Raw genomic sequence first — 57,671 nt, 5'->3', positions numbered from 1 at the left:
TGGAAATGAATTATTCGCTATACTATTGCAGGTTTGCTGTTAAAGATAACAAAATTGTAATAAAATTTGACTCAAACGTTATTGATTGCTCACCTAATAAATTCTATTATGGTCTGCGTGAACTTGCTGTAAGGGCTGATAGACAGGATGATACTCTAATATCCGAATTTAAAACACTCAGGGAAGTAGAATCTAAATCATTCCCCTTCTCTAATAAGCAGCTTGATACGATGAAGAAATACTATAGAAAATGGATTAATGATGGTCTTGAAAAAGTATCGGGATTGAATAAAGAACAATTTTCAGGAGGCATTTCTTACATTTACCTGAATATTCTTTATAGGATTGATTACCTTCTGACACCTCAGGGTATATTACTAAATGATATTCAAAGAATGTCTTGGACTTATTTCAACGATAAGGAGTCACCATTGTTACAGAAACTGGATTCACTCGGCGAAGACCTAAGAAAGATTAAAGATTATGATGACCAAAAACTCGAAAGAAATTTCTACATTGTGATTTCTACTTTTGGAACAACTCCGCCCGCAGGAAAACAATCCGTTGATGATTCTATAAATAACAATATTCAGAATATTAAATGGTACATCGACAACAATAATCCGGATATTGCTCTCAATATTCTTGAATATATTGCCGGCTATTGCCTTTTCTCATACGGGCTTTATAAGTCTTTGTATAAAATTTTAGGTTTAATTATTGAAATAATTAATCATGATTATGTCTCTGATATCGGAATAGACAATAATCTGGTTTTAAACGGTGTAGTTAATAAAGATTATGTTGTTAATAAATTAACTGAGTATATCAAACTCGATAAAGATGAGTATCCCGAACTTAAAATGGATTTTGATAAAATAATGTTTGACTCAATACTGAATTTCACCAAAACTACTCTTGAGGAAATTAGTAAATTAAATTACAAAAACTAAGATGCACACACAGGAAATTATTGAAAATTATAAATCTGTTATAGTACAAATTGCTACTTCCTTCGGTACCGGTACAGGATTTTATGTTAAAAATTTTAATTTAATCGTTACTAACGACCACGTCGTTAAAGAAAGCTCTGAAGCAGTAATTAGCGGTACAAAGATTCCGAAAGTTTCTATGCCCGTTCTGTTTTATGATCAGAAATTTGACCTTGCTTTTATTCGGGTCCCCGATGGACTGGACCTGCCCGACAGAAGAATAAGCAGCACCCCTGTTCACGACGGCGATAGAGTCATTGCTATCGGACATCCTTATGGTCTTAAGTATTCCGCTACAGAAGGAATAGTCTCAAAAGCTAAACGTATTCAAAATGGTTTAAACTATATTCAGATAGATGCGGCTATTAATCCCGGTAACAGCGGAGGACCTCTCGTTAATACAAATGGCGAAATAATTGGGGTTAACACTTTTATAATTGCAGGTGGAGATAATCTCGGCTTTGCCCTTCCTTCTGAGTACCTTCTCAATTCTTTGAATGAATATCAACCCTTTCACGGACAGTATGCAGTTAAATGTAAATCTTGCGAGAATATAATAACGTCCGATAGAATCGAAAATGATTACTGTCCGGAATGCGGAGCTAAGATTATTGTACCTCAACTGAAGAAAGAATCAGAATATAAACCCGCAGGTGCGTCTCAAACTGTGGAAACTATTCTCGAAGCTCTCGGTAAGGATGTAAAGCTCTCTCGGCGCGGAAAGGATCGCTGGGAAGTTGAAGAAGGCTCAGCTAAAATAATTATCTCTTATTCTCCGGTGGGATTCATTATCGGTGATGCTTTTATATGCAGGCTGCCTAAGAAAAATATTTCGTCTATTTATGAATTCCTCCTTAAAGAAAATTATGACCTCGAAAATGTTTTCTTCGGTGTCAACAATCAGGATATAGTTCTGACGATGATGATATACGACCACTATCTTACTTTTGAATCCGGTCTTGAAAGTTTTAAGTCTTTACTCAAAAAAGCTGACTATTACGATAATTATCTTGTCGAAAACTACGGAGCTTTACCGAGAATTGATGATGAAGAAATTGATTAATAAATAAATTTTATATAAATATTATATTGTTTAAATTATTGTTTTTGTAAACAAATTTAATTATGAATAAATTAGCATTCGTATTTCCGGGACAGGGTTCTCAATCTGTCGGTATGGGAAAAGATCTGTATGAAAATTCTGTTTTGGCAAAAGACCTGTATAAAATTGCCGATGATATTATGGGTTTGTCTTTGAGTACTTTTTCTTTTGAAGGTCCTCAGGAAGAACTTAAGCAAACAAACATTACTCAACCTGCACTCTTCGTTCATTCCTACATATTAACTAAACTTATTGAAGATAAGGTTAAAGCTGACTGTACGGCTGGACATTCACTCGGCGAATACACGGCTAATGCTTATGCCGGTTCGGTAGATTTTCAAAGCGGACTGAAGCTTGTGAAAACCCGCGGACATCTGATGAAAAATTCGGGAGAAATTCAACCCGGCACAATGGCGGCTTTGATAGGTTTAAATGAATCTCAGGTTCTTGAAATTTGTGAAAAAGCAAAAGTTTCTGGTATAGTTCAGGCTGCTAACTTTAACTGCCCCGGTCAGATTGTTGTTTCTGGAGATGTATCCGCCGTCGATAAAGCTGTTGAAATAGCTAAAGGTGAACCCTATAAATGCAGGCTCGCAAAAAAACTCGAGGTTAGTGGTGCTTTTCATTCTGAACTAATGAAAACATCCGATAATGAACTCAGAATTGCACTTCAGAATACTGATTTTAAAAATGCATCGATTCCGGTTTATACAAATACAGACGCCGCACCTGTTTCTGATAAAGATAAAATTCGTGATGCTCTGTCAAGACAGCTCGTTTCTCCCGTTAAATGGGAAAGTCTGATTAGGAACATGATAAAAGATGACGTAACGAGGTTTTATGAAGTCGGAGCAGGTAAAGTTTTAACTGGTCTTATTAAGAAAATTGACCCAAACGCTGTCGTGTACAATATTTCAACCTTTGAAGATATTAAAAATATTTAAAACATAGAATGAAAGAATATCCTATTGAATACAATGGAATACAGATAGATCCTGTTATTTTTACTCAGGGATTTGTTCCCGGATGTAATGTTAAACACTGCCACGGTCAGTGCTGCGACTGGGGTGTTCTTATGGATAAACCGTTCAAAGATATTATAATGAAGTTTGAGAATGAAATTAAAGCTGTCATGGATGAAAACCAGCCTGATAACTCTTCCGATTGGTTCGAAACAGAACCCGAGGAGGATTCTGACTTCCCTTCCGGATGGGCAATTGGGACAGAGGTTTATAATACTCCTCAAGGTAATACACAGTGTGTTTTCAAGGACAAAAGAGGCTTTTGTTCTATTCAGGTAGCTGCTAACAACAACCACATGCACAAATGGGCTATTAAACCTAAATACTGCATTATGTATCCGCTTACGATTATTGATAATGTTCTTACTTATGATGATGAACATTCAACTAAACTCGATTACTGCGGCATACATAAAAAGGAAAATTTTTCACAGACTGTCTTCGAAGCTATGACTGAAGAAATTACTTTTATTCTCGGTGCTGATGGATATGCTTATCTTAATGATTATTTTCAAAAACACTATAAACATAAGAAGAAATTTTATTAATTAATAATATAATAAATGGGCGCATTAAACGGTAAAGTAGCTGTAGTAACTGGTGGCGGCAGAGGTATTGGCCGCGCAATAGTATCTGATTTCCTATTCGAAGGAGCAATTGTTATTGCATACGATAAAGTGTTTCCTGAAGATTTCGATGCTTATGCTGCTGAAAAAGCTGCAAAAGGTATGAAAGTTTCTAAGATGACTGTTGATGTTACTGATACGGAAGGTGTTCAGAAGGTTATTTCTGAAACTCATAAAGAATTCGGAAGTATCGATATTCTAGTAAATAATGCTGGTATCACTAGAGATAAGCTTCTTCTTAGAATGACTGAAGAAGATTGGGACCTTGTTCTGAAAGTCAACTTAAAAGGTGCTTTCAACACCACAAAAGCCGTTGCTGGTATTATGGCAAAACAACGGGCAGGTAAAATTATTAATATCAGCTCTGTCGTTGGTGTTATGGGTAATGCCGGGCAGGCAAACTATTCTGCCTCAAAAGCTGGAATGATTGGACTTACTAAATCAACTGCTAAAGAACTCGGTAGCAGAAACGTTACAGTAAATGCTGTCGCTCCCGGATTTGTAGAAACTGAAATGACTCATCAGCTTTCGGATGAACAGAAGGTTGCATACTTATCCGTGATTCCGCTGAAACGTTCCACTAATCCCGATGAAGTCGCTGGTGTTGTGACATTCCTCGCATCACCTAAAGCGGATTATATAACGGGACAGGTGATTATGGTTGATGGTGGAATGATTATGTAATTGTTCTGCATTGTAACTGAAAATTTAACTTATGAATAATACTAAAGTAGTGTGGGTTACCGGTGCATCTACCGGTATAGGTAAAGAAATTGCTATGCAGTTTTCTAAGGCTGGTTACATTGTGGTTGTTACAGCAAGAAGAAAATCAAGGCTCGTCAGTATTGTTAAAGAAATTAAGTTTGCAGGACGGGAAGCAATGGCATTCGTCTGTAATGTCGCTTCTGAACGGTCTGTTAATTCTACCGCTAAAAGAATAATCGAAAATTTCGGAAGGATTGACTGTCTCGTGAATAACGCAGGTGTAACTGCTTTTAAGAGTTTTCTCGATACTAAAGTTTTCGATTATGATTATATTATGAATATTAATCTGCGGGGCTCGTTTCTTACTATGAAATCTGTAATGAAACCTATGATTAAGAATAAAAGAGGTCATATCATAAATATTAATTCTGTTTCCGCTAATACTGTGTATTTCGACAGCTCAGTTTATTCCGCCTCTAAAGCAGGATTGCTTGCTCTTTCAAACTGTGTAAGAAAAGAAGTCAGAAAATTTAACATTAAAGTTACTAACATATTCCCGGGTGCAACAGAAACAGCTATGTGGGATGCAAAAACACGCCAGAAAAACAGGAATAGAATGATGTCCCCCGAAGATATTGCAAAAATTACTCTTCAAACATTCGAGCAGCCTAAAAAAGTTCTAATAGAAGATATAGTTATTAGACCATTGAAGGGAGACTTATAGTGTTTGAAATAACTCTTTGGCACTGGGCTGCCTTCGTTGCCTTCCTTATCTTGATGCTTGCTCTCGATCTCGGAATATTCAATAAAAAACAACACGTAATTTCGGTTAAAGAAGCACTGATTACAAGCGCCATCTGGATCGCTCTTTCCCTCGCATTCAATGCAGTCGTATTCTATCTCTGGAACCATCAGAAGGGTCTCGAATTTCTTACGGGTTATTTGCTTGAAAAATCATTAAGCGTCGATAATATTTTTGTCTTCATACTCCTTTTTAATTATTTCGACGTTCCCAAAAAATACCAGCATAAAGTTCTTTTCTGGGGAATCTTCGGGGCGCTCATTATGAGAGCAATTCTGATCTTCATCGGAACTGCCCTTATCGCTAAGTTCAGCTGGATAATTATTGTCTTTGGATTGTTCTTAATCGTCGCTGGTCTCAAAATGGCATTCCAGAAGGAAGAAAAGATACACCCTGAAAAAAATCCTGTAGTGAAGTATGTCAAAAAGTTTGTACCCGTTACTCCGGAATACCATAGAGATAAATTCTTCATAAAGAAGGGCGGATTGTTTGCTACTCCCCTGTTCATCGTTCTGATAGTCGTTGAAACTACTGATTTAATTTTTGCCTTCGATTCTATTCCGGCTATTCTTGCAATCACACATGACCCGTTTATTGTCTTTACTTCAAACGCATTTGCTATTCTCGGACTTCGTGCTTTGTATTTCGCTCTTGCTGGTTTTATGGATAAGTTCCACTATCTCAAGGTGGGTCTCTCAATAATTCTTGTCTTTATTGGTATTAAAATGCTAATTGCAAGTGTGTTTCATATTCCGACATCTACATCTCTTATCGTTATCATAATTATTCTGACTATATCAATCATAGCATCCATGGTCAGGAATAAAAGGAATATTTCTATTAATAAAACTTAATCCTTAAACTTTGAAGTAATGTTATAATGGACGTTTCCACTACTAAGAAAAATATATCTGCAATCCTAATTGTATCTGCTCTCGGATACTTTGTCGATATTTATGACCTCATTCTATTCAGCATCGTCAGAATCACCTCTCTTAAATCTCTTGGCTTTAGCGGACATGAATTATTCGATTACGGTGTGCTCCTTATTAATATGCAAATGGGCGGTATGCTTATCGGCGGTATTATTTGGGGAATTCTCGGTGATAAAAAAGGAAGGATATCTGTTCTCTTTGGTTCGATATTTCTTTATTCAATCGCTAACATTACTAATGGATTCGTAACCGATTTACCGCAATATGCTGTCCTCAGATTCATCGCTGGTGTTGGTCTTGCAGGTGAACTCGGTGCAGGTATAACTTTAGTTTCGGAAGTCATGCCCAAAGAAACCCGCGGTTACGGGACTATGACTGTGGCAACTGTCGGTATTTTTGGAGCTGTGGTCGCTGCTCTCGTTGGTGATTTCTTCGACTGGCGTACGGCATATTTTATCGGTGGTGGAATGGGAATCGCTCTTCTTATTCTTCGTATTGGCGTTTACGAATCAGGTATGTATAGTGCTATTAAAAAATCCGATGTACTTAAAGGTGGATTCCATAAATTGTTTATAAATAAAAATAACTTAATTAAATACCTTCACTGCATTGCTGTGGGTCTTCCTATATGGTATATAGTTGGAGTTCTTATTACGTTCTCACCTGAATTTGCCAAAGCATTCGGTCTTAATGTTGAAATTCAGGCTGGCACTGCTGTAATGTATTGTTACATCGGACTCGCTGTCGGTGACCTCCTTAGCGGTGCTTTAAGCCAGTTTTTTAAATCACGGAAAAAGATTATTGGACTGTTCATAATACTCGAAGCTGTTTTCATAATCGTGTATCTGTTCCTTAATAAATTCGACTCAACATTCTTCTATTCCCTCTGCCTGATGCTCGGTGTTTCTGGCGGATACTGGGCTGTCTTCGTTACAAATGCCGCGGAACAGTTCGGTGTGAACATACGTGCAACAGTTACTACTACCGTTCCGAATTTTGTACGCGGTGCTGTTGTACCCGCAACTTTCCTGTTTCAGTACCTGACTCCCGGTATTGGAATTGTCTATTCAGCTCTGTTTGTTGGATTCGTAACTGTAATTATAGCTTTTATCTCAATGACAAAACTTCAGGAAACATTCGGCAAAGACCTGAACTATATTGAAGAACACTGAAATAATAATAATTAGAAAAGTACATCATTCTTGTTCTTCTTTACATCCTCATTATTTAAAATCTCTTTTACTCTAAACAATAAAAATTCTTTTCTTAGTGCTACTATCCGTAAAAACGTTTTATTGAAAACAATCTTATTACAAAAATAATAACGTTCTTTTATCTATACTTTTTCCCTGGATTAAATATTTTTATATGTTCTCTTTGCGGTCTTTGTTCTTCTCTGCGACCCTTGCGGTAATAAATTTCTATAGTTTGTTTTTCTATATTTTGTTTGTAGATTTATCTACGCCGTGTTCTGAGTGTTCTAATCGCTACTATCCGTAAAGACGTTGTAATAAAAGCAATCTATTACTAAAATAAAAACGCTTTTATCTTTACTTTTTCACCGAATAAAAAATTTCTACTGTTCTCTTTGCGGTCTTTGCTCTTCTCTGCGACCCTTGCGGTAATAAATTTCTATAGTTTGTTTTTCTATATTTTGTTTGTAGATTTATCTATGCCGTGGTCTAAGTGCCTTAGGGGTGAAATCTTTCCTTTTGTTTGTAGATTTATCTACAACGTGGTCTATGCAGCTTCGAATACGGGAAAACAAAACGTTTTCAGGCATTTTCTCGTTTACTTCTCGTAAATTTCTCGGTTATCTTTCGTTTAGCTTGTACTTCAGATTCGATTACAGCAGGCACAGCAGGCATAAACACATCAGAATTACGGTTTCTCCCTTTTAACCGGATAATCTCTTCTCTTCCTTAAATTACGACTTGCTTCTTAATTTAATATACCATATTTTAATAAGGCATAAATAATGAAGCATGGAAAACCAGATATTCGAACCAATAGAAGTCATAGCTTTCTTTCACGACCTGAAAATCGACATCATCAGGTTCAAGTGGAAGAATGACGTTTATAATATTTCAAGAGTTAATTCCCGTTGGAAGATTCCAAAGTCGGATTCATATGAATACCATTTCAGCGTTCTCTGCGACCGGCAAAAAGTCGTCTGCGAAATATCTTATGATATGAATAGCTTCAAATGGCAGCTTGTACAGTATGAATACTATCTTTAAATTCAGAAAACTCTCTTCTTCATCGCTAAATATTATTTTACTAAAGCCATCTTAATCGTCTCCGTATATCCTTCCGTAACCATCCTACAGAAATAAACTCCGCTCGGAAATCCCGAACCGTCCCAGACCGCCTGATATGTACCTGCCTGCATTCTCCCGCTCATAAGCGTTTCCACTTCCTGCCCCTTGATGTCATAAATTATCAGTCTGACATCGCTGACGACTGACAACGAAAATCGAACAAGTGTCCTCGGATTAAACGGATTCGGATAATTCTGTGATAATGAAAATCCTCTTGGTACTTCACCCGCATTATTTTGAATGAATACAAGCGTATTCCCGTTCATATCTGCTCTCTGGCAAAATACATCGTAATTGCTTATCCCGTTTCGCGTATCCTCAAAGCAGGTTACAAATCCGTTGTTTATTTCTGCCATTTGCGGTTTGTACTGATTTCCTGCCGCAATACTTATCGGTGCGTCATCAGCTCCCCATTTTAAAACTCCTGCCGAATCAATTCTCTGTCCGTATATATCATATGTCGATGTTCCTGCCCGCCTGTCATCCCATGTTATTATAGCTCCGTAATTTCCGTCTGTTATAATTGCAGGATTAATCTGCGATAAAACTGCATCGCATACATTCACTCCGTTTGCTGTCCATTTTGTGTTCACCGTGGAATCAATTCTCTGTGCGTAAATATCTATATTAAATGGAAATGCAGGTCCATTGCGGTAATCATACCACGTTATTATTGCACCGCCTTTCATATCCGGTGCTAACTCCGACCTGTACTGCTCAAAGTTGTCCACAACAAGTGCCGCTGATGTATCACTCCTTGGAAATGTTCCGTTCCACCTTACCCTTGCAGCATATATATCGTTAGAAATCGAATCTCTCCTGTCAGTCCATGCGACAAAAGCTCCCCCGTTGTCATCAGGCAATACATTTTGATATTGCTGTGTAAATCTCCTTACGCATAAAGGCAGCCCATTCGCCTGCCAGAGTGCATTACCCAATGAATTTACCTTCTGCATGTAAAGGTCTGTTTCATTCGTTATTGAATTTCTCGGGTCCCCCCATACTATGAAAAATCCATCATCACTCGTACGGCATACGCTTATATCTGATGGATTCCCCGGAGACTGACAAATGTAAATTCCCGTTCCCCAGAGATTCACTCCGTTGCTGTCAAGTCTGTTAACCTTTATCTCATAATCACTCGAAGATATCTCGCTCGAATAGTATGAATAAAAACATCCGCCGTTATTGTCATACGCAACCCGTGGAGTTGCCTGTCTGTTTCCATAAGCGGCAACAGAATACCCTGTATCACTCCACATTTTATTTCCGTACTTTGAAACTCTCTGTGCCTTTATTATTGTCGTCGTTGGACTTGGATTATCTTCCCATAAGATTATTATACCGCCCTTTCCGTCAGTGCAAATAGAATAATATCTTTCAAGTATCGGTTTCACAGCTATTGCCAGTCCGTTAGTATCTCCCCATTGCTTAAATCCAAATTTATCAAACCTCTGCGCATATATATCCCCGAATGATGAACTCGAACCCGTCCTGTTGTCCTGCCATACCATTATTACTCCGCCGTCATTATCCGAAATTATTTTGGGTGTTGCCTGATTATTTGGAGCTATTACGACAGAATTATTAAGCATGTTATTTGATATCCATTGAGCTTCAACTGTTGCAAATAACATTATTATAAATAAGGTAAATAATGCTTTTTTCATAATGTATATTATATTATTGTTTTCTGAATGATATTGTTGCTGATGCCTGTGCCTTAGGAAATACTGTCACTTGTGCTATATTTAAATTCTCATCACGGGTTGCCACAAACAGAACTACTTCTGCTATATCTTTGCCTGTTAACGGCTTTAACCCTTTATACGTCGATTTTGCCCGTTCTTTATCTCCGTGGTATCTGACTAAACTAAACTCTGTATTAACCAGTCCGGGATCTACAGTAGAGACTTTTATTCCCTTGTCTATCAAATCCACCCTAATTCCCTTCGTTATAAAATCAACCGCTGATTTTGAAGCGCAATATACATTACCTTCGGGATATATTTCGCGTCCTGCAATCGAACCGATGTTTATTATGTGCCCTCCTCTGTTCTTAATCATTAAAGGCAATACGCATTTTGTAACGTATAGCAGCCCCTTCACATTTGTATCAAGCATTTCCTCCCAGTCCGAAAGAACCCCATCTTGTATTTTATTCAGCCCTCGCGAAAGTCCCGCATTGTTAACGAGTATTTCTATCTTTTTCCATTCCTTCGGGAGTATATCTATTGCCTCTTTTACGTCAGCGTAATTTCTCACGTCCAGCTCAAAAGCAAAAACCTTTACTTTGTACTTTCTGTGGAGTTCATTCGCTGTTTTTTCTAACCTGTCACCTCTCCTTCCGCAGATTAATACATTTGCACCGAGTTTTGCAAAATCCTCAGCACATGCTTTGCCGATTCCGCTCGTCGCTCCCGTTATAAATACTACTTTGTTCTTCAAGTTCTTCATATTCTTATTATTAAGTTTTATATAAAATATTAATTAAGTAATTTTATAAAAAGGAATAAATAATTAATTAACAACTTTCTTTGCTCATGATTAATAAGACTAAAATAATTTGTACCATCGGTCCATCGTCTTCAAGCGTTAAAATTCTAACATCCTTGATTAAAAAAGGTATGGACGTGGCTAGACTTAATTTTTCGCACGGTGATAGAAAGACCCACCTTGATTATATTAACAATATTCGTAAAGCATCAAAACTGGCAAATGCATTCGTCCCCGTAATGCAGGATTTGCAGGGACCTAAAATCCGCGTCGGTAATATAGAAAATAAATCAATTAAACTCATATCTGGGAAAAAGATAATCATAACCGATAAGAATATTATTGGAAATGATAAGCGTATTTCAACCACATATAAACATTTTATAAATGATATCAAAAAGGGCGAATATATTCTATTGGACGATGGTCTCCTCAAGCTGCGTGTTTTATCTAAATCTGATTTTGAAGCCGAATGTATAATCTTAAAAGGCGGAATCCTGAAAGAGCATAAAGGAATTAATCTTCCCGATACCTCCCTATCCCTTCCTTCTTTAACAAAGAAAGATATTGAAGATTTAACGTTCGGACTGAAACATAATGTTGACGCTGTCGCCCTTAGCTTTGTCAGAAAAGCTGAAGATATTTTTAAATTACGAAATCTTTTTTCTAAACACGGTAAGTCTGTTCCTATAGTGGCAAAAATTGAAAGACCCGAAGCTATAGAACACATCGATGAAATCATCGATGCCGCTGACGTTATTATGGTAGCGCGCGGTGATATGGGCGTCGAAATATCTCCCGAAGACGTTCCGATTCTTCAAAAAATGATAATTAAAAAGTGTAATTTTAAAAATAAACCTGTAATTACTGCTACACAAATGCTCGAAAGCATGACTACCAGTAGAATTCCTACACGCGCAGAAACTACGGACGTCGCCAATTCTATTCTGGATGGTACGGATTGCGTTATGCTTTCAGGAGAAACATCTGTAGGTGTTGACCCAGAAAACGTAGTGCAGACTATGGAAAAGATTATTTGTAAAATTGAAAACTATAGAAAACCTTTTATAAATATTAAGCAGCCATCCGAAAATGAATTGCACTCAATTTGTAAAAGTGCTGTCACACTTGCAAATGAAATTAAAGCAAAAGCAATCATTACTTACTCAAAAACAGGAAATTCACCTAAATATCTTTCTGCATTTAGAGTTAATACAGATATTATTTGCATTACAGAAAACAATTTCATAAATGTTCTTAATCATTTCCGCTGGGGCGTTTTCACTTTAAAAATAAATAAATCAATGTCTGATAGGGATGTTACTAAGTTACTAATTGAAACAATCTCAAAATTAAGAATTATTAAATCTAAAGATAAAGTTGTTATTTTAATGTCCTCCGGGAAAAGTATGTATAAATCAGCTGATACAATTAGAATTTTTGTTCGTTAATTAGTTTCTCATATTTTTCGTTTTTATCTCTTGATTTTTCAATGTCTTTTTTATATATTATCAGCAGGTTATTATAATAATTATATTATCAAAGTTATTTGATTATTATTTAAATTAGCTTTGATTATGTAAATTAGTTTAAAATCGCTTTAACCTCAAATAACCTTCCAAAATGTCATCTAATGCGTATCAAATGCGTTTATAATCCGTTTCAAATGCGTTTCTTATGCGTGGTTAATACTAACACAGCAGAAACACTTCAGGAACCTTCCATTAAAACCGAATATAAAAGCTAATTATGGAAAAATAGTTCTAAAAAGGTCTTGACAAATCAATTCATTCTTATTATTTTAGCACTATTATTTAGCGAGTGCTAATATAAGTGTGTAAATCATTAATTAACAGTAATTTAAATCAATAGAAAGGATTCACAAATGAGTAAAATAAACATTAAACCCTTAGCTGATAGGGTTGTTGTTTTGCCTTCAAAAGCTGAAGAAAAAACTGCTTCAGGTATCATTATTCCCGATACCGCAAAGGAAAAACCAATGCAGGGTGTTATTGTTGCAGTCGGTAAAGGTAGAGTTGCCGATGACGGTAAAGTCACTGCACTCGAAGTTAAAGTTGGAGATAAAATTCTCTATGGCAAATATTCCGGTACCGAAGTTACTATCGATAACGAGGAATATTTAATCATGAGAGAGTCAGACATTTATGCAATTATCTAAATTAAATTAAAAAAAGGAGTTAAAAAATATTATGGCAGCAAAAATAATTAGTTTTGATACAGAAGCAAGGTCTGCCCTTTTAAAGGGTGTTGATAAACTTGCTAATGCAGTTAAGGTTACCTTAGGTCCAAAAGGACGTAACGTAATCATCGACAAAAAGTTCGGCGCACCAACAGTCACTAAAGACGGTGTTACTGTCGCAAAGGAAATCGAACTTGAAGACCCTATCGAAAACATGGGTGCACAAATGGTTAAAGAAGTTGCTTCTAAGACTTCAGACATAGCAGGTGACGGTACTACTACAGCAACAGTTCTTGCTCAGTCTCTCTTCAAAGAAGGCTTGAAAAACGTTACTGGCGGTGCGAACCCTATGGACTTAAAAAGAGGTATTGATTTCGCAGTTGAAGAATTAGTAAAAGGTCTTAAAGAATTGTCTCAGCCTATCAAAGAGAATAAAGAAATAGCACAGGTTGGTTCAATATCTGCTAATAACGACCCTACAATAGGAAAGCTTATCGCCGATGCTATGGATAAAGTCGGAAAAGACGGCGTAATCACTGTTGAAGAAGCTAAAGGTACCGATACAAACCTCGACGTAGTTGAAGGTATGCAGTTCGACAGAGGTTACCTTTCACCTTACTTCGTTACAAACGCTGATAATATGGAAGCTGAACTCGAAGACCCGCTCATTTTAATACACGACAAGAAGATTTCTACCATGAAAGACCTTCTCCCGATACTTGAGAAAGTTGCTCAGCAAGGCAGAAGCCTCCTGATTATCGCAGAGGACCTTGAAGGTGAAGCTCTTGCAACTTTAGTTGTAAACAAATTAAGAGGTACATTAAAGATTGCAGCAGTTAAAGCTCCGGGCTTTGGCGATAGAAGAAAAGCTATGCTCGAAGATATCGCAATCTTAACAAACGGTACTGTTATCTCCGAAGAACAGGGTTATAAACTCGAAAACGCTACAGTATCTTACCTCGGTACTGCAAAGAGAGTCGTTATTGATAAAGATAACACTACAATCGTTGAAGGAGCAGGAAAGAATGAAGATATTAAGAAGAGAATCAATGAAATAAAAGCTCAGATTGAAAAAACTACATCAGATTACGATAAAGAAAAGTTACAGGAAAGACTCGCAAAACTTTCTGGCGGTGTTGCAGTTCTGAAAATTGGTGCTGCTACAGAAGTTGAAATGAAAGAAAAGAAAGCAAGAGTCGAAGACGCACTTCATGCAACAAGAGCCGCAGTCGAAGAAGGTATCGTCCCCGGCGGTGGTGTAGCTCTCTTAAGAGTTACAAATAAACTCGATAAGATTAAAAACACCAATCAGGATATTATGCTCGGTGTAAATATCGTAAGAAGAGCAATTGAAGAACCTATCAGACAGATAGTATTCAACGCAGGCGAAGAAGGTTCAGTCATCGTGAACAAGGTTAAAGAAGGAAAAGGCGGATATGGTTACAACGCAGCAACAGAAGAATACGAAGACCTCGTAAAAGCTGGTGTCATCGACCCGACTAAGGTCACAAGAGTAGCACTTGAAAACGCAGCATCTGTCGCAGCTTTACTCTTAATGACCGAAGCTACTGTATGCGAGAAACCCGAAAAGGAAAAAATGCCTATGATGCCTCCTGGAGGTGGAATGGGTGATATGGGCGGAATGTATTAATCCGAACATTTATTTATAATAAAAGCCGTTGGACAAATATCCAACGGCTTTTTTATTTTCGCGCTTTTAATAATTTATAAGAGTGTTCCTGTCAGTAAAAGTGTGGCAATAGAGAAGTATATGAGCAATCCTGATACGTCAACAAGTGTCGCAACAAAAGGTGCCGATGATGTTGCAGGATCTAATCCTAACCTTCTAAGTATAAAAGGCAGCATTGAACCCGATAAAGTTCCTAATAAGACTACACCTACTAGAGTAAATGCTAAGGTCAATCCTATTAAAACCCAATGCTCACCATAAATATTAGAAATTGAATTCCAAATTAATATCCTTGTAAATCCTATCACACCCAATATACTCCCAAGTAAAAACCCTGATAATACCTCACGTCGCATTACTTTCCACCAGTCCGCAAGTGAGATTTCTCCCAATGCCATAGCACGTATCGTCAATGTTGCTGCCTGTGAACCCGAGTTACCGCCGCTTGAAATTATGAGAGGTATAAACATTGCAAGTACTACTGCTTTTGCTATTTCATGTTCAAAAAATGCCATTGCTGTCGCTGTAAGCATTTCGCCCAAAAATAATATTATTAACCATCCTGCTCTTTTTCGTACCATTTCCATTAGAGGTGCCGATATATAAGGATCATCAAGAGCTTCCATACCGCCGAATTTCTGTATGTCCTCAGTCGCTTCTTCTTCAATAACGTCAATAACGTCATCTGCCGTTACTATTCCGACAAGGTAATTTTCATAATTGACTACTGGAAGAACATAAAGGTCATATTCCTTAAACATCTCTATTGCAAGTTCCTGATTATCCGTGACTTTTATGCTCACGTATGTTTCATTCATTAATTCTTCTACCTTCGTTTCCGGTTTTGCGAGTAATATTTCCTTGAGCGTTATTTCATCAAGTAGTTTTCCGCTTTCATCCGTTACAAATATTGTATCAATGTATTCAACTTTGTCCCCTACTTCGCGAAGATGATTCATAACACTGGCGATATTCCAACCTGATTTAATTGATATGAAATCAGGTGTCATGATACGGCCTACACTTTCTTCGGGATATCCGAGAAGTTTGACTGCTATCGATTTTTCTTCAGGTGAAAGTAAACGGATAAGTTTCTTTACAACAGGTCCCGGTAAATCTTCAAGGAGTTCCGTTCTGTCGTCAGGTGACATCTCATTCAGTATTTCTGCTACTTCCTCCTGACCTAGCGATTTCAACAGAGCTTCCTGTATGTCAAATTCCAGGTATTCAAAAGTCTTCGCTGAATTATCCTTCGGAAGTATTCTGAACACTATTCCCCTGTCTTTTTCGGGAATATCTGAAATCACATCAGCTACCTCGGATGGATGCATATCAGAAAATATCTCTCTGAGTGTCATCCAGTTGCGGCTTTCAATTAATTGCTCTATTTCAGGTTGAATTAATTTACCGATCATCTCATTTGTTTCTTTAAAATATTATAAAATAAAAAGGCACGCTTTATACGAATAAAACGTGCCCGTAAATAAAAACTATTATTAGATTCTATTTCACTAACAGCATTTTATTCTGTGCTTTAAAATCACCTGCACTTAATTGATAAAAATATATTCCCGAAGAAAATCCTGTCGCATCAAACCTTGCCTTATAACTTCCCGCTGCCTGAACCTGATTTACAAGTTCTTTGACCATCCTTCCGTTAATATCATATATTCTGAGCTTAACAATCGATGACATCGGTAAATCATATTTTATCTCTGTCGATGGATTAAACGGATTCGGATAATTATTAAACAGTTTATATTCCTTTGGCATATCAGTTCCTATTCCGCTTATTGAAGTTGTACCTACTACGAACTGAAAAAACTCAGCAGGTGGTGTCGCTCCCGGGGGATTTATTCCGCTTCCTCCTTGTGGGTACGTTGATATTTTTGCTGTGGGTAAAGCTATGTCCTGAGCCGCAAAATAATACTGAACTGCGGTACCAAGTACACTTCCCGGTATTTGAAAATAAAACGTGTCAAGATTTGATGAGGTTTTATTCACAAAACTCCATGAACTCCATCCGCTCCCTGTATTCTTTCTGTAATATAGTCGAGGTGCTTCGTTAGCCCATTGTCTTATTATTCCATTATCAAACATTCTTGCTTTAAAAGACAAAGCGCCTGTATTAGTTGTTGATGTAAAAGGTTGTGTATGCAGTATCGTCGGTAGTTCGTTATCCATTTTCCTTACAGAATCAACCGATTTTTCAGCATTAATGGTACCCCATCCTATCTGGTTATTAGGACTTGCAGTATTGCTTGCAAACTTTCTCATAATATCTCTAACTTGTATTGGAGTAATGTTTTTATTTGCAGAAAGCATCATCGCTCCAACACCGGCTGCCATAGGACATGCCCATGATGTACCGCTGCCAAATGTTGAATATCCTGAACTTGTCGCTACCTGATTCCCTGAGCCGCGAGTCATTATATCTGGCTTTATTCGCGGTGGATTGTCGGTTGTCGGTCCTACTGAACTGTATGATGCTCTAACTCCGGAACTATTTAGTGCACCTACTGTTATCACGCTGTCACCGTCTGCTGGAGCACCTAATGTGTTATGTACATCTTCATAATTGTTACCTGCTGAATTAAACACTGCAATCCCTTTATAAACAGCCAGATCTGCAGCATTCGTTATAAGAGCTGTATGTCCGTTCATATCTTGCCATGTAAGACTTGTATATGGTGAATCAAACTCAAGATAGCCTAATGAACTTGTTATAACATCTACTCCAAGACTGTCAACCCATTGTGCAGCTGCTGCCCAGTGGTCCATTTCTAAAGGTGTTTCCCCTGGATCAACCTCTGTTCTGCACAGTACGTATATCGAAGCAAAAGCAGGACTGATTAATGAACCTGGTTTGTATCCGCCTACTAACGATAATGTCGCCTGTCCGTGTGAATGTGACGCAAGTGTTACTGTATCCCCTGTATGAAAATCTTTCTTCTTCCAGATTTTCATCGGGTATGTGGTAAATGCCTCATGGTTTAAATTCTGATAACCTGCATCAAAGTTTGCTACCGTAATTCCCTGTCCGTATATTCCTTGGTTATGTACTCTGTTTACTTTTATTAGTGAATCCTGATTTAAACTAGATCCGTAATTTAATGAATCAAGCAAAGGTGAATCAGATTCATAAATTGGTACGTTTACTGTTGTCATCTCATCATTTTCTTGTACTTTTCTGTACCTTTCAACAAGCTCAATTTTTTCAACAAATTCGAGTGCAGCTATATCAAGCACCTGCGATTTTGACGCTTCAACGGAAATGCAATTAAACCACTTTAACTGGTGTCTTACATTTATCGTCTTTGCTGCAACTTGGTTTACGTATGGATTGTAAACTGGTACGTCTGTTATATCTACTAACTTATTCTGTGGTAATACTTTCTTTCTCCTCTCAAGTGACTTTTCTGATACGAGTAGAAGCGGATCATTCAGCAGTTGCTCTGCATTTGGTCCCTTATCTTTAAAATATACATAAACAATGAGTTTATCCTCATTTGAATAATCTAAAGCATTCTTAACAGAATCCGAGATCTTCGAATATTCGGTTTTTGTTCCTAATGTAATAATAATTACAATAACTGCTGTAAATAGAATAGATATTAATTTCTTCATTTTTATTAAACTTAATGTTGCTAAATTACTTAATTATATCATAAATTTATATACATTAACAACTATTATAAAATTTTAATTTCAACTTAATTAATTCAAATGAATACTTTTAAAGAAGTAGATTTTGCAGTGACTTTATGCTCAAAAGAAGGCATAATAACTTACATGAATGATAAAGCCGTGCGTACTTTTGAAAGAGATGGAGGATTGAAACTCATTGGTACTAATGTCCTCGATTGTCATCCCGAACCCTCCAAATCACTCCTCGCAAAAATGCTTGAAAACGAAATGAAAAATGTTTACACAATCGAAAAAAACGGGGTTAAAAAGTTGATCTACCAAACACCCATTTATGAGAACGGCGTTTATTCAGGATTTGCTGAATTGTCTTTGGAACTCCCTGAACACATGGAGAATTTCATTCGGAACTCATAGATAAAAAAGAAAACGCAACTATTTGGGGATATTTTAGTATAATAATTAAGGAAACTGTATAAATTATGTCATTTATTTTTATAATTATATTATGAATTTTCTGGAAAAATTAAACAAATAATGGACGAATTTTCAATAACAGATAAGAAACAGGAAGACATTGCAATTATTTCCTTGAATGGATTTCTTGATGCGCATACTTCAAACATACTGGAAAAAAAGTTCGAGGAGCTGTTATCTTCCGGAAACTTTAAAATTGTAGTTGATTTTTCCGCTCTTACGTACATTAGCAGTGCGGGATTAGGAGTTTTTATGGCTTACATTGAAAATATGAGAAATAACGGCGGTGATATTAAACTTTGCAGTATGAGTGACAAGATTTTTAACATTTTCGATATGCTGGGTTTTCCTGTGCTTTTCAACATTACAAAAAACGAAAATGAAGCTGTTACAAAATTTAATCAAGCTGATTAGTCTTGTGGACAAGAATGATAAAATAACGATTACCAGTTCAACTAAGAACCTTCATCTGGTGAGACAGTTTATTGAGAAAAAAGGCGAGTCTCTTAAAATTGACCCTAAAGTTCTCAACCAGATTCTTGTCTCCGTCGATGAAGCTTGCACTAACATTATCAAACATAATTATAAATATAATGAGAACAATTTTATTGATGTCGAAACCAATGTTAAAGACAAACAATTTATTGTTACCCTGATATACAAAGGTGATTCATTTGATCCTACAAAGAAAATCAACCCGGATATGAAAGAATATTTTGCAAAGTATAAAGTGGGAGGTCTCGGGATACCACTAATGAAGAAATCGATGGACAAAATTGAATTCTACCACAAAGAACCCAACTTGAACTCTCTCGTACTTGTAAAAGTGATTTAGTAATTCCTTTATTTTTACATTCCTTTATTTCATATTTACTGAAATATTCTATCAATGGATAACTTAACCAATAAACAGCTTGAATTAAATTCGCTGATTGAATTCTCACAGCTGATAAACACTAATCTCAATCTTGAGTTTATTCTCGGAAATATTCTTCTGAGTATTATGGGAAAAATGATGATTACAAAAGGTTCGGTTTTAATTAAATGCGAAACCCCGGATTGTGATGATAAAACGTTTTATGTCAAAGCAGTAAAAGGAATCAGTACAAACACTGTTGGTAATAGATTGTCGTTCGAAATTCCCAAAGATCCCGAATTCGATATTAAAGATGTTCCGAATGTTGATTTCTTCGTCAGCAACAAACTTAAGTTTTTCTATAAAATATATTTTATTGAGAAACTTCTTGGAATTTTATGCCTCGGTAAAAAACTTACAAATGAAGAACTGACTAAACATGAGAATATTTTTATTCAAACATTATTGAACCTATCTTCCCCTACTATAGAAAACTCCATTCGGTTTGAAGAAATAAAACTGCTCAACAGGAATATGAGCACACAAATCCAGCACCTGCGCTCACTGTTTGAACTTAGCAAAGAATTTAACTCAAATTTTCAGGACAGGGACAGTATAATAAAACTTCTTAAATATTCACTTCTCGGTAATTTCGGTATTAAAGATTACGTGTGGATTGCAAAAGATAAAGATTATGGTTATAAAATTGTTGAGTCATCTGTTAATGTAAATCCTGATACTGTCCTTCTTGAAGAACTCGATATCTTTATCGAACCCGAGATAGTTGAAGTTAATAGCGATATACCAATGAAAAGAAGGCTGTTTGAAGAAGGCTTTAGGCTTATTATCCCAATTAAAACAAACAATGTTGTTGAAACAATTGTACTTCTTGGTGCTAAACTAAATAAATCTCCTTTCGTGTTAAGTGATATACAGTTTCTCGAATCACTTATAAACCTTTCGGTTATTTCCCTTGATAATACTGTCCTGTTCAATGAGTTTCTTAAAAAACAGAAAATTGAAAGTGAGTTGAACGTTGCAAGGGAAATACAGGTTGCTATGCTCCCGAAAGAAATCCCGCAGATAAAAGGGTATACCGTATCAGGCTGCAATATTCCCGCGCTTCACGTTGGCGGTGATTACTACGATATAATAAAAGTCGATGAAGATAAGTTTATTCTCGTGATTGCTGACGTATCAGGTAAAGGTACCCCCGCATCATTGCTGATGGCAAACATTCAATCCGCAGTTCATTCTTTTCTTAAATTCTATGACGAAGATTTCAAACTTGAACTTGCTACTCAAAAGATAAATGAACTCATTTTCGCAAACACCAATTCTGAAAAGTTTATTACTTTCTTCTGGGGAATACTCGATGTTAGTTCAGGTTCATTCACATACGTAAACGCAGGTCATAATCCTCCGGTCCTGATTAAAAATGATAATGTTGTAAATCTTGATAAAGGTGGACTTATGCTGGGAGTTGTTGATTGTGGTATGAATTATTCCTTCGAAAATGTAAGGATTGATTCAAATGATGTTCTGGTTCTTTATACTGACGGTGTTTCGGAAGCAAGAAATACCGCAAAAGAAGAGTATGGTGAAGAACGTATAATTTCTGTAGTAAAGAAATTTAGGAATAACTCTTCTGAAGAGATACAGAATTTACTTCTTGACGATATTAAGCTTTTCACTAATGGTGAAAATCAGTACGACGACATTACAATGATATTTCTTAAAAAGAACTGATTCTTATTACTTAAACCTTACTTGTTCTTTATTTGTAACGTACATTTTATACCTGCGATCCCTATCTTCAATCCTACCCGTGCAATAGAAATAATTACTTTCCATTCTCTTAACATCTATTGCATTATACACTTCTACATCTTTATAATCTATAAGAATGTCAAGCGAAACTTTCTTTGAGATTGAATTTCTCAGTAAGTAAGGAAACCTATCAATATTGACTTCACCTATGTTTCCGAAAACAGTAACTTCTTTACCTACAGCATCCTTCAGCCTCTTTTGAGCATCACCGTTCAGCAGATTAATGACACTCAAATCATTCCCATAATTTGAATAAAAGTACACAATCTCTTCTGCTCGTTCATTCCACCATTTAATTCGTTCTTCATAATCAGGATAGCATTTGCTGGATGGATTCCAAATCCCGAGTCTGTTTGCCTTTGCATATTCCTGTGCTTCCACAAACTCCCTGTGGAATCTGCCGCTGTTTCCGTATTTGTTGAAATATGGACTATACCCCTGCTTGACGCATTCCAGCGCATAATTAACATACTTCCCGTTCTTTTCTGCCATCAGATATACAAGATACCTTCCGAACATATCTTCACCCCTTAGTGTGTCATCCTTTTCAATCCTAACTCGTGTTACATTTTTAAAAAATTCTTTAGCCCATTCAGTCGTCTGCATTCCGAATGGAGATTCGAGTTTAATTGGATATTCTGATTTCTTTTCCTGTTTCTGCTCATAATAATGCTCGAGCCACTTGTCTGCAATTTGTTTTATCTTTTCATCTGAGTCCTTACCTTTGAATGTTTCTTCAGTATCTATAAAAAGAAGGCGTGTAGGTTTTGTTAAGTTCTTAAACCTGAATGTATCACCGTCAGTAACCTTTGTTATCTCATCCTCAGCAATAATATAAATCGAATCGTTTTGCTTTTGTGCAAATGAAAACTCTGAAATTAGAAAAACTAATACAGTTAATAAATATATTCTTCCTTTTATCTTCATATCATTTTTGTTTAATAAAAAACTCCTAAATATTGATATTTAGGAGTTATAATAATAATTCTATCTTATTAATTCCGCTTAATACTTTGTTCCTTCGCTGACGAATGGAAGAAAAGCGAGATGCCTTGCTCTTTTTACAGCTGTCGTTAGCTTTCTCTGCATTTTAGCTGGAGAACCCGTAATTCTCGCAGGAAGCAGCTTACCTTGTTCATTTAAGAATCTCGTCAGCAGCTTGACATCGCGGAAGTCAATAAAACTTTCGATTCCCCTCTCTTTAAAAGGGTCTCTCCTCTTTGCTGCTGCTTGTTTTTTCGCTGCAAGCTGTTGAGTAAGTTTGTAATTGCTTTTCGCTTTTACTTTTTTCATATATAAATAATGTTTATAAAAGTTTAATATACCAATTTTATACCCTTTTTTCAATTACCTTTTTTATAAGTCTTAGAGCTTTTCTTGATTGATAAAATAGAGTATTATTCAATATAAATTCAATTTTTAAAGAATTATATTGCAATATCCTCGAATTTTAAATTTTAAACTTATGGTTAATAAAACATTTTACTTTGCTCTAATTTTAACTATTGTATTAATGACAATTAATAATAACATCTTTAGTCAGACCGATAAGAAGATACCTGACTATTCTATGACAGAAAGAAAAGATATTCCCGTGGAATTCACTTGGAAAATCGAAGACCTTTATACAAATGATGAAGCTTGGAAATCTGATAAAGATGCCGCTGTCGATATGATTTCAAAGGTTGATGCTTTACAGAAAAACTGGACAGAATCTTCTTCAAACATGCTTACCATGCTTGAATTAATCTCTGATATTAATAAGAAATCCGGTGTTCTATACGCTTATGCTTCTCACCAGAGTGCTGCTGATATTGGAGATACAAAATTTCAGAAAATGGAAGGCGAACTTCAATCCATTTTTGTAAACTATTATGCAAAGTTAGCATTTATAAACCCTGATATCATTGCCCTCGGTAAAGATAAGCTTGATACATATATTTCTCAGGAGCCAAAGTTGAAACCTTACAGTTTTATGCTTTATGATATCTTAAGAAGTAAAGATCACATCCTTCCCGAAGAACAGCAAAAAATAGTTTCCATGACTGGCTTATTCTCAGGTATCCCGAGCAAAACTGCTAATATGCTGAATGATATGGAACTGCCCTCTGTCGATGTAAAGCTCTCAGACGGAACTAAAGTGACTTTGAATTATGCGAATTATGTTAAATTCCGCGGTGACAAAGACCCTGCTAATAGAAGCCTTGTAATGAGAGAATTCTGGAATAACATGAAGAACTTCGAAAATACGTTCTCAATTCTTCAAGACGGTGCAGTTAAAAACCATCTCTTTAACGCTAAAGTTACGAAATTTGAAAACTGCCTTGATGCAAAATTGTTTAACGATAATATCCCAAGAGAAGTTTACACAAACCTTATTAAATCAGTTAAGGATAACCTTGATCCTCTGCACAGATATTTAAAACTCAAGCAGAAACTTCTTAAGCTCGATAAATATAGATATGAAGATATCTACGCATCCGCAGTCCCATCAGTCGAAAAGATTTATACATTTAAGGATGGTGAAAATCTTATTAAAGAATCTATGAAACCGCTGGGCGACGAGTATCAATCAACTCTCGATGAAGCTTACAAAAACAGATGGATGGATATTTATCCCAATAAAAATAAAGAAAGCGGTGCATATTCAGGAGGTGTTTATGGTGTGCATCCATACGTTAAGTTGAACTATAACGGCGAATACGAATCAGTTTCTACTGTAGCTCACGAACTTGGACATGCAATGCATTCATATTTATCCAATAAATATCAGCCTTTTGTGACTTCTGATTACACCATTTTTCTAGCCGAAATTGCTTCCACTTTTAACGAGAATATGCTTATGGAGTATATGTTGAAAAATGAAACTGATGATATGTATAAACTATTTATACTCGATGCTTATCTGGATCAGGTAAGAGGTACATTATACAGACAAACCTTATTTGCTGATTTTGAACTTGCAATGCACGAGAAAGTTGAGGAAGGAAAAACTCTTACTGCCGATTGGTTGAATGAAAAATATTTAAGCCTTACCCGTGAATATTATGGACACTATAAAGGTGTTACACAGGTTGATGATTATATTCAGAGAGAATGGAGTCGAATCCCGCATTTCTTCTATAATTTTTATGTGTTTCAGTATAGTACAGGAATAATATCTTCAATGGCTCTCGCTGAAATGGTGTTGAATGGTGGTGAAAAAGAACGCGATGCTTACATTAATATGCTGAAATCAGGCGGAAAAGATTTCTCAATCAACATTCTTAAGGAAGCCGGTGTTGATATGACTACAAAAGAACCCTATGAAAAAGCATTTAAAAGATTTGATTATCTCGTTTCAGAAATGGAAAAAATTATGGCTCGTCTCAATAAATAATTTCAATTAAAATCATTATTAAAAAACAGGAGTTAAATAAATGGGAATGACAATAGTCGAGAAAATTCTCGCTAAAGCGACCAAAAAGGATTCTGTAAAACCTGGCGATGTTTTAGAACCCGAAGTCAATGTTGCAATGTCACATGAAAATGCTGCACTTGTAATTAATCAATTCAATGAAGTATTCATAGATACTGGACTTGAACCGAAAGTATGGGACCCGAATAAAATAGCGATTATATTCGACCACAGAGTTCCTGCAGAAAGCTCTAAAACTGCTACAAATCAGAAAAAGATAAGAAACTTTGTTAAAGCTAACGGTATTACTAAATTTCATGATATTCGCTCTGATGAAGGCGGTATATGTCACCAGATTCTTGCTGAATACGGCTATATTAGGCCTGGTGATGTTGTTGTTGGTACAGATAGCCACACGACGACTCATGGTGCATTTGGTGCATTTGCTTTTGGTATTGGTGCTACAGAAATGGCAAGCGTTTGGTCACTCGGAACCGTACTTAACGTTGAAGTTCCTGAAACTATCAAAGTTGTCGTTAATGGTAAATTTAAAGATAATGTCTTTCCAAAAGATTTAATACTATATATAATTGGTAAAATGTCAGCTCAAGGTGCTAACTTTAAAGTAATAGAATTCCATGGGGAAGCAATCAGAAATATGCCGATGTCTGGAAGACTCGTTCTTTCAAACATGTCTGTTGAAGCAGGTGCTACAGCTGGAATTGTTCCCGGTGATGCAGAAACAGAACGTTACCTCAGAGAAGCAGGAGTCACTGATGCAATTAATCCAGTTCTTTCCGATAGCGATGCGAAGTACTGCGAAGTTGTTGAGATAAATGCGAATGAATTTGAACCTCAGATCGCATGCCCGCATACGGTAGATAACGTTAAACCAATCAGCCAAGTGAAAGGTGTTAAGGTTGATCAGATTGTCATTGGTTCGTGTACTAACGGAAGAATTGATGACTTGGAAATTGCAGCAAGTATTCTTAAAGGTAAAAAAGTTGCTGAAGATACTCGTATGCTTATCTTCCCTGCATCTTGGAAAATATACAAACAAGCATTGAAACAAGGTTTGCTTGAAATATTCTCTGATTCAGGCGCAATCATTATGAACCCTGGTTGCGGATGCTGCCTCGGTGTACATCAGGGAGCAATTGGTGACGGTGAAGTAGCTCTTTCAACTACAAACAGAAACTTTAAAGGTAGAATGGGTAATCCTAGAGGCGACGTTTATTTATGCTCTCCCGCAGTAGCTGCAGCAAGTGCTGTTGCAGGTGAAATAACAAGTCCTATAATGAAAGGAGTAAACTAATGGGAAAAGTAGTATATATTTTCGGTAATGATATTTCCACGGATGCTATCTATCCGGGAAGATACATGGCTACAGTACTGCCGACTGAAACGCCTCAGTTCTGTTTTGCGGATTATACTGAATTAAATCAAAAACTTAATTCCAAAGAATATCCCGCTGGTAGCGTTATTATTGGCGGCAATAATTTTGGATGTGGTTCTTCACGTGAACAAGCTGCGTCAACAATTTTTGGACACGGTCTTGTAGTTATTGCAAAAGATTATGCACGTATATTCTTGCAAAATGCAATTAACCTCGGACTTAATCTTATTACTTGTCCTGATATAGAAGCTGACTTAGGAGATGAAATCGAATTAGTAGGAGACAAAGTGGTTAATAAAACAAAAGGAAAAGAATTTGCTACTGTCCCTCTTCCTGCAGCTCGTATGGCAATCGTTGAAGCCGGTGGTCTTGTCGCTTATACAAGAAAGAAAGTCTTAGCAAAATACGCAAAATAAATAAAAATCTTAGTTTCATCAAAAAAACCCATAGTTTTACTATGGGTTTTTTGTTTTATAATTGTTAAATTATTGAAAAACAAATTCTCAACATGAAGACAATATTTGTTATATTTTTCGTAACCTTGTTTTGTTACATAAATGGATATTCTCAGTCTATTGTTTACCCTACTCACCTTTTCTACGGTCAATATTCATCAACAACTGATAAAGATAAGACAACAGAAATATGGGAAATTTCTGCTGAAGGTGAGCTTGTTGGTAAAACAATTTATGAATATCAGGGTGGTTCAATGCTGTCAGAAACAATGCGTGTTATTAACAAAGAGAATGAGTTACAATATTGTGCTACAATCTTGGAACAGGACCCTGAAAATCCGCAGGGTGAAATATGTTTCACCTTGAAGAATTATAAAGATGAGGTGTTTATATTTGAAAACCTCAATCACGATTTCCCCAAAAGAATAATTTATGATTTCTCTGGATTCGGAACAGTAAACACCAGAGTAGAAGGCGATACTTCGAGTTTTGATATTAAGTATATTAGAGAATATATCCATCAACCGATTACAATTAAAGGTAAGGTTTTTAAACAGCCTTTTGAAAATAAAGCAGGAAAAATTAATGAAGGAGTCTACGATTACTTCCTAAATATACAGGGAATAAATTACTTTATAAAAATTGGCAAATCTTATATAAAAATAAGTGAGTTAGAGACTTTACTTGATAAAGATATTGCATATTCTGTTATCTTCAATCAAGGTCTTTGGGATGCAGATGACAACAATCAGCAAAGCAGGGTTGGCAAATACGTTATTATATCAAAATTAGATTAATCATATTCCTCAGAAACATATATTTTGGAGTTAATTAAGCATATTAACAAACGAAGTTAACATTCTTATTTAACAAGTTTTCTGCCTCTTTTAAAAGAATCCAAAATTCTTTCATCTTACCAGCACTTAAAATCCAAATAAAATCCACTTCATATCCAGATTATTTACACTTAAAAGTATCCTTACTCATACCCAAAATAGGTAAATCCTTATATAAAATGTACGTATATCTTTCTAAAATTACATATATTTAAGTGTGATATACTAATTACCTAAAAACAAAAAGTACGTTGTTCTATAAAATCTAATCCGTTCTTTTCAACTATCTAAACTCATTTAATTAACATCATTCGCTTAATATCACTAAATCCTTCTGAATTGATTTTATAGAAATAGATACCAGAAGTCAATGCTGATGCGTCATACTGCACCCTATAATTCCCCGGATTTTGCATTTCATTAACCAAAACTGATACTTCTTTCCCAAGAATATCATACACAATTAGTGAAACATTCCCCGATTTCGATATACTGTACTCAATTTCCGTAGCAGGATTAAATGGATTTGGATAGTTTTGAGATAAGCTTGTTTTTATCGGTACAACATTGTTATTAATACTTGTTAATGTGCCGATAGTGAAAGAAATTATTGAATCTTGATACGAACCTACATTATCGATATTTAATCCTCCTTGAGCTCCATCTAAGAGGAAAGGAGAAGGATTTGTTGTATTATTAATTGCTGTTCTACCTACTTCCAGACAATAATGAGCTTGCAGCGGGCTTCCATTTGCGTTCAAAGTACCGTTTGGCCTGTATGCATATACTTCATCAGGCGGTCCGTTTGCATTTCCGTTTCGCGTTGAATTGATTCTCATTATTAGCATACCATCTCCCGGTATCGAATTCTCAAATACAGAGAGCTTTCTGCGAAATTCAACAACAAAATATTCAATTGATGAAAATGGAGTTATTATTTTGTATGCATTATTTGTTGGGGAAAGAGTATATTTTAAAGTATACGTTCCGGGTGAGAAAATCGTAGGTATGGATGATATCCATGTCCCGTATTTCATCTTCATATGTGTGCACATATGCTGAGGAGGATTTTGATTGGCATCCATCACATCCCATCTGCTCATCGGATTTATTCCGTTACTTGTATAATGATATAAATCGGGAGCACCTAAAGAATGAAACATCTCATGGCATAGAACACCTACTCCACTGCTTTTTAAACTATTTTGAATCTGGAAATTATAAGTATAAACTCTCTTCCCTCTTATATAAACGTTTTGAGAATATAATGACCACATATGCGGCCATAATAAATCAGCCCATGCAGTTGAACTTCCGTAAACTATGAAGCAAACATTATCAATCCTTCCATCCTCGTCTCCGTCAAGATTTAAAGTATCAGGTACCATATTTGCTATATACTGACATGCTCTATTCAGCAATGAATGTTCCCTCTCAGTCTTATTAGCAGATGAATATCCTAATGGATTGGATGTTTCATTATATGGTTTGAAATAGGCTCTGACTGATGTATCCTTGTATGAAGCAACAAACGCATTCGTTGTCGTCGGATAAAATGACGTTCCAATACTTAGCTGATTATAAGAAACTTCCTTAAAATAATTTTTCATCGAATTAGTACCGGGAACACTAAGATTAAACAAGCGGTCATAATATACCAATGAATCAGTAAACTCGTTTTCTCCAGCAAATCTGATATATACTACTAAATTGTTTATAACTCCAGTTTTAGGTGCATCACCTATATCTTGAGGTGAATTCGTATAAAACTCATTCCTTTTCTTTATTATTTCACTTTCAGGAACTGTTAACCACTTTTGAAATCCTGTTAGTAAAGGATTTGCGGCACCAACAATATATTTTGAAGCAACAATAGAACCTCCTTCAAGGACTGCATAGCAATAATAACCAGATTTTGAATTTTGAATTATAGTGTAACCTTCTGCATCATGAAGCCAGTTATAAAATTCATCACCACTAGCATAAATATATAGTATCTTACCATTCGGCTGTATAAGCGTTACAGGTTCAAAGGAGAGATATGCGGGAAATAATTCTAAAGTGAATGCTAAACTAATAGAAACGAGTAAAATAATCTTTCTGAAAGTCATATTAGTAAGGTATATTTTAATAAATTAATTTAAAGCTTTCTAAGATAAACTGAATAAACAAACTTTCTAAAGTTGTTTTTCTTGTATTTTAATACAAAACCATTTTTAGAAGCAATATCAATAAATTCATTGACGGTCTTGAAATTCATCACAGACGTATGTAAATAAGAGTAAGCAATATTACTTCTCGAAATTATCCTGCCTAATGCAGGCATTATCATCGTGAAATATATCTTAAATATCGAATTTTTCTTCTCTAAGCTGAACATCTCCAACACAATTAGCATACCATCATGTTTAAGAACTCTGTAAATTTCTTTTAAAGATTTTTCTAAATTTTCGAAATTCCGGATACCGAATGATATTGTCACTATATCAATGCTCCCACTGTCAACAGGCATATTTTCTGAATCCGCTAACTGTATTTCTACTTTTTTGTTTTGAATTTTCTTCTTCTGAAGCTCAAGCATATTAGGAGATATATCAAAAGAAAGAACCTTTTGAGGTTCAAGTTTAAGCAATTCTATTGCCATATCCCCTGTACCTGAAGCAAGATCAATTATCCTTTCTGCTTTTATTTTATTTTCTGAGATATGACTAATTATTTTACGTCTCCATGATTTGTCTAAGTTTGCTGTAAAAGCATGGTTAAGAAAATCATACTTCGCGGCAATATCATCGAACATAGCACTAATATTTTCTTTTGATTTATCCAGCTGCATTGTTAATTAAATCTTATTGATTTTACCGGATCAAACTTCGAAGCAAGATAAGCTGGTACCAATGTTGCTAAAAATACTAAGAAAATTGTGATGATTGAAATAAACACGATATACTCCGGAACAATTAAGATTGGTACATTTTTCATGTAATAAAATTCCGGTAGCGAAAAGAATTTAAACTTTAATTCTGCAAGTGCTATACCAATTCCAAGAATATTCCCTGAAACTATCCCAATAAATCCTATTATTATTCCATCGAAAATAAATATCTGCATTATATCTTTTCTGGAAGCACCTAATGTTTTTAATATTCCAACAGATTGAGTCTTCTCAAGTACTAGCATAAGTAGTGTACCTACAATGTTAAATGCTGCAACGATTATAATAAGGCCTAGAACAATCGGGGTAGGTGCTTTCTGCAATTCTACCCACGTAAACAATCCCTTGTACAACTTAAACAATGACCTTGGATAAAAAGGATATCCAAGTACTTGCTTTATTTTAGATACTGAAGCTTCTACGTTTTCAATATCTTTTACATTCAGTTCAATTCCTGTTACATATTCTCCATAATTGAATAAAGACTGTGCTGTTTTAAGGTCTGTGTATATCAATATGTCATCATAATCTCTCAAACCCGTTTCATAGATACCACTGACTATAAACTGTTTAATTTTAGGTGTATTAAGTGGTGACGGTATGCCATGTAAACCGAAAACTATTACTTTGCTCCCGACTTGTATGTTTAGCTTTTCAGCGAGTTTATCACCGACAATTAATTTCGAAAAGATTGTATCAACAGGTTGAATATTGTATTCTCCTTTAATAATATTGTATCTGGTTGAGGATAAATCGGTCGCCTGAATTACTCCCTTCAGCATTATCCCTTCAACATTTTCTTTATATCTTATTACTGCTTCTCTCTGCACATACGCAGTAACAGCTGTCACATCTGGTATGGAGTCATTTATTGTAATTATTACGTCTTTATAATTTTTAACTCCTTCAGACTTAAATGAATGTATTTGTATGTGAGAAACAAGTCCTGCAACTTTATTCATTATCTCTTTTTCAAAACCGCTTAGAATTGAGATTGCAACAATGAGAGTTGCTACCCCCAGCGTAACACCAAGGATTGAGATGTAAGTAATGAAGGATATGAACTTAGAATCCTTTTTAGAAAATAAATAACGTTTTGCAATAAAGTATTTGTAATTCATTTAGCTCAGTAAATATGATCTTATAAATTCATCAATTTCACCATTCATAACTGATTGAGTATCAGATGTTTCATAATTTGTCCTGTGATCTTTTACCATATTATACGGATGAAAAACGTATGACCTAATCTGACTTCCCCATTCAATCTTTTTCTTAGATTTCTCAATATCATTTAGTTTTTCAAGTTGCTTTTCCTTTTCCATCAAATACAGTTTTGAACGTAGCATCTTCATAGCATTCTGCCTGTTCTGAAGCTGTGATCTCTCATTTTGGCATTGTACAACAATTCCTGTAGGAATGTGAGTTATTCTTATTGCTGTTTCAACTTTATTAACATTCTGACCTCCGGCTCCACCCGCTCTGAATGTATCTACCTTAATATCAGATGGACTAATTTCTATATCAATATTATCATCAATTATCGGCGAAACAAAAACAGCGGCAAAGGAAGTATGCCTCTTTTTATTTGCATCGAAAGGAGATATCCTAACCAAACGATGTACTCCGTTCTCAGCTTTTAAATAACCATACGAATAATCCCCGGAAACTTCCAAAGTAGCACTTTTTATGCCTGCTCCGTCTCCGTCAAGCCTGTCCACAAGGTTAACTTTGAACTTGTTCTTTTCTGCATACCTTATGTACATTCTCATAAGCATTTCAGCCCAATCCTGAGCTTCAGTACCTCCTGCTCCGGAATTAATCGTTAGTATTGCGTCATTCTTATCATCTTTATCAGATAGTGTATTCTTAAATTCTAATTCTTCAAGATATTTTTCAAAAGCTAATATTTCTTTGTCAACATCATCGGAAAGTGAATCATCATTCTCTGCTTCACCAATTTCCATCAATATATCCACATCTGAAAGCATCTTTTCTGCTGTGCTAAAATCTTCAATCCATTTCTTTAGATTAGATATTTCCTGAAGAATCACTTGTGCGGATTTCTGGTCTCCCCAAAAATTATTTTCCTGAGAATGGTTTTCTAATTCAGTTAAGCGGATTATCTTATTAGGTATTTCAAAGATACCTCCTTAGAGTTTCTAGTTTATCTCTCGAGTCCTTTAATCTGTATTTCTGTTGATCAAACAATGTATTTTAAAATTTCTTAGTATTCAAAATTAGCTAAAAAAAGTTACTATAAAAAGATTATTCAAGCTTTAGGATGAGCCTGTTTATAAACCTTTTTAAGTTGTTCAGGGTTTACATGAGTGTAAATTTGTGTTGTCGATAAATTCTCGTGTCCGAGTAAATCCTTTACTGCACGTATATCTGCGCCATTATCCAATAAATGGGTTGCAAAAGAATGCCGAAGAACATGGGGTGATTTTTTCCTTAAGTCTGTTACTGATGAAAGATTTTTATTTACCATTCTGCGTAATTCAACAGGTCCGAATTTTTTCCCCTTCTTTGTGACAAAAAGTATATCAAGCTTATTAATATTAACAATATCTCTTATTTGTAAATAATCCTTTAGAGCATTGTCAGCTTTGCTTCCATATGGTACAATTCGTTGTTTGGAGCCTTTTCCCATCACCTTAATAGTCTTCTTGCTGAAATTAACATCTGATAATTTAAGGTTTATTAATTCGTTTAATCTGATACCGGTTCCATAGAATAATTCGATAATTGCTTTGTTAATAAAACTGAGTTCGCCATTTCCGATCTTATCAAGAAGTTTATTGATTTCATTCTGAGAGAGAAAAGAAGGAAGTTTCTTGGCAATCTTTGGGAAACCAAGCCCTGATGCAGGGTTACTTTTAATAATTCCTTTTTTATAAAGATACTTAAAGAAAGATTTCAAAACCGAGATTTTTCTTGTGATTGAACGGTTTGAAAATTTGGGTACTTTCTTTATATTAAACTTTTGTTTTTCAAAAAGTTCTGATATGAATGATTTAAGAATTAGTATATCAATACTATTTATATCAAAGAATAGTTTAAGTTTTTCAGATTCAGAATAATCCGCTTTGCCATGGTATGAAAGAATTATGAAATCATAAAACTGTTTTAAATCTGTTTGATATGAAATAATCGTGTTTTGCGAATAATTTCTTATTAAATATAAATAATCAAGGAATTCGTGAATTAATAAAACAAGATTATTTGATTTCTGCATGATCTTCCTTAAGAATCTCTTTATGTTTACATTTGGTACAATATAAAAATTCTCCGTCTTTCAGAGTTTTCTTTTTAACCATATAATCATTACCACAGCTTACACATTTCGTTATAACAGGCATCCCATTCTCTATAAAATCACATTCAGGATAATTAGTGCATCCGTAAAATATAGTTCTACGCTTACCACCTCGTCTTTCTAATATTTCACCTTTATTACATTTAGGGCATTTTATGCCAAGTGTGACCGGAAGTATGCCTTTGCATTTGGGATAATTAATACAACCATAAAATTTTCCATAAGGTCCGACTTTTAAAAGCATTTCAGATTTGCATAAAGGGCATGTCAAATTATCAATTGGTTTTTGTTTAATGGGTGCATTTGCCTCATGAGATAAAGTACCTTTGCACTTTGGATACCTGTTACATGCATAAAAAAGTCCATTCTTACCCCACTTCTTAACCATAACACCACCATCAGTATCGCCGCATTCAGGACATTTTATGTCTGTCTTTTCTATTAATGATTTCTTTATTCCGGGAGCAGCCGCTTCAGCTAGCTGTAAATCGTTATTAAACGGGATGTAAAAATCATCAAGCACATTTTTATATGAATTCTCACCGTTTGCTATGGTATCAAGTTCTTCTTCCATATCCGCAGTGAACTTTGTATTTATAACATCTGGGAAATATTCTTGTAGAATCTTATTAACCTGAATACCAAGTTCTGTTGCAAACAATTTTCGCTCTACAAGATCTACATATTTTCTATCTATAACCGTCGAGACAATAGATGCAAAAGTACTCGGTCTTCCAATTCCGAGTGTATCAAGCTGCTTTATAAGACTGCTTTCAGTGTAACGAGCAGGTGGTGAAGTGAAATGTTGTTGCTTATTTATATTGGCAGCTTTGAGCAAATCGCCAATATTTATATCTTCTGGAAGCATCGAAATTTCATCATCCTCTCCAGAATTGTTTTGGTCTTCAACTGTATCCTCATATACTTTTAGAAATCCGAGAAATTTAGTTATTCTACCAACTGCTTTGAAGATATATTCGACTTTATTACCTGTTGGATTTATAGCTTTTATCAAGATTGTTTTTTGATCAAAGACTGCTGGCATCATTTGAGAAGAAACAAATCTCTGCCAAATTAAAGTATAGAGTGCAAGAACACTTTTATCAAGTTTCTTAAGCTTATCGGATGTCATAAATACGTCAGTAGGACGTATAGCCTCATGAGCATCTTGAGCTTTTACTGCTTTCTGCTTACCTTCTTTTACAATACCGGAAACATATTCTTTACCGTAATTTTTAACAACAAAATCACTTGCCATTTTCTTTGCATCATTGCTGATTCGTGAAGAGTCTGTACGCATGTAGGTTATTAAACCCACATTGCCCTCACCCTTCTTTATTTCGACTCCTTCATAGAGTTTCTGTGCAAGCTGCATAGTTCTTTTTGGTGTAAATCCAAGCTTTGAAGATGCAGTCTGCTGAAGAACAGATGTAGTGAAAGGAAGAGGTGCATTTCGTTTAACTTCCTTTACCTGAATATCTGTAATTTTGAATTTATTGTTTCGTAAATTTTCAATAATCTTATGAGCTTCATCAATGTTGTGAATACAAAATTCATCTCCATTATACTTAACAATCTCATCATTAATTTTATATAATTTTGCGTTGAATGGTTTTGAGCTTCCTGAAGGCTTTGAGAATATTCCGAATATTGACCAATACTCCTTTGGAATAAACTTTCGTACTTCTTCTTCTTTTTCGCATATTAGTTTCAGCGCTACAGATTGAACTCTTCCTGCAGAAAGACCATAGAAAAAAGACTTCCAAAGAAAAGGACTTACCTTGTAACCAAGTATTCTGTCCATAACTCGTCTTGCCATTTGTGATTCGACAAGCTTGTCATCAATATCAAGAGGATTATTCATAGCGGTATCAACACCAGATTTTGTAATCTCGTTGAATAATACCCTTTTAATGTTTTTATTTACTTTTTTAATTTCTTCAGCAATATCAGAAGCAATTGCTTCACCTTCACGATCTGGGTCTGTTGCAATAAACACACTATCTGACGATTTTGCAATTTCTTTGATCCTGTTAACTACCTTTTCCTTGCCTTCAATAATGCTGTATGTGGGCAGATATCCGTTTTCAAGGTCAATGTTTATTTTATTTCTCGGTAAATTCTTAATATGACCGACTGTTGCTTCAACAACATAATCATTACCAAGATATTTATTGATTGTCTTCGCTTTAGATGGTGATTCAACTATCACTAATGATTTTTTCATATATACTTAATTTATTAAACCTGCTAATTTTAAATAATTGTTTTCCTTATTTCTCATAACTGTTCTTTTGTTTTTGGTGTCATCTTTCATACCACACAAATGCAGCAACCCATGAATTATTACTCTGAACAGTTCAATAAGATAACTGCTTTTATACGTTAAAGAGTTTCTTTTAACAGTTTCCAATGATATAATAATATCACTTTCGGAAAAGACTGTATCTTCATACAAGAATGTAATTATATCTGTTTCAAAATCGTGCTTTAAGTATTTCTTGTTGAAATCTATTATAGTATTATCATCACAGAACAAGAAATTAATAACATCAAGAGATTTTCTCTCAGATACAAGCACAAAATTCACTATGCTTATAATGGATGTTTTAAGGTCTTTTCTTTTAACTTTATCCGGTAATAAAAGGAACTGGAATGTAAAACCCACTTTAACTTTTTTCACGATGTATAGATTAGTATTACTCCGATTCAATAACTGAAAGAGCAACAGCCGAAAGCAATTTTTCGGAATTAAGCTTCATAAAATCCTCAGCCAGAGTTGTTCTATCTACATTTGCATATAATGAACAATCTCCCCTTTTTGAAATTATTAAACCCGATATTTTATTATCAGATTCAGTGTAAAAAATCACCTCTTCAAGCATATTACTAATGATAAAATAACGGCAGGATTGAAGTTGTAAATGGGAATTTTCTGAGTATAATGAAATAAGATTATCTTCAGCCGGTTCTAAATAAATATCTAAAGCAATATTGCTTCTAAGAATAGGATTTTGAATCTTTAAAGAATAAGCGTTCTCATTCTTAAAGAATTTCATACCAAATAAATTTTCCAAATCCTGAAGATTACTTTCGTTTAACACTTTTTTATTACTGCTGATATTATCCATTTATTGATTCGAATTCAATGATTTTAATATTGAGCTAGCGACGGGACTTGAACCTGCGACCTGCTGATTACGAATCTCAATTGAAAAATATCAAAATCTTTAAATAATCTAATTATCAGCAATTTATCGATTCTCTGCTAGCTACTATTTTCTGTAAAATAGCCTATTTTCTCTAGAAATCGTAGCCAAATCGTAGCGAGAATATTTAAATCCCTTCTCTTAAATTTAGATTTTAGTAATGTGTAAGTATTCATATTTATCTTGACAATCAATATTATTATTCAGATTTTATATTTGAACATTTGCTCAAACGTTATGTATAAAGAAAAAAATACTCTTATATGCGGAATAACTTTAATTGATGAAAAAAAAGTTAATTTTGTCAAAAAGAAAATTCCTGAGAACGAATTAATTTCTCAAATATCAGAAACCTTTTGTAATCTCAGTGACTTTACAAGGGTTAAAATATTATTTGCACTCACTAATGCCGAATTATGTGTTTGTGATATTGCTGCTTTGATGGATGTTTCAGTTTCTGCGATTTCACATCAGTTGAGATTATTAAGACATTCTAAATTAGTTAAATTTCGTAAAGAAGGTAAAATGGTTTATTATTCCTTGGATGATAATCATATAAAAAGTATTCTTAAAAATATTCTGAAACATTTTAATGAATTAAAAAAATAAGATGTTCATCAGATTAAATAATAAAATAATAAATATTATCACCACTGTTTTATTAATTGTGATATTTTTTGTATTTGTTTATTCTGAAATTGGACAATACGGTTACGAAGGTGATAATCCGAGTTCCCATGATTATTGTGAGATTGTCAAAGATGCCACTGTCCGGATAACCAAATTTAATTCACACGATTTTTTAAAGCTAAAGATAAATAAATTATTTTACTCTGAAAATTTAAGCGGTATAAATAGATACGCTGATTATTATGATAAAATAAAACCCATACAAATTAAAAACCCATTACACACCATCGATATTTTTCTTTTCGATGAATCATTTCTTATTTAATCATACCATAACTCAAATTCGGTCATACGAATATTAAAAGAAAAGAATTTATAAAATTATAAAATTATTTTTAAATCAATTATATTAATAAATTTACAACAAAATTTATTAAAAAATAAAAGGAATAAAAAAATGTTAAAATTAAATAAAAAGTGGCTTTTGGGAACATTCATAGTAATAGTTGCTATTTTTGTTTCTTTTTCGTTGATGGGAAAGAATCAAACAAAACCATTCAGTGCAGTATATCAAAATAATGATACAACACATTATTGGTGTAATTACAACGTACCGATGAAATATCATCTGAGCGATGAACAAATAGAAAAAATCGACAAGATAAAAACAGAATATGATGAACTCATACAACCTGAAATAAATAAATTGTATAAAGTCAATTCTGATTTTTCGGATTACCAGCAACAAAATGATGTCAGTAATAAACGCATCAAAGAATATCAAAAAGATATACGAAATATTGAAGACAATATTGAAAGCTTGAAAATTGAAGCAGGTAGTAAAATCAAAAACATACTGAATGACGGTCAGAAAACTTATTATAATGATTTTGCTTTTAATGGCTGGTGGGGTTGGGATTGCAGCGGATATATGCACAATGGAAACACGCACAATGGAAAAATGAACACACATAGAAATTACAGATGTAATGGGTGTTGTGGATGGTGATATTAATTCTTAAAATAATAAAGTATTGAAATTGGAATTGAAAAATAATAACATTGTCCCGATTTTTAAGGGCAATGTTATTATTTAGCTATAGTTTCTAATAGGATAATTTTTAAATGAAAATAATTATAAAAAAATGAATAGAGTAATTACTAAAGTTAAATTTGTTATCGTTATCTCTTTGATTATTTTGTTTAATAGTTGCACTCATAAAACTGAAAGAATTACAGGAACGATTGGCAAAGAAAAGTTAGGTAACGACCAAATTGTAATTTGTGTATTCGGGACTAAAGCTTGCTTGCCGGTTAAAATTGACCCTGAACAGACAGTAAAGTTTCAAGGTAAAGAGACAAAATTGACGAATTTGCCTTTTGGTCTATATTTAGAAACCGAAATGATTGTAGATAAAGAAGGTAAAAAGATAAAGAATATTAGTATTGACGAATCTAAAACTGTTATCTGTTTCAATGAGTTAAATCAAGAACAAGAATTAAAATTAAATCAACTGTTAAAAGATATCAAAGGGGTTAAAACATTTAAAGTACACCCGGAATCTATTCAAGTATATATTGAATTTGAACCTCAAACAATTACGTATATTGATTTAGAAAACAAAATAAAAAACGAAGGTTTTGAATTAGAATAAAAGAAAGGAATAATAAAAATGGAACAAACAAATTATGGATTTACTAAAATTGTAAATCTGAATTACGAAGAAGCAATTGAAAAAGTAACAGAAGAATTAAAGAAAGAAGGATTTGGAGTGCTGACCGAAATAGACGTTAAAGCAACATTAAAGAAAAAGCTCGATGTTGATTTTAAGCCGTATAAAATTCTCGGTGCCTGCAATCCGCCATTTGCATATAAATCACTTCAGGCAGAAGAACAGATAGGATTAATGTTGCCGTGCAATGTAATAGTCTATGTAAACGACAATAATAAAACAGTCGTTGCTGTTATAGACCCTATTGCTTCTATGCAAGCTGTTAATAATCCGAATCTTGGAGATGTTGCAAAAACTATACAAAATAAACTTAAGAATGTAATTGAAAATATATAAACCCTGTTTAAATGATTATGAAAGTTTTCTAATTTTTAAATATAATCGGTAAGGAAAATCTTTTGGACAACGAAAAGCATATCGATTATAAAGAGCATTGGAATAAAGTTTATTCAGCAAACGAGATTAATCATTTAGGATGGTATGAGGAAATTCCCAAACCATCTTTAGAATTAATAGCAAAATGTGATCTTAATAAAAACTCTGCAATATTAGATGTAGGTTCGGGTGTAACCACATTAATTGATAATTTAATTCATCAAGGTTATAAGAATATTATTTCTGTAGATATTAGTGAAATTGCACTTAAAAAGTTAAATGAAAGATTATCGAAAGAAAACTCACAGTTAGTGAAATGCATTGTGGATGATATTACGTGTCTTAACAAAATAAATTTAACTTTAAAGGTAGATTTATGGCACGATAGGACTGTTCTTCACTTTTTAACAAATGAGAAACAACAGTCTGGTTACCTATCCACATTGAAGAGAATTGTTAAGAAAGATGGTTATGTAATAATTGCTGTGTTTTCTCTTGAAGGAGCTAAAAAATGCAGCGGATTAAGTGTTAAAAATTATAATAAGGAAATGATATCCGAATTTCTTGGAAATGATTTTGTTTTGCTTGAACATTTCAATTATCTTTATATTAATCCGTTCGGAGGTGAAAAGCCGTACATTTATACTTTATTCAAGAGAATAAAGTATTAAATGCTATATTAGTATTTTCTAATAAAAAGTGTACTATTGTATGAAGAATTAAACCGTGAAAAAATATCAGTTAAAAAATATTGATTGTGCATCATGCGCTTCGAAAATAGAAGACGGGCTTTCTAAGATGGATAGTGTTAAATCTTGTTCGGTGAATTTTGCGACATCTACATTGCATATTGATACAGACAATTTTGAGAAAGTAAAAGCCAGAGTGAAAGAGATAGAGCCGGAAGTCGAAATTGTAGATGCCGACAAAGAAAAAACAATAGTCTCAAAAAGCGAACTTGCAGAAAACAAATGGACAATAATAAAAGCAGTAACCGGGCTTTTTCTTTTGCTTATAGGAATAATATTTGAAAAAGAGATACACAATACCCCTTTTCACATTGCGGAGTATTTAGTGTTCGGTACTGGTTATCTGATTGTGGGTTGGAAAGTTATTTCATCGGCTGTAAAAAATATCATTAGAGGAAAGTTTTTTGACGAGCAGTTTTTAATGACCATAGCTACACTTGGAGCTTTTGCAATTGACCAAATGCCCGAAGCAGTGGCGGTAATGTTATTTTACGTAACTGGTGAATTGTTCCAGGATATTGCTGTTGGCCGTTCCCGCAAATCGATCAAAGCACTACTCGAAATAAAGCCAGAATTCGCTAATTTATTAGTAAATGGAGAGGCAAACAAGGTTTCACCCGAAAGTGTGAAGGTTGGTGATACAATTATTATAAAAGCAGGAGAAAAGGTCCCTCTTGATGGTGAAATAATTGATGGAAATTCTTTTGTTGACACTTCTGCTTTAACCGGCGAGAGTGTTCCAAGGAAAGTGAAGGAAAGAGATACTGTTTTATCCGGGATGATTAATCAAACAGGAGTACTAACAATCAAGGTAACAAAATTATTCAGTGAATCCTCTGTGTCAAAGATTTTGGAACTGGTTGAAAACGCATCAACTAAAAAAGCTGAAACCGAAAAGTTCATTACTACATTTGCCAAATACTACACGCCAGTGGTGGTTATCAGTGCATTTTTATTGGCCATTTTACCACCTATGTTAATTAGCGGACAAACATTCGCTGATTGGATTTACCGTGCGTTGGTTGTATTGGTCATTTCATGCCCCTGTGCATTGGTTATAAGCATCCCGTTAGGATATTTTGGGGGTATCGGCAGTGCTTCAAGAAAAGGAATCCTGGTAAAAGGTTCAAACTTTCTCGATGCTTTAACACAAGTAAAAACCGTAGTATTTGATAAAACTGGCACTCTCACAAAAGGTGAGTTTAAGGTTTCGGAGGTTGTAACTTCCAACGGTTTTTCTAAAGAAGATATTTTAGAATATGCTGCTTATGCAGAAACCAACTCAAACCACCCGGTTGCGAAATCAATTTCAGAAGCTTTCGGAAAAGCCCCAGATAGCTCACGAATTAAACAAGTTGAAGAAATTTCAGGGCACGGCATCAAAGCTGTTATAGATAGTAAAACAGTGCTTGCAGGTAATGATAAGTTATTGCATAAAGAAAATATTGCCCACCCGCATTGCAACGTGGCAGGAACAGTAGTACATGTAGCTATTGATAGTATTTATGCAGGGCACATAATTATTTCAGACACTCTGAAAGATGATGCAGTAGAAGCTATAGAAAATTTAAGGGCAAAGAGTATTCAAACGGTAATGCTAACAGGCGATAACAAATTTGCCGCAGCAGACTTTGCCAAAAAACTAAACATCGACAAATACTTTTATGAACTGTTGCCCGAGGATAAGGTAAAACATATCGAAACCTTGATGGAAGAATGCAAGGGAGGTAAAGTGGCTTTTGTGGGTGACGGCATAAATGATGCCCCTGTAATTGCCCGCGCGGATATTGGAATAGCAATGGGCGCTCTTGGCTCTGATGCTGCAATCGAAACCGCCGATGTAGTGCTGATGACTGATTCGCCTTCGAAGGTTTCCATAGCTATTGATGTTGCAAAGAGAACAAGAAACATTGTGTGGCAGAATATCTTGTTTGCTATGGGCGTAAAGGCAATATTTATAATACTTGGGATATTCGGTATAGCCACTATGTGGGAAGCCGTTTTTGGGGACATGGGTGTAGCTTTGATTGCAGTTTTCAATGCGATCAGGATATTAAAAAGTTAACTTAGTTATCTTTTGCTAAACTTAGTAAATTTATCAGATGATTTTTAGTAATGAAGTTATTAAAGCTAAGATAAGCGAAATAACGTCGCTGGAATTATGACCGGCATCGGATATCAAAGCGACTGAATTTGACATTAAACCGTAGAATATTTCAATTGCAATGAATAGTACGTTTAAGGCTATTCCAATTAAAATTGGTTTGTTGTATTCGGCGATATTCTGATTGTGATTATGTGTCAAAACCTTTTGTATAATTAAAATTTAATAAAATAAGATTCTATACCCATAACAATCAAAATTAAACCTGTTATTAATCGTTCATGGCGTTCAAGAAAAAGAAATTTTTCACTAAGCTTCCCAATTCCTTTTGTCCCTAAATCTACTAAAATTATCATTCCAACAACAGTTACAAAGATATAAATAAATGATAGTAAGATAATACCTATTAAACCGTAATTGCCTGCATTAGAATAATAAGCTTCAATTTCTATACAAGGCGAGAAAAACATTGCGGAACTAAATGACAGTATTAAGGCTAAACTCGGTTTTTTCTTCCTAAGCCTAATTTTATTAACATTCAAATGTTTCTGATTGCGGCGGTGATGCCTCTTTTTAATGTTAGTTCTATTATTCCTGAAACCAAAACTAATATATATTAATCCTAAAACAATAAGTACGATAGGTGCATATATAGAGCCAATAATATTAATAACCGCATTTAACTTGTAACCTAAAAGACCGATAAATATACCGACAATTGTTGTGCTTAAAGTGTAAGATATTCCCGCAATCGCAGTAATTCTCGCAGTCTCAAACCTGCTCCATTTTTCAACTTTACTAAGAACAACTAATGAAATCCAGTGATTCGGAATCAATGCATGAATAATGCTTAACATTAAACCGCCTAATATTATCTGAATCATATTATTTTATTAAAATTAATTATCCTGTTTATCTAAATGCATATTAATAACTCTTATTTTAAACATAAACTTTGTCAACTACCTCGTGTTTTTTTAGATCTTCAAATTATAGTTATTTGCAAAATAATGTTAATTTAATTGCTTAAGCTTTTCGGACGCTTCCTTGTTTGCAGGATCTATTTTTAGAATATCATCAATCATGTCTTTAGATTTACTTTTTTGTCCTGTTTTTAAATAAAGTTCTGATAGCTGAAGCATAATACTAATATTTGTCGGTTCCGTTTGCAGAGTTCTTTCAAAGACCATAATATTTTCCTCGTCAGTTCTTTCTTCAGGTTTTTTATCATCAATAGAATGAATATGTTCTGGAATCTTTGAATAATTATTAAGCTGATAAAATAAGTAACCCAAAAACAAAATAAGTATTCCTACTATAATTAATTTATGTTTTTTCATATGTCAAAAGTATATTAAGGACTCTCATGTACGTAAAATATCCCTCTAACTACTATAAAAAGGAATACCTATAAATACTAATAAGTCCTGTTAATTGAATTAAAAATTATAAATAAAAGTGTAAATATCATAAATAGAGCATAAGAAATATATTTATTTGTTTTTCAAATTGCAGATTCCCCTTTTTCATTCGTTCTGATTTTGATAACACTTTCAATCTCATAAACATATATTTTACCGTCACCGGGTAAACCTGTATGAGCAGTTTTTTGTATTGTATCAACAACAATATTAACCAAATCTTCATTTACAACAATCTCCAATTTAATCTTGGGTACGTATTCTATTAAATCATCAACAATTTTATGCTCTGCTCCTTCTGCCTGGCTCTTTCCGAATCCTTTTACTTCAGAAATAGTTATTCCCGGAAGGTCGTTAACCTTTTTTAGTTCAATAATTACATCAGTTAATTTGTTTTTTCTGATTATTGCCTTTATTTCTTTCATTACAATGTCCTTTCTGAAATTAGATTTAACGGATTATCCCCGCTTATAAATGCGGGGATTCTTCCATTTAGTTATAAATTATAATTCTTTCTCCACTTCGCGCTTTTCAAACCAGCTGTATATAGTTGGTATAAGTACGAGAGTTAAAAAAGTTGATGTAAACAAACCGCCTACTACTACAGTTGCAAGAGGTCTCTGTATTTCCGAACCGGGACCTGTTGCGTACAGCATCGGGATTAAACTGAATATTGCTATCGAAGCTGTCATAAGTACGGGACGAAGTCTGTCGTTACAGCCTTTTATGATTGCTTCCTGTATTTCCATTCCATCCTGACGTAACTGAGAAATGTAAGAGACTATTACGACTCCGTTAAGTACCGCTACTCCAAACAACACAATGAATCCAACTGATGCCGGTACTGACAAATACAATCCTGATATAAACAGTGCAAACACACCCCCTATTAATGCAAAAGGTAAATTAAAAATAACAAGTAATGCCAGCCTGAATGATTTGAATGTCAGAAACAAAAGCGACAGAATTATTAATATCGAAACCGGGAGAATGATTAACAACTTAGCCATTGCCCTCTGCTGGTTTTCAAACTGTCCGCCCCAGGTAGTGTAATATCCTGCTGGTAAATTTATTTTCTTTTTAATCTTTTCCTGTGCTTCCGAAACGAAAGTACCAATGTCCCTGTCTTTTATGTTCATCTCAATACCTATTCTTCTCTGTCCGTCCTGACGGCTAATCTGTACAGGACCCTTTGAAATTGATATATTTGCTAACTGACTTAATGGAACGTTGTAGCCATGCGGAGTCGGAACGAGTATATTTCCGACTTTTTCCACAGAATTTCTGTATTCTTCAGGGAACCGAACAACAACATCAAAAGATTTATTGTCCTCATATAGTTGTGTTGACGTCATTCCACCGACAGTAATCTCCATAATATTCAAAACATCACTCACGTTTAAACCATAGCGGGAAATTTTTTCCCTGTCAACATTTATGGAAAGATAAGGCTGTCCGGCAACACGCTCGACGACAACGTCAGTTGCACCGCGAATACCCAATATCACTTTAGATATTTCATCTGCTTTAACTTTGAGAAGGTCAATATCATCTCCAAAAAGTTTTACTATTAATTGTGCTTTTGTTCCTGCAACGAGTTCATCTATTCTACATTGTATCGGCTGGCTGAAACTGAATACTATTCCGGGTATTGAGGCAAGACTGTCACGCATCAAGTTTACCATCTCTTCATTATCCGTAGCTGTTTTCCACTGATCGCGCGGAATGAAAATTCCGGTAAAACCTGTTTTGTCTATACCGCGTGCTTCTACAGAAACACCTGTCTGACCTGTTCGCGATATTACCATTTTCAGTTCTGGAAATTTCATTAATATCTGTGCAACCTTTTTATTAATTTCCAGCGATTTATCCAGTGACACTTCCGGAAGTAACTGAACGTCCATATCAAATGCACCTTCATCCATTACGGGAATAAATTCCGTTCCTAATTTAGGCAGTAAATAAATTGTAAAACTAAATAATATAATTGCAATAACTAAAACTGCATATTTTCTTTTCAAAGACCAGTTAAGAACAGGCAAATATAGTTTCTTTGCGTATTTCATTATTATGCTTTCTTTTTCCGCACCTGATTTAAGAAAGATTGAAGATAGTGCAGGAATAACAAAGATTGAAAGTATTAACGATGATAAGAGTGCAATAGCAACCGTTAAAGCAAGGGGGGTAAACATTTTACCTTCAAGACCTTCAAGTGATATGATAGGAATAAATGTTATAGCGATAATAAGTTCACCGAGTATGCTTGGCTTTCTTACTTCAATCACTGCATTTAAAACAGTTAATAATTTATTCCCCTCTTTTTTAATTTCGCTTAAGTGCCTCTGTACATTTTCTACCTGTATGATTGTGGCGTCTATAATCATACCGATTGAAATAGCCAGACCTCCAAGCGACATAAGGTTTGCGTCAAGCCCTGTCAGTTTCATAACTATAAAGGTCATAAGAATTGATAAAGCTAATGCAAATATTACAATCACTGCTCCGCGAAAATTTCTTAACAACAAATATAAAATTATAACGACAAATATCGCACCTTCAATAAGGGCTTTAATTACCGTCCGGACACTACTGTTCACGATGTCACTTCTGTCGTAATACGGAACAATCTTAATACCTTTTGGCAATACGTTGCCGTTATTTATTTCATCTACTTTTTCCTTAACATTTTTAACAACTTCCCTTCCATTTTCTCCCTTCAGCATCATCACAATTCCGCCGACTGATTCATCTTTTCCGTTCATCATTGCGGCTCCCTGCCTGACTGCCTCTCCAATTTTCACTTCAGCCACATCTCTAATAAAAACAGGAGTACCATTAAATGATTTTAACGTTATATTTTTTAAATCACTTTCTGTTTTAAGAAGACCAACTCCTCTTACGATGATTTGTGAAGAGTTTTTATTGAGAATGTTGCCGCCTACGTTTTTATTATTCTTCTGAATGGCAGTAAAAACATCTTCAACCGTTAAATCATACTTTATCAATTTATCAGGAGAAACCACAACCTGATATTGTTTAAAATATCCGCCAAAAGAATTTATTTCATTTACACCGGGAACAGTTTTCAGGAGAGGAGTAATTATCCACTCCTGCATCGTCCTTAATTCTGTTAAATATTTTTGCTTTTCTTTTTCATCCGCCGGTATTTTTCCTTCAAGAGTGAACTGATATATTTCTCCCATTGCAGTAGCAACGGGTCCCATCTCAACATCAACACCCTCCGGCACTTTTTCTCTTGCTTCCTGAAGGCGCTGGAAGACAAGGTTTCTTGCGAAGTAAATATCAACGTTATCTTTAAATACTAATGTAATTACAGATAATCCGAATTTTGTAATAGACCGCATTTGAACAAGGTCAGGAACACCGCGCATAGAATATTCAACAGGAAATGTTACAAATTTTTCTATCTCAAGTGCCGACAATCCGGGAGCTTTGCCAACAATTTCGACCTGAACATTAGTTACATCGGGAAAAGCATCGATTGGCAGTTTTTGATATACAAAAATACCGATTCCTATAATCAACAAAGAGAATATTACAACATAATTTCTGTAATGAAGAGTCCGGGATATAATTTTTTCAAGCATACTATTCTCCCTCTCCGAATGATTCTTTTTGTAATTCGGATTTTAATTCGAATACCCCATTAACAACTATTCTATCATTTTCTTTTAATCCGGAAACTATTTCTACTTTTTCATCAAACTCCACACCGGTTTTGACCTCAATCATTTTAAATGTACTGTCGTTTTCCTGAATAAAAATAAAACTTTGTTCGTTATCTTTATGAATGGCTGATGAAGGAACGAATAAACCACTTTTGCTTTCAGCCAATTTGATCATCAAATCACCGAACATTTGAGGCAACAATCTGCTTCTTGGATTACTTACCTTTGCCCTGACTTTTATCATTCTTGTTTTTTCATCTATCGACTGACCTTTATATACTATTTCGCATGAGAATATCTCGTTTGGAACTGACGGCGTTTTGAATTCTACAGATTTATTGTTTCCGAGTTTATTAAAATCATTCTCATAAATTTGTCCGTCAACAAGAAGTGATTTTGTGTTAAGAATTTTAAATGCGATTGTAGAAGATTCCACATACTGTCCAACTACCACATTGCGTTCAACTATCACTCCGCTTATTGGTGATTTAATTGCTAAATCACCTGAAGTGTGTAAATCATTTTTATCGTTTACAATATCTTCATCTTTAAGCCCAATAGAATGGATTTTCTTATCCATAGAATTAAATTCAGCCCGAGCTTTTTCGAATTCGGCTTTCGACGAAATTAAGTTTTTTTGCGAACCCGCATTTTGTTCTGAAAGAGATTTCTGTCTGTTGAATTCTTGCTCAGTGAAATCCAGTGTTGTTTTAGCTTTTAAAAAATCTGCTTTCAGTACACCGATTTCGAGCCCTTCAATAAGCATTATAGTTTGACCTGCATTTACATAAGACCCGACATTTGCAAAAACAGTTTTTACTCTTCCTGCTACTATTGGTCCTACCTGTGCTTCATAATTCTGGTCTGTAATTACAACAGCGGGTATTTTTATAAAACTGTTATATTGTTCTTCTTTAATGACTTCCGTTTCCAAGTTAATTTTTTCCTGTGACTCTTTAGATAAAATCACTGATTCGATTTTTTCCTTTTCAGTATTTTCGGTCTTATTTTCTTTGCTTTCTTCTATCTTTTCATTTCCGCAACCGGAAACAAGTATTATTATAAATAATATTATTAATATATTTTTCATTATTGTTATTCTTTTAAAATAATTTTTTACCAATAGCTTTTTCAAGCTCGATTATATTCAAATTGTAGTCTTTAAGAACCGAGAAATAATTTTCTTTTGTTTTAATTAGCGTTTGGTTAGCCTGTAAATATTCAAGATATGTAATCTCACCAATTTGATAGCTTGCATTTGCAACCCTGTAAATTTCTTCTGATTCGGGTATTAATGCATTTTTGTATAGTAAAATTTGTTTCTCGCTGTTTTTTAAATTCACAAATGCTTTTTTTGTTGCATTTACAACACTAATGTAGTTTTCATCGAATTCGTTTTCTGATATTTTTATCTCTGCATTTGCTTCTTCAATTTTGCCTTTTTGGTCAAACATAAACCACAAGGGAACTGATATGCCAAAGTTCACACCATAATAATTATTTACTCCGTTTATTGATTGACGTTTATATCCAAGCGAAAAATCCGGTAGATAAGAGCTTATTGCTATTTTCTTCCCGATGAGTGAATTTGATTTTTTTAACCCGGAAAGCAATAGTAACGGATTAGTATTTTTTGTTTTTAGAAGCACCATTTCAATGGTTTCGGAAAAAGGTATATATATTAATGAATCGGTTAATAATGGATTATAATCATTAGAAATTTCCTTTATCCCAATTGAATATAGTAAATCACTTAATGCATTCTTATACTGATTCTTTATTACTTCGAGATTGTTTAAGGCTTGAGTATATTGAACATCTGCTGTTAATTTTTCAAGATTGGTTGCCTCACCAACGTTATAACGGATTGTTGATTTTGTCTTAAACTCATTTGCTACAATACTATTCTCTTCAGCAATGTTTATTAAAGCTTGCTTTTCAAGTAAAATAATATATGCTCTCCTTACATCATTTATTACATTTAAATTTGTAACTTCATTTTCTGCTCTGACTATATCAATTGAATTATTAAGTTGGTTGCTTTTATAAATTGTCTTTAAAGGAAATTCAATGTTTTGATTGAGTTCTATACTTCTCTCTTCATAGTTGCCTAAGCCTGTGCCTAACGGAACAAAATCATAGGTCAGGGACAATTCCGGCATTTGAGGAGAAATACCAATTAAATATTTACCTCTTGCAGAGGAGATTTTATTGATACCTTTTTTTAGTTCCGGTTTGTTTTCTCTTGCTATTCTTTCTGCGTCTGATAAACTTATACTTTGAGGAAGATTATCCTGTCCTATAATATTTCTATATACAAGGATTAGTAATATCAAACATATAATATGTTTCATAATTATTTTTTTGGTAATTAAAAAATTTAGAAAATTGAGTCGCTATTTGTGGAAGAAAAGGGCTAAATCAGGAAAGAACTATATAAGATATTAAATTTAGTAACTGTTTTTGTTTTTTGGGGATTAATTATAGATTTATGTATATCGGTTGAAACAAGAATAGGAATATTTAAGAAGTTATTGTATAAATCAATATTCAGGATTTTTGCATTATCAAGATTTACGTTTTCGGTTTTGGCACCATTTATAATGTCACAAAAATCATGCGTTGTATGGAAATGCTGTTCAGGTGTGAATAAATCTAATTCAGAATGTAAAAACAAGAATCCTATTACAATCAGAATTAAAAAGCTTAATATGTGTTTAATTTTATTCATTAATATATAAAGATAATAACAATAACTTTAATATTAAAGTTACAAAAATGAGTCAGGATAGGGTACTTATATTTTTTCGTTTTTTTATATATCAATATAGGCATATCAAATAAAGAAATAACATTCCGGATAAATTGAAATCTTGCTTTTTCTGATTTATGTTTGAATTAAATGAGAGATATATCTAAATGAAATACTTACTCTTTATAATGCTTGTTTTGGTTACATTTTTATTTGAACAGCAAACTGATATTAAGGTTATATAAATAAAACAGTTAGCAAATAGCTATTGACAAGTTTTTAGTCTATATATATAATTAAAATATGGATAACAGGAATTATCTACAATATTATCAGTTTAGCAAATACTAATAATTTAATAAATCTTGCTGACAGCAGTAAACATTGCATCTTATAATATAGTGCCGATATCAAGTCCTTGATTTCACAATGCTCAATCACAGGATACCAACCCACTCTGATTACCTCTAATAATCGGATAATACAAAGCGTGTTGGTATCCTGTCGGAACTAATATCGGCTTAATAATATATTTTTAATAATATGACTAAAAAATCCTACCTAGAAAAACTAATAGATATTGGGGGAGTAGCCACTTTAAATAATTTCTACTCACCTAATGCCACAAGTTACGCAGGCTCACTTTTACAAGCACGTAAGCTATTTCATTTCTTTGAAGCTAAAGAACTAATAAAGAAACTTGACCCGATTACTAAACCTCGAAATCCATCGCAAGAAGTTTTTTACGCCATTACTAAAAGGGGGGCTAATTATATCGGAAGAGATGATTATAAATATAAAGGTTATCCAAAATCTCCTTATAATATAATGCATGAAAGTATGAAATTCGATTTTGCCTTAGCTTGGCTTAATTTTTACGGAAGTAGAAACACCGAAATAAGATATAACCAGAAATTTAGTTCTTTAATGCCTGACATAACTATTACTGTTCATGGAAACGAAACTCATAAATTCCTAATCGAAATAGAAAGAAAGAAAACCATCGATCGTACCGAAAGAGCAAAGTTTAAAATATACAATGATATGTTTTATAATATGAGAACTAAAAAGTTTGATAATCCTAAAAACTTTACAGTCCTATTTGTTTATACTAATACTTGGTATAATGTTTTTGCCAGACCACAGCAATATGAACTCCTTACAAATGAAATTGTAACACTCCACGAAAAGACAAGAGAATTGGCTAAGTTAGCTAAGAACCTTCCTGACAAGTACCTCTTTATGCCTTTTCCTGACTTTTACCGCCTGAATGAAAAAGTATGGTACACCCCGGATGGTAATAAAATCTCTTTAGTGCTATAATAATCTTAGTTCATTACAACTAAATAAACATTAAAGAAAGGAGTTATTAATGAGATTTATAATCTTATTCCTCTCGGCAGAATATATGCTGACAAATATTGAAGATTTTATAGCTTTAATCCCCATAGGTGATTTTAACTTACTAACCTACTACTATTATTTGCCAGTCGTGTATGGTGAATACTTATCAATAACTTTACACATAAACCATATACTTTATGTTCTTATCCTGTCTTATGTTTTGGAAAAACTAATTCCGAAAACATACCTCTTAAAACCTAACGCTATCCAGTCTTTTTAATTTTAGCAACACCTCTTTTCTTATCAAGGTAAATTCCACCTTGACAAGAACAAGGTCTCCGTTGCTTTTCAGAAATTGCCGGATAGCGTTAAGACGGGCGCATCCGGTTTTTTATTTTCCGTCAAGAAGGGAAAAATATATGCTTCCAAAAGTAAAGCAGGTTTTAGATCAAGTTATTGAACAATTTAAAACCGCCAATATACCTGAAGCTATTGCTTATTCGATGTACCCTATTCCCAATATACCGTCAGCGAAATGGAGTTTGATGAATCACCTCATTATGTTTTTCTCAAAGACAAGTGATGCCAGAGGTTATCGTCAATGGCTTGAAGTAAACCGACATGTTAAAAAGGGAGCTAAATCGTTTTCAATATTAGTCCCCTATTTCAAGAAGCAGAAAGACAAGAAAGATGAAGAAGTTTTAACACTTGTCGGTTTTGTTTCCGGAAATGTCTTTCGCTTTGAAGACACAGACGGCGAATTACTTGACTATCAAAAATTAGTCTTGCCTGAACTTCCTCTGATTGAAAGAGCAAAAGAGTGGGGCATATCAGTAGAAGCAATTCCAGGAAACTACGAACATTACGGATATTACAGCCCTGATAAGAAAATAATCGCTTTAGCAACTCCTGAAGAAAAAACCTTTTTTCATGAATTATGCCATTGTGCTGATGAAAAAATAAAAGGCAAATTGAAAAATGGTCAAGATCCATTACAGGAAATAATTGCCGAACTTGGCGCTCATACTCTTTGCCGAATAGTCGGAAAAAACGGAGATAAATATTTTGGCAATTCTTACCGCTATATAGAGAGTTATGCTAAAGACTTGAATATCACTCCACACTCCGCAGTTTTGCGAGTCGTTTCAGATGTTGAAAAAATCTTAAACTTAATTCTAAGAAAGGAGTTAAACCTTGTACACGCCTAAAATAAGAGAGGACTTAATCCCAATTCTTTATAAGAAAGCTAAAGAAGTTAAGAAACCAATGACACACCTTATTGATGAACTTCTTAGACCTCTACTTATAAAAGATGAAGTCTTAGTAAATGAATCATCAAGATTAAAAACTGAAGCAATAACTTCACCAGAAATTCTTTACTCAATACTTAAAGAAAAGACCACCGATTATTTCAAAGAACATTTTTTCGTTTGCTGTTTAGATGTCAGAAACAGGCTAATCTCTGTTGATGTTATTAGTATCGGAACATTGACCGCAAGTCTTGTACACCCACGAGAAGTCTTTGAAACCGCTATTAAAAGACACTCTGCACAGATAATTATTGCTCATAACCACCCGTCAGGTGAAGCTGAACCAAGCGAGGATGATATAAAAATAACAAAGAGACTTATAGAAGTCAGTAAGTACATAGGAATTGAGGTTATTGACCATTTAATTATAACCGAAACATCTTATCTATCCTTTAAGAATAAAGGGCTAATTTAGAAAGGAGGAACAGTAAGCTCTTTCAATTAACAGGAACGCAAAAGCCACTTGAGAATAGTGGCTTTTTTTATAGTTGTGGATAAGTGCCCACGATATTATAAAATACCCTAATAACCCTTATTTTATAGGGGTTGACAGGTTTAATATCAGGGTGTATAATGAGAGTATAAGGGTAAATAAGCCCTTCTAAATTAAACAATATGACATACACAATAACTTTGAGAGATGAGAATGGGAATATTATCTCTCGTAATTATCACGAAGCTGCTATTATAGATGCAGAATACATTGGCGAACAGATACAGTCAATGAAAGAAACATTGGAAAATAAAGAAGTTGAATTTTAATAATATGAAAAAAAGATGGATTTTAGGAAAATTTAAAACTATCAAGTTAAAACTTTACGATGAAAAACTTAAAAGATACCAAGCATATCTAAAATACAAATATCCTAAAGGTCGAACAATGCAGGAAGATTTAGAAAACTACATTACAAACCTATTTAAATAATATGGGAACTTATAACAGACCAAATCTACATAAAAAAGAAAATCCTATAATGGAAGAACATAATAAAAAATTGAGAGAAGCATTAGCAGAAACTTTAAAACAAAGAAGAAAAGAGGAAATTCATAATGCCAGGGGAAAGTGTTCATTCGCTGATTGTGAAAAATGCAATAAATAAAATTTATTATTAATCATTTTTAATATGGAATTACTTAAAACAACAATAACTATTTTATCAGTTGAACCAAAGACTACAAAAAACGGCAAGACAATGTTTAAGATTAAAGGAAGTGATAATAAGTCATATCAATTATGGCAATCAAAACAAGACGGAACAGACAGCATGGCTTATATAGCTTTTAGCAGTACGCCTAAAATGGGAGTTGGAAAATCTTTTGATATTTCTTATCGAGAGGAACAAGGAGAATATGGAGGGAAGACTATAATTTATCGAACAATCGCAAACGCTATTCCCGTAAAACAGGAAGAGGATGAAATAGAGACGGCACAGTCAAAGGTAACAGGGGAAGATGAAAAATGGAAAGAGATAAGACATGAAAAGCGGGATGATATAAAATGGATGAATGCAATAAATAATGCTTCTTTAATTATTTCAAAAAAAATTGATAGTTTTGTTGAATATAGTATTGAAGACGCTAAAAAAGATGTTAAAGAGCTTGCCAATTGGTACTATAAATTAGAACCTTATTTAAGGAATGATAATTTGCCAGATGAATTAGATAAGGCAATAGCTAATATACCTTTCTAATATGGAACAATGGAAATTAGTAATTGAATACGTTAAAGAGTTTGGAAAAATAACACCGGCAAAACTATCTGATAGAAAATACAAAGAAGGTTTTTTTGGAAGTGAAACTCCAAAGCGTTGCAGAGAATTATTGGCTAAAGGATTATTGCATCGAAAAAAAGACGGTAAATTCAAAACCTTTTATCCGACTGAAAAGTTTATGAAATTATATACACGAGATAAAATTGATTTACGACCTGAAAATCAGACGATTAAATATAGACAAGATTCATTATTCACTACTGAATCAAAAGAATTAAATCATTATGAAATATGAAACGAAGTTTTAGAAAGAAAATCCGTCCGCAACGGATTAAGGAAATGATTTTAAGAATAATTAAAAAATCCCACTTGTTAGACAACCAAAATTATCTAACAGGTGGGATTAGAAACCATAAACTAAAACGTGAAGGATGATTGTTGAAAAAATAAATTAAAAATAATACCACACATTCTCGTTAAGAATGTCAATATCGCTTCGCTCAATGACATTCACTCGAAGTGTGGATAAATAAAAAATATAAATTTATTTAAATGAAGCGGAATTAACCGAGTTGATTAAAAGCTTATGAATAAAAAAGATTTTAGAGACAAAAATAAATAAAGATTAAAGAGGATATCAGAATAACTTAGATATAAATAACATTAAGATTAAAGAAATTTGAGAAAATAAATTAGATAAAAATTAGAGAGATACTGGTGTATAGAGTTGAACCTTGAAATGAAGGAAAGCATAAGAAAGAAATTGAGAGAATCCTTGAACAGGAAGTTGATATGAATGTAGAGAATCCTTGAACAGGAAGTCGATATGAATGTAGAGAATCCTTGAACAGGAAGTTGATATGAATGTAGAGAATCCTTGAACAGGAAGTCGATATGAATGTAGAGAATCCTTGAACAGGAAGTCGATATGGAAGTACAGGTGATTACTTATGATGAATTGAAAATAAATAATAAAGAATTTGAACTAGCTACGAATGTATAGTAGATTTGTATGAGTTGATGAAACCATAGTTAGATAAAGATAAAAGAAGGAGAGTTAAGACCCGCTTACCCGCCCAAAAGACCTTTTATTAAGAGAGAGTATTAGATACTAGAGTATAATGTCAGCTCGTATATTTTAGCTAAATGCCTTTTGTATAAAGAGATAAGGAAAAAAAGTCGTATATTAAAATATGGCTAATTTTTGTATTTTATACGAGGTACGTATATGGAAATTAGCACTTACAGAATAGTAAAAATACCGGAATTAGAACACCTTATCTCGAAGAAAGGTGGTGGCACTTGGCGATCATTATATGATGTGTTTTACTACACAAGGTTGTTTAAGTATGTCCGAAAGTCCCAATACACTAAAATAAAATCGCATCTTTTTAAGGTTACGTTTGATTGGAAATTGAAAGAATTGTGCGAAAGAGGATATCTTTTTAGTCCAAGCGAAGATGTATATTGTTCGACTGATTTAGCTTTCCCTATATTAAGAGAAGCCGGGGGTTACCAATTTCCCCTACCAGAAGAACCCAAAGGCAAAGGCGATATAAACGAGCTTAACAATACCGAAGTTTTAATTAAGATATTTAGAGAAAAAACAAAAGAGGAAACTTTTTTAACGTTTCTTTACCCGAATTTTGGATATCTTATTCCTGATGCTTTATTAGTTGAATTAGATAAAAAGGAAAAGAAATATAAATTAACTTTTATTGAAGTTGAGGCAAAAAAACCTGAATGGGAAGATGTTATTAAAAAGAAAAAACAGAATTATTTAAATCTAGCAACTGATATACAATTTTTTGTAAAGTGGACAGAATATTGTGAGCTTTTAAACCTTCCAAAACCAGATATTCATTCAATAAAATTTACTGTAACTATTTTTGGTAATTTAAATATTGATTTAGGAAAAGGATTTAATATTGTACGAGATTTTTGATTATAAAATAACTCCATTTAAAACTTTACTCTTTCTTGTCGCAAGCGCATTAATAGAATATTTATCTTATATTAGTTATCGGCATGTTGCTCATTTCAGTGAAATAATGAAGCACACTTATTCTACCGGAGGAGAAATTTTAAATGTAGTAGCATGGCCATTCGCAATAGTAATGATCGTGGTAGGTTTTATTCTTTCAATTATTTTAATTTGGTTTTTTCTTAAAATGTTATATTTTGGTTTTAGAGATATTCCCAGTGTAATTGTAAATGAATTTCACATAATAAAAAGAATTTGGGCTAACAGAGGATTTGGAAAGTATACGTTATTCGGAGGATTGAGTTTCTATCTTAAATTAAGACAACGTGTTTTTGCTTATTTTTTTGCTTTTATATCAATAGGTATAATTACTTGGTTTTTCGCTTTCAAACAACATAGTTATGAAAAAACTTATTGGAAGATAAATTTTTATTACAGTGAACCATTGCCAACTTTTACTTTTAAACCAAATAAACCTTATACCATAAAAACTGATGCTGATTTTTATGGAATTATAATAAATGGATATAGATATATTACTGGTAAAAGTACATCTTGGACTCAAGATGAAAATAATAAAATATCTTTAAATTTGCCTAGGAATTGGAATATTACATTTCAAGAT

At 34.0% G+C, this 57,671-nt stretch carries 57 protein-coding genes (2 of these 57 only partly in view); 36 read left to right on the top strand and 21 right to left on the bottom strand.

What is annotated here, in order from left to right; genetic code table 11:
- The 9 genes from WC644_04630 to WC644_04590 all read left to right on the top strand — a co-directional run.
- Positions 1-953: the 3' portion of a hypothetical protein gene (locus WC644_04630; protein ID MFA5011221.1), read on the top strand. Its footprint begins 304 nt before the window's first position; the window shows 953 of its 1,257 coding nt (coding positions 305-1,257); its start codon lies beyond the left edge, outside the window; the stop codon is at positions 951-953.
- Between the two features lies 1 nt (position 954).
- Positions 955-2,055, top strand: a complete 1,101-nt coding sequence (locus WC644_04625) for a trypsin-like peptidase domain-containing protein (GenBank protein MFA5011220.1) — start codon at positions 955-957, stop codon at positions 2,053-2,055.
- A gap of 62 nt (positions 2,056-2,117) precedes the next feature.
- Complete coding sequence (fabD, locus tag WC644_04620; protein MFA5011219.1) at positions 2,118-3,038, top strand: ACP S-malonyltransferase; 921 nt, start codon at positions 2,118-2,120, stop codon at positions 3,036-3,038.
- An 8-nt stretch (positions 3,039-3,046) separates the two neighbouring features.
- Positions 3,047-3,664 carry a DUF3109 family protein gene (locus WC644_04615; protein ID MFA5011218.1) on the top strand — a complete coding sequence of 206 codons (618 nt, stop codon included), beginning with the start codon at positions 3,047-3,049 and terminating at the stop codon, positions 3,662-3,664.
- Positions 3,665-3,679: 15 nt separating this feature from the next.
- A complete protein-coding gene (gene fabG, locus WC644_04610) occupies positions 3,680-4,426 on the top strand; it encodes a 3-oxoacyl-[acyl-carrier-protein] reductase (protein MFA5011217.1) in 747 nt (248 codons plus the stop codon).
- A 31-nt stretch (positions 4,427-4,457) separates the two neighbouring features.
- Positions 4,458-5,171 carry an SDR family oxidoreductase gene (locus WC644_04605; GenBank protein MFA5011216.1) on the top strand — a complete coding sequence of 238 codons (714 nt, stop codon included), beginning with the start codon at positions 4,458-4,460 and terminating at the stop codon, positions 5,169-5,171.
- Positions 5,171-6,103, top strand: coding sequence for a TerC family protein (locus WC644_04600; GenBank protein ID MFA5011215.1), 933 nt, complete (start codon positions 5,171-5,173; stop codon positions 6,101-6,103). The genes WC644_04605 and WC644_04600 overlap by 1 nt, the downstream gene beginning before the upstream one ends.
- 26 nt (positions 6,104-6,129) lie before the next feature.
- Positions 6,130-7,356, top strand: a complete 1,227-nt coding sequence (locus WC644_04595; GenBank protein ID MFA5011214.1) for an MFS transporter — start codon at positions 6,130-6,132, stop codon at positions 7,354-7,356.
- Between the two features lie 813 nt (positions 7,357-8,169).
- The gene (locus WC644_04590; protein MFA5011213.1) at positions 8,170-8,424 is read left to right on the top strand and encodes a hypothetical protein; all 255 of its coding nucleotides are present in this window, start codon (positions 8,170-8,172) and stop codon (positions 8,422-8,424) included.
- Between the two features lie 32 nt (positions 8,425-8,456).
- On the opposite strand, the gene WC644_04585 is transcribed toward WC644_04590, so the two are convergent.
- Entirely contained in the window at positions 8,457-10,175 is a 1,719-nt protein-coding gene (locus tag WC644_04585) for a T9SS type A sorting domain-containing protein (GenBank protein MFA5011212.1), read from the bottom strand.
- 13 nt (positions 10,176-10,188) lie between these two features.
- Positions 10,189-10,962 carry an SDR family NAD(P)-dependent oxidoreductase gene (locus tag WC644_04580; protein MFA5011211.1) on the bottom strand — a complete coding sequence of 258 codons (774 nt, stop codon included), beginning with the start codon at positions 10,960-10,962 and terminating at the stop codon, positions 10,189-10,191.
- Between the two features lie 86 nt (positions 10,963-11,048).
- Between WC644_04580 and pyk the strand changes: the two genes are divergently transcribed.
- The 3 genes from pyk to groL all read left to right on the top strand — a co-directional run bounded on the left by pyk (position 11,049) and on the right by groL (position 14,852).
- The gene (gene pyk / locus WC644_04575) at positions 11,049-12,452 is read left to right on the top strand and encodes a pyruvate kinase (protein ID MFA5011210.1); all 1,404 of its coding nucleotides are present in this window, start codon (positions 11,049-11,051) and stop codon (positions 12,450-12,452) included.
- A gap of 443 nt (positions 12,453-12,895) precedes the next feature.
- The gene (groES, locus tag WC644_04570) at positions 12,896-13,180 is read left to right on the top strand and encodes a co-chaperone GroES (protein MFA5011209.1); all 285 of its coding nucleotides are present in this window, start codon (positions 12,896-12,898) and stop codon (positions 13,178-13,180) included.
- Between the two features lie 31 nt (positions 13,181-13,211).
- Positions 13,212-14,852: a chaperonin GroEL gene (groL, locus tag WC644_04565; GenBank protein MFA5011208.1), complete on the top strand. Its 1,641-nt coding sequence runs from the start codon at positions 13,212-13,214 to the stop codon at positions 14,850-14,852.
- Between the two features lie 74 nt (positions 14,853-14,926).
- Here the strand turns inward: groL and mgtE are convergent, their stop codons facing one another.
- Both mgtE and WC644_04555 read right to left on the bottom strand, forming a co-directional pair.
- Positions 14,927-16,306 (bottom strand): magnesium transporter, encoded by a 1,380-nt coding sequence (gene mgtE / locus WC644_04560; protein ID MFA5011207.1) that lies wholly within the window; start codon positions 16,304-16,306, stop codon positions 14,927-14,929.
- A gap of 88 nt (positions 16,307-16,394) precedes the next feature.
- Positions 16,395-18,518 carry a S8 family serine peptidase gene (locus WC644_04555; GenBank protein MFA5011206.1) on the bottom strand — a complete coding sequence of 708 codons (2,124 nt, stop codon included), beginning with the start codon at positions 18,516-18,518 and terminating at the stop codon, positions 16,395-16,397.
- Between the two features lie 99 nt (positions 18,519-18,617).
- On the opposite strand from WC644_04555, the gene WC644_04550 reads away from it, so the two are divergent.
- From WC644_04550 to WC644_04535, 4 genes are all read left to right on the top strand, one after another.
- Positions 18,618-18,953, top strand: coding sequence for a diguanylate cyclase (locus tag WC644_04550; GenBank protein ID MFA5011205.1), 336 nt, complete (start codon positions 18,618-18,620; stop codon positions 18,951-18,953).
- Between the two features lie 120 nt (positions 18,954-19,073).
- Entirely contained in the window at positions 19,074-19,427 is a 354-nt protein-coding gene (locus tag WC644_04545) for an STAS domain-containing protein (GenBank protein MFA5011204.1), read from the top strand.
- Positions 19,393-19,848 (top strand): ATP-binding protein, encoded by a 456-nt coding sequence (locus WC644_04540; protein ID MFA5011203.1) that lies wholly within the window; start codon positions 19,393-19,395, stop codon positions 19,846-19,848. Before WC644_04545 ends, WC644_04540 begins: the two co-directional genes overlap by 35 nt.
- 54 nt (positions 19,849-19,902) lie before the next feature.
- On the top strand, positions 19,903-21,618 hold the full coding sequence (locus WC644_04535; GenBank protein MFA5011202.1) for a PP2C family protein-serine/threonine phosphatase: 1,716 nt from the start codon (positions 19,903-19,905) through the stop codon (positions 21,616-21,618).
- Between the two features lie 6 nt (positions 21,619-21,624).
- On the opposite strand, the gene WC644_04530 is transcribed toward WC644_04535, so the two are convergent.
- Together WC644_04530 and rpsR are read right to left on the bottom strand one after the other, a co-directional pair.
- The gene (locus WC644_04530) at positions 21,625-22,626 is read right to left on the bottom strand and encodes a thermonuclease family protein (protein MFA5011201.1); all 1,002 of its coding nucleotides are present in this window, start codon (positions 22,624-22,626) and stop codon (positions 21,625-21,627) included.
- Between the two features lie 78 nt (positions 22,627-22,704).
- Positions 22,705-22,992, bottom strand: a complete 288-nt coding sequence (rpsR, locus tag WC644_04525; protein ID MFA5011200.1) for a 30S ribosomal protein S18 — start codon at positions 22,990-22,992, stop codon at positions 22,705-22,707.
- Positions 22,993-23,212: 220 nt separating this feature from the next.
- On the opposite strand from rpsR, the gene pepF reads away from it, so the two are divergent.
- From pepF to WC644_04505, 4 genes are all read left to right on the top strand, one after another.
- On the top strand, positions 23,213-25,078 hold the full coding sequence (gene pepF / locus WC644_04520; protein MFA5011199.1) for an oligoendopeptidase F: 1,866 nt from the start codon (positions 23,213-23,215) through the stop codon (positions 25,076-25,078).
- A 46-nt stretch (positions 25,079-25,124) separates the two neighbouring features.
- The gene (locus WC644_04515; GenBank protein MFA5011198.1) at positions 25,125-26,411 is read left to right on the top strand and encodes a 3-isopropylmalate dehydratase large subunit; all 1,287 of its coding nucleotides are present in this window, start codon (positions 25,125-25,127) and stop codon (positions 26,409-26,411) included.
- Positions 26,411-26,908 (top strand): 3-isopropylmalate dehydratase small subunit, encoded by a 498-nt coding sequence (gene leuD, locus WC644_04510; protein ID MFA5011197.1) that lies wholly within the window; start codon positions 26,411-26,413, stop codon positions 26,906-26,908. The genes WC644_04515 and leuD overlap by 1 nt, the downstream gene beginning before the upstream one ends.
- A 92-nt stretch (positions 26,909-27,000) precedes the next feature.
- On the top strand, positions 27,001-27,744 hold the full coding sequence (locus tag WC644_04505) for a DUF6265 family protein (protein ID MFA5011196.1): 744 nt from the start codon (positions 27,001-27,003) through the stop codon (positions 27,742-27,744).
- 332 nt (positions 27,745-28,076) lie between these two features.
- Here WC644_04505 and WC644_04500 read toward each other — a convergent pair whose 3' ends face one another.
- The 8 genes from WC644_04500 to WC644_04465 form a co-directional block, all read right to left on the bottom strand.
- Positions 28,077-29,894 (bottom strand): M6 family metalloprotease domain-containing protein, encoded by a 1,818-nt coding sequence (locus tag WC644_04500; GenBank protein MFA5011195.1) that lies wholly within the window; start codon positions 29,892-29,894, stop codon positions 28,077-28,079.
- A gap of 29 nt (positions 29,895-29,923) precedes the next feature.
- Positions 29,924-30,616 (bottom strand): ubiquinone/menaquinone biosynthesis methyltransferase, encoded by a 693-nt coding sequence (locus WC644_04495; GenBank protein MFA5011194.1) that lies wholly within the window; start codon positions 30,614-30,616, stop codon positions 29,924-29,926.
- Between the two features lie 2 nt (positions 30,617-30,618).
- Positions 30,619-31,836, bottom strand: coding sequence for an ABC transporter permease (locus WC644_04490; GenBank protein MFA5011193.1), 1,218 nt, complete (start codon positions 31,834-31,836; stop codon positions 30,619-30,621).
- A protein-coding gene (prfB, locus tag WC644_04485) for a peptide chain release factor 2 (protein MFA5011192.1) occupies positions 31,837-32,926 on the bottom strand; the annotation gives its coding sequence in 2 pieces (ribosomal slippage) (positions 31,837-32,856 and positions 32,858-32,926; 1,089 coding nt in all).
- Positions 32,927-32,987: 61 nt separating this feature from the next.
- Positions 32,988-33,953 (bottom strand): site-specific tyrosine recombinase/integron integrase, encoded by a 966-nt coding sequence (gene xerA / locus WC644_04480; protein MFA5011191.1) that lies wholly within the window; start codon positions 33,951-33,953, stop codon positions 32,988-32,990.
- Positions 33,937-36,261 carry a type I DNA topoisomerase gene (gene topA, locus WC644_04475; protein MFA5011190.1) on the bottom strand — a complete coding sequence of 775 codons (2,325 nt, stop codon included), beginning with the start codon at positions 36,259-36,261 and terminating at the stop codon, positions 33,937-33,939. Before topA ends, xerA begins: the two co-directional genes overlap by 17 nt.
- Positions 36,262-36,267: 6 nt before the next feature.
- Positions 36,268-36,717 (bottom strand): rRNA maturation RNase YbeY, encoded by a 450-nt coding sequence (ybeY, locus tag WC644_04470; protein ID MFA5011189.1) that lies wholly within the window; start codon positions 36,715-36,717, stop codon positions 36,268-36,270.
- A gap of 16 nt (positions 36,718-36,733) precedes the next feature.
- Positions 36,734-37,165 carry a hypothetical protein gene (locus WC644_04465; GenBank protein MFA5011188.1) on the bottom strand — a complete coding sequence of 144 codons (432 nt, stop codon included), beginning with the start codon at positions 37,163-37,165 and terminating at the stop codon, positions 36,734-36,736.
- A 315-nt stretch (positions 37,166-37,480) separates the two neighbouring features.
- On the opposite strand from WC644_04465, the gene WC644_04460 reads away from it, so the two are divergent.
- The 6 genes from WC644_04460 (at position 37,481) to WC644_04435 (ending at position 42,795) form a co-directional block, all read left to right on the top strand.
- A complete protein-coding gene (locus tag WC644_04460) occupies positions 37,481-37,852 on the top strand; it encodes a metalloregulator ArsR/SmtB family transcription factor (GenBank protein MFA5011187.1) in 372 nt (123 codons plus the stop codon).
- A 478-nt stretch (positions 37,853-38,330) separates the two neighbouring features.
- Positions 38,331-38,882: a hypothetical protein gene (locus tag WC644_04455; protein MFA5011186.1), complete on the top strand. Its 552-nt coding sequence runs from the start codon at positions 38,331-38,333 to the stop codon at positions 38,880-38,882.
- A gap of 136 nt (positions 38,883-39,018) precedes the next feature.
- The gene (locus WC644_04450) at positions 39,019-39,528 is read left to right on the top strand and encodes a hypothetical protein (GenBank protein MFA5011185.1); all 510 of its coding nucleotides are present in this window, start codon (positions 39,019-39,021) and stop codon (positions 39,526-39,528) included.
- A gap of 18 nt (positions 39,529-39,546) precedes the next feature.
- A complete protein-coding gene (locus tag WC644_04445; GenBank protein ID MFA5011184.1) occupies positions 39,547-39,942 on the top strand; it encodes a DUF302 domain-containing protein in 396 nt (131 codons plus the stop codon).
- Between the two features lie 62 nt (positions 39,943-40,004).
- Positions 40,005-40,652: a methyltransferase domain-containing protein gene (locus WC644_04440; GenBank protein ID MFA5011183.1), complete on the top strand. Its 648-nt coding sequence runs from the start codon at positions 40,005-40,007 to the stop codon at positions 40,650-40,652.
- 55 nt (positions 40,653-40,707) lie between these two features.
- On the top strand, positions 40,708-42,795 hold the full coding sequence (locus tag WC644_04435; GenBank protein MFA5011182.1) for a heavy metal translocating P-type ATPase: 2,088 nt from the start codon (positions 40,708-40,710) through the stop codon (positions 42,793-42,795).
- Between the two features lie 33 nt (positions 42,796-42,828).
- Here the strand turns inward: WC644_04435 and WC644_04430 are convergent, their stop codons facing one another.
- The 7 genes from WC644_04430 to WC644_04400 all read right to left on the bottom strand — a co-directional run bounded on the left by WC644_04430 (position 42,829) and on the right by WC644_04400 (position 50,298).
- Positions 42,829-43,035 carry a cation transporter gene (locus tag WC644_04430; protein ID MFA5011181.1) on the bottom strand — a complete coding sequence of 69 codons (207 nt, stop codon included), beginning with the start codon at positions 43,033-43,035 and terminating at the stop codon, positions 42,829-42,831.
- 14 nt (positions 43,036-43,049) lie between these two features.
- Positions 43,050-43,718, bottom strand: a complete 669-nt coding sequence (locus WC644_04425; GenBank protein ID MFA5011180.1) for a hypothetical protein — start codon at positions 43,716-43,718, stop codon at positions 43,050-43,052.
- Between the two features lie 129 nt (positions 43,719-43,847).
- Complete coding sequence (locus WC644_04420) at positions 43,848-44,174, bottom strand: tetratricopeptide repeat protein (GenBank protein MFA5011179.1); 327 nt, start codon at positions 44,172-44,174, stop codon at positions 43,848-43,850.
- Between the two features lie 164 nt (positions 44,175-44,338).
- Entirely contained in the window at positions 44,339-44,680 is a 342-nt protein-coding gene (locus tag WC644_04415) for a P-II family nitrogen regulator (protein ID MFA5011178.1), read from the bottom strand.
- A 78-nt stretch (positions 44,681-44,758) separates the two neighbouring features.
- The gene (locus tag WC644_04410; GenBank protein ID MFA5011177.1) at positions 44,759-47,863 is read right to left on the bottom strand and encodes a CusA/CzcA family heavy metal efflux RND transporter; all 3,105 of its coding nucleotides are present in this window, start codon (positions 47,861-47,863) and stop codon (positions 44,759-44,761) included.
- 1 nt (position 47,864) lies between these two features.
- On the bottom strand, positions 47,865-49,034 hold the full coding sequence (locus tag WC644_04405) for an efflux RND transporter periplasmic adaptor subunit (GenBank protein ID MFA5011176.1): 1,170 nt from the start codon (positions 49,032-49,034) through the stop codon (positions 47,865-47,867).
- Between the two features lie 13 nt (positions 49,035-49,047).
- Positions 49,048-50,298, bottom strand: coding sequence for a TolC family protein (locus WC644_04400; protein MFA5011175.1), 1,251 nt, complete (start codon positions 50,296-50,298; stop codon positions 49,048-49,050).
- A 941-nt stretch (positions 50,299-51,239) separates the two neighbouring features.
- On the opposite strand from WC644_04400, the gene WC644_04395 reads away from it, so the two are divergent.
- From WC644_04395 to WC644_04350, 10 genes are all read left to right on the top strand, one after another.
- Positions 51,240-52,019 (top strand): hypothetical protein, encoded by a 780-nt coding sequence (locus WC644_04395; GenBank protein MFA5011174.1) that lies wholly within the window; start codon positions 51,240-51,242, stop codon positions 52,017-52,019.
- 440 nt (positions 52,020-52,459) lie between these two features.
- On the top strand, positions 52,460-53,248 hold the full coding sequence (locus WC644_04390; protein ID MFA5011173.1) for an ArdC-like ssDNA-binding domain-containing protein: 789 nt from the start codon (positions 52,460-52,462) through the stop codon (positions 53,246-53,248).
- A 58-nt stretch (positions 53,249-53,306) separates the two neighbouring features.
- Positions 53,307-53,765, top strand: coding sequence for a DNA repair protein RadC (gene radC, locus WC644_04385; GenBank protein MFA5011172.1), 459 nt, complete (start codon positions 53,307-53,309; stop codon positions 53,763-53,765).
- Positions 53,766-53,965: 200 nt separating this feature from the next.
- Entirely contained in the window at positions 53,966-54,112 is a 147-nt protein-coding gene (locus WC644_04380) for a hypothetical protein (protein MFA5011171.1), read from the top strand.
- Between the two features lie 4 nt (positions 54,113-54,116).
- A complete protein-coding gene (locus tag WC644_04375) occupies positions 54,117-54,275 on the top strand; it encodes a hypothetical protein (GenBank protein MFA5011170.1) in 159 nt (52 codons plus the stop codon).
- A 1-nt stretch (position 54,276) separates the two neighbouring features.
- A complete protein-coding gene (locus tag WC644_04370; protein ID MFA5011169.1) occupies positions 54,277-54,450 on the top strand; it encodes a hypothetical protein in 174 nt (57 codons plus the stop codon).
- A 24-nt stretch (positions 54,451-54,474) separates the two neighbouring features.
- Positions 54,475-55,041, top strand: a complete 567-nt coding sequence (locus WC644_04365; GenBank protein ID MFA5011168.1) for a hypothetical protein — start codon at positions 54,475-54,477, stop codon at positions 55,039-55,041.
- 1 nt (position 55,042) lies between these two features.
- Positions 55,043-55,357 carry a hypothetical protein gene (locus tag WC644_04360; GenBank protein ID MFA5011167.1) on the top strand — a complete coding sequence of 105 codons (315 nt, stop codon included), beginning with the start codon at positions 55,043-55,045 and terminating at the stop codon, positions 55,355-55,357.
- Between the two features lie 933 nt (positions 55,358-56,290).
- Positions 56,291-57,007: a hypothetical protein gene (locus WC644_04355; GenBank protein ID MFA5011166.1), complete on the top strand. Its 717-nt coding sequence runs from the start codon at positions 56,291-56,293 to the stop codon at positions 57,005-57,007.
- On the top strand, positions 56,991-57,671 hold the 5' portion of the coding sequence (locus WC644_04350; GenBank protein MFA5011165.1) for a hypothetical protein. 189 nt of this gene lie beyond the right edge of the window; 681 of the gene's 870 nt are visible here — the first part of the coding sequence; the start codon lies at positions 56,991-56,993; its stop codon lies beyond the right edge, outside the window. Before WC644_04355 ends, WC644_04350 begins: the two co-directional genes overlap by 17 nt.

It is taken from the genome of Ignavibacteria bacterium, from assembly GCA_041649015.1.
Lineage (GTDB): Bacteria > Bacteroidota > Ignavibacteria > Tepidaquicellales > Tepidaquicellaceae > CAIKZJ01.
The sequence above is the reverse complement of the archived record's forward strand: the minus strand, read 5'-3'. Positions and strand labels throughout refer to the sequence as shown.

Bases quoted from the DNA above. Each gene is read 5' to 3' on its own strand.
- WC644_04365 (MFA5011168.1), top strand. From the start codon at position 54,475: ATGGAATTACTTAAAACAACAATAACTATTTTATCAGTTGAACCAAAG.
- WC644_04555 (MFA5011206.1), bottom strand. From the start codon at position 18,518: ATGAAGAAATTAATATCTATTCTATTTACAGCAGTTATTGTAATTATT.
- WC644_04625 (MFA5011220.1), top strand. From the start codon at position 955: ATGCACACACAGGAAATTATTGAAAATTATAAATCTGTTATAGTACAA.
- WC644_04415 (MFA5011178.1), bottom strand. From the start codon at position 44,680: ATGAAAGAAATAAAGGCAATAATCAGAAAAAACAAATTAACTGATGTA.
- WC644_04580 (MFA5011211.1), bottom strand. From the start codon at position 10,962: ATGAAGAACTTGAAGAACAAAGTAGTATTTATAACGGGAGCGACGAGC.
- WC644_04605 (MFA5011216.1), top strand. From the start codon at position 4,458: ATGAATAATACTAAAGTAGTGTGGGTTACCGGTGCATCTACCGGTATA.
- WC644_04530 (MFA5011201.1), bottom strand. From the start codon at position 22,626: ATGAAGATAAAAGGAAGAATATATTTATTAACTGTATTAGTTTTTCTA.
- WC644_04390 (MFA5011173.1), top strand. From the start codon at position 52,460: ATGCTTCCAAAAGTAAAGCAGGTTTTAGATCAAGTTATTGAACAATTT.
- WC644_04410 (MFA5011177.1), bottom strand. From the start codon at position 47,863: ATGCTTGAAAAAATTATATCCCGGACTCTTCATTACAGAAATTATGTT.
- WC644_04500 (MFA5011195.1), bottom strand. From the start codon at position 29,894: ATGACTTTCAGAAAGATTATTTTACTCGTTTCTATTAGTTTAGCATTC.
- WC644_04505 (MFA5011196.1), top strand. From the start codon at position 27,001: ATGAAGACAATATTTGTTATATTTTTCGTAACCTTGTTTTGTTACATA.
- WC644_04535 (MFA5011202.1), top strand. From the start codon at position 19,903: ATGGATAACTTAACCAATAAACAGCTTGAATTAAATTCGCTGATTGAA.
- WC644_04380 (MFA5011171.1), top strand. From the start codon at position 53,966: ATGACATACACAATAACTTTGAGAGATGAGAATGGGAATATTATCTCT.
- pepF (MFA5011199.1), top strand. From the start codon at position 23,213: ATGACAATTAATAATAACATCTTTAGTCAGACCGATAAGAAGATACCT.
- WC644_04550 (MFA5011205.1), top strand. From the start codon at position 18,618: ATGAATACTTTTAAAGAAGTAGATTTTGCAGTGACTTTATGCTCAAAA.
- WC644_04495 (MFA5011194.1), bottom strand. From the start codon at position 30,616: ATGCAGCTGGATAAATCAAAAGAAAATATTAGTGCTATGTTCGATGAT.
- WC644_04455 (MFA5011186.1), top strand. From the start codon at position 38,331: ATGTTAAAATTAAATAAAAAGTGGCTTTTGGGAACATTCATAGTAATA.
- WC644_04590 (MFA5011213.1), top strand. From the start codon at position 8,170: ATGGAAAACCAGATATTCGAACCAATAGAAGTCATAGCTTTCTTTCAC.
- WC644_04540 (MFA5011203.1), top strand. From the start codon at position 19,393: ATGAAGCTGTTACAAAATTTAATCAAGCTGATTAGTCTTGTGGACAAG.
- WC644_04360 (MFA5011167.1), top strand. From the start codon at position 55,043: ATGGAACAATGGAAATTAGTAATTGAATACGTTAAAGAGTTTGGAAAA.
- WC644_04370 (MFA5011169.1), top strand. From the start codon at position 54,277: ATGGGAACTTATAACAGACCAAATCTACATAAAAAAGAAAATCCTATA.
- WC644_04375 (MFA5011170.1), top strand. From the start codon at position 54,117: ATGAAAAAAAGATGGATTTTAGGAAAATTTAAAACTATCAAGTTAAAA.
- WC644_04450 (MFA5011185.1), top strand. From the start codon at position 39,019: ATGAATAGAGTAATTACTAAAGTTAAATTTGTTATCGTTATCTCTTTG.
- WC644_04400 (MFA5011175.1), bottom strand. From the start codon at position 50,298: ATGAAACATATTATATGTTTGATATTACTAATCCTTGTATATAGAAAT.
- WC644_04460 (MFA5011187.1), top strand. From the start codon at position 37,481: ATGTATAAAGAAAAAAATACTCTTATATGCGGAATAACTTTAATTGAT.
- WC644_04545 (MFA5011204.1), top strand. From the start codon at position 19,074: ATGGACGAATTTTCAATAACAGATAAGAAACAGGAAGACATTGCAATT.
- rpsR (MFA5011200.1), bottom strand. From the start codon at position 22,992: ATGAAAAAAGTAAAAGCGAAAAGCAATTACAAACTTACTCAACAGCTT.
- topA (MFA5011190.1), bottom strand. From the start codon at position 36,261: ATGAAAAAATCATTAGTGATAGTTGAATCACCATCTAAAGCGAAGACA.
- WC644_04405 (MFA5011176.1), bottom strand. From the start codon at position 49,034: ATGAAAAATATATTAATAATATTATTTATAATAATACTTGTTTCCGGT.
- pyk (MFA5011210.1), top strand. From the start codon at position 11,049: ATGATTAATAAGACTAAAATAATTTGTACCATCGGTCCATCGTCTTCA.
- WC644_04615 (MFA5011218.1), top strand. From the start codon at position 3,047: ATGAAAGAATATCCTATTGAATACAATGGAATACAGATAGATCCTGTT.
- WC644_04595 (MFA5011214.1), top strand. From the start codon at position 6,130: ATGGACGTTTCCACTACTAAGAAAAATATATCTGCAATCCTAATTGTA.
- WC644_04420 (MFA5011179.1), bottom strand. From the start codon at position 44,174: ATGAAAAAACATAAATTAATTATAGTAGGAATACTTATTTTGTTTTTG.
- WC644_04515 (MFA5011198.1), top strand. From the start codon at position 25,125: ATGACAATAGTCGAGAAAATTCTCGCTAAAGCGACCAAAAAGGATTCT.
- fabD (MFA5011219.1), top strand. From the start codon at position 2,118: ATGAATAAATTAGCATTCGTATTTCCGGGACAGGGTTCTCAATCTGTC.
- WC644_04445 (MFA5011184.1), top strand. From the start codon at position 39,547: ATGGAACAAACAAATTATGGATTTACTAAAATTGTAAATCTGAATTAC.
- WC644_04585 (MFA5011212.1), bottom strand. From the start codon at position 10,175: ATGAAAAAAGCATTATTTACCTTATTTATAATAATGTTATTTGCAACA.
- WC644_04395 (MFA5011174.1), top strand. From the start codon at position 51,240: ATGACTAAAAAATCCTACCTAGAAAAACTAATAGATATTGGGGGAGTA.
- mgtE (MFA5011207.1), bottom strand. From the start codon at position 16,306: ATGATCGGTAAATTAATTCAACCTGAAATAGAGCAATTAATTGAAAGC.
- WC644_04490 (MFA5011193.1), bottom strand. From the start codon at position 31,836: ATGAATTACAAATACTTTATTGCAAAACGTTATTTATTTTCTAAAAAG.
- fabG (MFA5011217.1), top strand. From the start codon at position 3,680: ATGGGCGCATTAAACGGTAAAGTAGCTGTAGTAACTGGTGGCGGCAGA.
- radC (MFA5011172.1), top strand. From the start codon at position 53,307: ATGACACACCTTATTGATGAACTTCTTAGACCTCTACTTATAAAAGAT.
- groL (MFA5011208.1), top strand. From the start codon at position 13,212: ATGGCAGCAAAAATAATTAGTTTTGATACAGAAGCAAGGTCTGCCCTT.
- WC644_04425 (MFA5011180.1), bottom strand. From the start codon at position 43,718: ATGATTCAGATAATATTAGGCGGTTTAATGTTAAGCATTATTCATGCA.
- WC644_04355 (MFA5011166.1), top strand. From the start codon at position 56,291: ATGGAAATTAGCACTTACAGAATAGTAAAAATACCGGAATTAGAACAC.
- WC644_04465 (MFA5011188.1), bottom strand. From the start codon at position 37,165: ATGGATAATATCAGCAGTAATAAAAAAGTGTTAAACGAAAGTAATCTT.
- xerA (MFA5011191.1), bottom strand. From the start codon at position 33,953: ATGCAGAAATCAAATAATCTTGTTTTATTAATTCACGAATTCCTTGAT.
- leuD (MFA5011197.1), top strand. From the start codon at position 26,411: ATGGGAAAAGTAGTATATATTTTCGGTAATGATATTTCCACGGATGCT.